General features: G+C 72.7%; 46 protein-coding genes and 1 pseudogene (1 of these 47 only partly in view). 19 read left to right on the forward strand and 28 right to left on the reverse strand.

Translation table 11 applies throughout. The annotated features are described in order from the left end of the window. Nucleotides 1-220: 220 nt before the first annotated feature. From AB0B58_RS15560 to AB0B58_RS15575, 4 genes are all read right to left on the reverse strand, one after another. A complete protein-coding gene (locus tag AB0B58_RS15560; RefSeq protein ID WP_360223694.1) occupies nt 221-2,743 on the reverse strand; it encodes a DNA topoisomerase IV subunit A in 2,523 nt (840 codons plus the stop codon). A gap of 58 nt (nt 2,744-2,801) precedes the next feature. Next, a complete protein-coding gene (locus AB0B58_RS15565) occupies nt 2,802-4,859 on the reverse strand; it encodes a DNA topoisomerase IV subunit B (RefSeq protein WP_360223696.1) in 2,058 nt (685 codons plus the stop codon). A gap of 122 nt (nt 4,860-4,981) precedes the next feature. Then, complete coding sequence (locus AB0B58_RS15570) at nt 4,982-10,243, reverse strand: diguanylate cyclase (RefSeq protein ID WP_360223698.1); 5,262 nt, start codon at nt 10,241-10,243, stop codon at nt 4,982-4,984. 40 nt (nt 10,244-10,283) lie between these two features. Then, nucleotides 10,284-10,919: an adenylate/guanylate cyclase domain-containing protein gene (locus tag AB0B58_RS15575; protein WP_360223700.1), complete on the reverse strand. Its 636-nt coding sequence runs from the start codon at nt 10,917-10,919 to the stop codon at nt 10,284-10,286. Nucleotides 10,920-11,088: 169 nt separating this feature from the next. Here AB0B58_RS15575 and AB0B58_RS15580 point away from each other — a divergent pair, with 169 nt between their 5' ends. Then, entirely contained in the window at nt 11,089-13,938 is a 2,850-nt protein-coding gene (locus tag AB0B58_RS15580; RefSeq protein ID WP_360223702.1) for an AAA family ATPase, read from the forward strand. Between the two features lie 163 nt (nt 13,939-14,101). Further along, complete coding sequence (locus AB0B58_RS15585) at nt 14,102-14,875, forward strand: DUF5995 family protein (protein ID WP_360223704.1); 774 nt, start codon at nt 14,102-14,104, stop codon at nt 14,873-14,875. Nucleotides 14,876-14,957: 82 nt separating this feature from the next. Here AB0B58_RS15585 and AB0B58_RS15590 read toward each other — a convergent pair whose 3' ends face one another. From AB0B58_RS15590 to AB0B58_RS15610, 5 genes are all read right to left on the reverse strand, one after another. Next, a complete protein-coding gene (locus AB0B58_RS15590) occupies nt 14,958-15,488 on the reverse strand; it encodes a hypothetical protein (protein ID WP_360223706.1) in 531 nt (176 codons plus the stop codon). A gap of 41 nt (nt 15,489-15,529) precedes the next feature. Beyond that, nucleotides 15,530-16,894: a HAMP domain-containing sensor histidine kinase gene (locus AB0B58_RS15595; RefSeq protein ID WP_360223708.1), complete on the reverse strand. Its 1,365-nt coding sequence runs from the start codon at nt 16,892-16,894 to the stop codon at nt 15,530-15,532. A 141-nt stretch (nt 16,895-17,035) separates the two neighbouring features. Beyond that, nucleotides 17,036-17,725, reverse strand: a complete 690-nt coding sequence (locus tag AB0B58_RS15600) for a response regulator transcription factor (protein ID WP_360223710.1) — start codon at nt 17,723-17,725, stop codon at nt 17,036-17,038. A 29-nt stretch (nt 17,726-17,754) separates the two neighbouring features. After that, on the reverse strand, nt 17,755-18,996 hold the full coding sequence (locus AB0B58_RS15605) for a DUF6596 domain-containing protein (protein ID WP_360223712.1): 1,242 nt from the start codon (nt 18,994-18,996) through the stop codon (nt 17,755-17,757). Continuing rightward, nucleotides 18,993-19,352, reverse strand: coding sequence for a YciI family protein (locus tag AB0B58_RS15610; RefSeq protein WP_360223714.1), 360 nt, complete (start codon nt 19,350-19,352; stop codon nt 18,993-18,995). The genes AB0B58_RS15605 and AB0B58_RS15610 overlap by 4 nt, the downstream gene beginning before the upstream one ends. 419 nt (nt 19,353-19,771) lie before the next feature. Here AB0B58_RS15610 and AB0B58_RS15615 point away from each other — a divergent pair, with 419 nt between their 5' ends. The 3 genes from AB0B58_RS15615 (at nt 19,772) to AB0B58_RS15625 (ending at nt 24,499) form a co-directional block, all read left to right on the forward strand. Next, nucleotides 19,772-23,161 (forward strand): discoidin domain-containing protein, encoded by a 3,390-nt coding sequence (locus AB0B58_RS15615; RefSeq protein ID WP_360223716.1) that lies wholly within the window; start codon nt 19,772-19,774, stop codon nt 23,159-23,161. A 74-nt stretch (nt 23,162-23,235) separates the two neighbouring features. Then, entirely contained in the window at nt 23,236-24,090 is an 855-nt protein-coding gene (locus tag AB0B58_RS15620; RefSeq protein WP_360223718.1) for an ion transporter, read from the forward strand. Nucleotides 24,091-24,124: 34 nt separating this feature from the next. Then, nucleotides 24,125-24,499 carry a VOC family protein gene (locus tag AB0B58_RS15625; protein ID WP_360223720.1) on the forward strand — a complete coding sequence of 125 codons (375 nt, stop codon included), beginning with the start codon at nt 24,125-24,127 and terminating at the stop codon, nt 24,497-24,499. Nucleotides 24,500-24,508: 9 nt separating this feature from the next. Here the strand turns inward: AB0B58_RS15625 and AB0B58_RS15630 are convergent, their stop codons facing one another. The 3 genes from AB0B58_RS15630 to AB0B58_RS15640 all read right to left on the reverse strand — a co-directional run bounded on the left by AB0B58_RS15630 (nt 24,509) and on the right by AB0B58_RS15640 (nt 26,477). Next, nucleotides 24,509-24,985 (reverse strand): hypothetical protein, encoded by a 477-nt coding sequence (locus AB0B58_RS15630; RefSeq protein ID WP_360223722.1) that lies wholly within the window; start codon nt 24,983-24,985, stop codon nt 24,509-24,511. 122 nt (nt 24,986-25,107) lie between these two features. Further along, nucleotides 25,108-25,680, reverse strand: a complete 573-nt coding sequence (locus AB0B58_RS15635; RefSeq protein ID WP_360223724.1) for a hypothetical protein — start codon at nt 25,678-25,680, stop codon at nt 25,108-25,110. Next, nucleotides 25,608-26,477, reverse strand: a complete 870-nt coding sequence (locus AB0B58_RS15640) for a discoidin domain-containing protein (RefSeq protein ID WP_360223726.1) — start codon at nt 26,475-26,477, stop codon at nt 25,608-25,610. Before AB0B58_RS15640 ends, AB0B58_RS15635 begins: the two co-directional genes overlap by 73 nt. A gap of 76 nt (nt 26,478-26,553) precedes the next feature. Here AB0B58_RS15640 and AB0B58_RS15645 point away from each other — a divergent pair, with 76 nt between their 5' ends. Next, nucleotides 26,554-27,132, forward strand: a complete 579-nt coding sequence (locus AB0B58_RS15645; protein ID WP_360223728.1) for a DUF305 domain-containing protein — start codon at nt 26,554-26,556, stop codon at nt 27,130-27,132. 106 nt (nt 27,133-27,238) lie between these two features. On the opposite strand, the gene AB0B58_RS15650 is transcribed toward AB0B58_RS15645, so the two are convergent. After that, on the reverse strand, nt 27,239-28,642 hold the full coding sequence (locus AB0B58_RS15650) for a DUF1996 domain-containing protein (RefSeq protein WP_360223730.1): 1,404 nt from the start codon (nt 28,640-28,642) through the stop codon (nt 27,239-27,241). Nucleotides 28,643-28,921: 279 nt separating this feature from the next. Between AB0B58_RS15650 and AB0B58_RS15655 the strand changes: the two genes are divergently transcribed. Beyond that, nucleotides 28,922-29,980, forward strand: a complete 1,059-nt coding sequence (locus AB0B58_RS15655) for a LacI family DNA-binding transcriptional regulator (RefSeq protein WP_360223732.1) — start codon at nt 28,922-28,924, stop codon at nt 29,978-29,980. A gap of 16 nt (nt 29,981-29,996) precedes the next feature. On the opposite strand, the gene AB0B58_RS15660 is transcribed toward AB0B58_RS15655, so the two are convergent. Continuing rightward, complete coding sequence (locus AB0B58_RS15660) at nt 29,997-31,094, reverse strand: ionic transporter y4hA (protein ID WP_360223734.1); 1,098 nt, start codon at nt 31,092-31,094, stop codon at nt 29,997-29,999. A gap of 172 nt (nt 31,095-31,266) precedes the next feature. Here AB0B58_RS15660 and AB0B58_RS15665 point away from each other — a divergent pair, with 172 nt between their 5' ends. Then, nucleotides 31,267-32,067, forward strand: coding sequence for an SAM-dependent methyltransferase (locus AB0B58_RS15665; protein ID WP_360223736.1), 801 nt, complete (start codon nt 31,267-31,269; stop codon nt 32,065-32,067). Between the two features lie 40 nt (nt 32,068-32,107). Here AB0B58_RS15665 and AB0B58_RS15670 read toward each other — a convergent pair whose 3' ends face one another. Further along, nucleotides 32,108-32,752, reverse strand: coding sequence for an NAD-dependent epimerase/dehydratase family protein (locus tag AB0B58_RS15670; protein WP_360223738.1), 645 nt, complete (start codon nt 32,750-32,752; stop codon nt 32,108-32,110). 166 nt (nt 32,753-32,918) lie between these two features. Between AB0B58_RS15670 and AB0B58_RS15675 the strand changes: the two genes are divergently transcribed. The 5 genes and pseudogenes from AB0B58_RS15675 (at nt 32,919) to AB0B58_RS15695 (ending at nt 42,134) form a co-directional block, all read left to right on the forward strand. After that, nucleotides 32,919-35,819 carry an SWIM zinc finger family protein gene (locus AB0B58_RS15675; protein WP_360223740.1) on the forward strand — a complete coding sequence of 967 codons (2,901 nt, stop codon included), beginning with the start codon at nt 32,919-32,921 and terminating at the stop codon, nt 35,817-35,819. Between the two features lie 115 nt (nt 35,820-35,934). Further along, nucleotides 35,935-36,996 carry an AAA family ATPase gene (locus AB0B58_RS15680; protein WP_360223742.1) on the forward strand — a complete coding sequence of 354 codons (1,062 nt, stop codon included), beginning with the start codon at nt 35,935-35,937 and terminating at the stop codon, nt 36,994-36,996. Continuing rightward, complete coding sequence (locus AB0B58_RS15685) at nt 36,989-39,676, forward strand: DUF5682 family protein (protein ID WP_360223744.1); 2,688 nt, start codon at nt 36,989-36,991, stop codon at nt 39,674-39,676. The genes AB0B58_RS15680 and AB0B58_RS15685 overlap by 8 nt, the downstream gene beginning before the upstream one ends. Further along, entirely contained in the window at nt 39,673-40,848 is a 1,176-nt protein-coding gene (locus AB0B58_RS15690) for a VWA domain-containing protein (RefSeq protein ID WP_360223746.1), read from the forward strand. Before AB0B58_RS15685 ends, AB0B58_RS15690 begins: the two co-directional genes overlap by 4 nt. Before the next feature lie 165 nt (nt 40,849-41,013). Continuing rightward, nucleotides 41,014-42,134, forward strand: a pseudogene (locus AB0B58_RS15695) (IS630 family transposase). A 1-nt stretch (nt 42,135) separates the two neighbouring features. Here the strand turns inward: AB0B58_RS15695 and AB0B58_RS15700 are convergent. Genes AB0B58_RS15700 through AB0B58_RS15715 form a run of 4 tightly spaced genes read right to left on the reverse strand, consistent with a single transcriptional unit; the run spans nt 42,136 to nt 44,752 of the window. Beyond that, entirely contained in the window at nt 42,136-42,459 is a 324-nt protein-coding gene (locus AB0B58_RS15700) for a hypothetical protein (RefSeq protein ID WP_360223748.1), read from the reverse strand. A 49-nt stretch (nt 42,460-42,508) separates the two neighbouring features. Next, entirely contained in the window at nt 42,509-43,306 is a 798-nt protein-coding gene (locus AB0B58_RS15705) for an aminoglycoside phosphotransferase family protein (protein WP_360223750.1), read from the reverse strand. Next, nucleotides 43,303-43,950 carry a 4'-phosphopantetheinyl transferase superfamily protein gene (locus AB0B58_RS15710; RefSeq protein ID WP_360223752.1) on the reverse strand — a complete coding sequence of 216 codons (648 nt, stop codon included), beginning with the start codon at nt 43,948-43,950 and terminating at the stop codon, nt 43,303-43,305. The genes AB0B58_RS15705 and AB0B58_RS15710 overlap by 4 nt, the downstream gene beginning before the upstream one ends. Further along, nucleotides 43,943-44,752 (reverse strand): alpha/beta hydrolase, encoded by an 810-nt coding sequence (locus AB0B58_RS15715; RefSeq protein WP_360223754.1) that lies wholly within the window; start codon nt 44,750-44,752, stop codon nt 43,943-43,945. The genes AB0B58_RS15710 and AB0B58_RS15715 overlap by 8 nt, the downstream gene beginning before the upstream one ends. Nucleotides 44,753-44,868: 116 nt before the next feature. Between AB0B58_RS15715 and AB0B58_RS15720 the strand changes: the two genes are divergently transcribed. The 3 genes from AB0B58_RS15720 to AB0B58_RS15730 are packed head-to-tail and all read left to right on the forward strand — an operon-like array spanning nt 44,869 to nt 46,167. Then, complete coding sequence (locus AB0B58_RS15720) at nt 44,869-45,264, forward strand: GNAT family N-acetyltransferase (RefSeq protein ID WP_360223756.1); 396 nt, start codon at nt 44,869-44,871, stop codon at nt 45,262-45,264. A gap of 12 nt (nt 45,265-45,276) precedes the next feature. After that, a complete protein-coding gene (locus tag AB0B58_RS15725) occupies nt 45,277-45,717 on the forward strand; it encodes a nitroreductase family deazaflavin-dependent oxidoreductase (protein ID WP_360223758.1) in 441 nt (146 codons plus the stop codon). A 9-nt stretch (nt 45,718-45,726) separates the two neighbouring features. Continuing rightward, a complete protein-coding gene (locus AB0B58_RS15730; RefSeq protein WP_360223760.1) occupies nt 45,727-46,167 on the forward strand; it encodes a nitroreductase family deazaflavin-dependent oxidoreductase in 441 nt (146 codons plus the stop codon). Here the strand turns inward: AB0B58_RS15730 and AB0B58_RS15735 are convergent. From AB0B58_RS15735 to AB0B58_RS15750, 4 genes are read right to left on the reverse strand one after another with little or no spacing between them, the layout of a single operon-like run. Next, on the reverse strand, nt 46,164-46,970 hold the full coding sequence (locus tag AB0B58_RS15735) for an ATP-binding cassette domain-containing protein (RefSeq protein ID WP_360223762.1): 807 nt from the start codon (nt 46,968-46,970) through the stop codon (nt 46,164-46,166). The two genes, AB0B58_RS15730 and AB0B58_RS15735, sit on opposite strands and share 4 nt — an antisense overlap. Beyond that, the gene (locus AB0B58_RS15740) at nt 46,967-48,001 is read right to left on the reverse strand and encodes an iron chelate uptake ABC transporter family permease subunit (protein ID WP_360223764.1); all 1,035 of its coding nucleotides are present in this window, start codon (nt 47,999-48,001) and stop codon (nt 46,967-46,969) included. Before AB0B58_RS15740 ends, AB0B58_RS15735 begins: the two co-directional genes overlap by 4 nt. Beyond that, nucleotides 47,998-49,062, reverse strand: a complete 1,065-nt coding sequence (locus tag AB0B58_RS15745) for an iron chelate uptake ABC transporter family permease subunit (protein ID WP_360223766.1) — start codon at nt 49,060-49,062, stop codon at nt 47,998-48,000. The genes AB0B58_RS15740 and AB0B58_RS15745 overlap by 4 nt, the downstream gene beginning before the upstream one ends. Next, nucleotides 49,059-50,063: an iron-siderophore ABC transporter substrate-binding protein gene (locus tag AB0B58_RS15750; RefSeq protein WP_360223768.1), complete on the reverse strand. Its 1,005-nt coding sequence runs from the start codon at nt 50,061-50,063 to the stop codon at nt 49,059-49,061. The genes AB0B58_RS15745 and AB0B58_RS15750 overlap by 4 nt, the downstream gene beginning before the upstream one ends. A 177-nt stretch (nt 50,064-50,240) precedes the next feature. On the opposite strand from AB0B58_RS15750, the gene AB0B58_RS15755 reads away from it, so the two are divergent. Continuing rightward, the gene (locus AB0B58_RS15755) at nt 50,241-51,386 is read left to right on the forward strand and encodes a DUF5925 domain-containing protein (RefSeq protein ID WP_360223770.1); all 1,146 of its coding nucleotides are present in this window, start codon (nt 50,241-50,243) and stop codon (nt 51,384-51,386) included. Here AB0B58_RS15755 and AB0B58_RS15760 read toward each other — a convergent pair. From AB0B58_RS15760 to AB0B58_RS15780, 5 genes are all read right to left on the reverse strand, one after another. After that, complete coding sequence (locus AB0B58_RS15760; RefSeq protein WP_360223772.1) at nt 51,381-52,595, reverse strand: adenylosuccinate synthetase; 1,215 nt, start codon at nt 52,593-52,595, stop codon at nt 51,381-51,383. The genes AB0B58_RS15755 and AB0B58_RS15760 overlap by 6 nt on opposite strands. Continuing rightward, nucleotides 52,592-53,560, reverse strand: coding sequence for a hypothetical protein (locus AB0B58_RS15765; RefSeq protein WP_360223774.1), 969 nt, complete (start codon nt 53,558-53,560; stop codon nt 52,592-52,594). The genes AB0B58_RS15760 and AB0B58_RS15765 overlap by 4 nt, the downstream gene beginning before the upstream one ends. 18 nt (nt 53,561-53,578) lie before the next feature. After that, the gene (locus AB0B58_RS15770) at nt 53,579-54,574 is read right to left on the reverse strand and encodes a molecular chaperone DnaJ (RefSeq protein ID WP_360223776.1); all 996 of its coding nucleotides are present in this window, start codon (nt 54,572-54,574) and stop codon (nt 53,579-53,581) included. Further along, entirely contained in the window at nt 54,571-55,323 is a 753-nt protein-coding gene (locus AB0B58_RS15775; protein ID WP_360223778.1) for an NUDIX domain-containing protein, read from the reverse strand. Before AB0B58_RS15775 ends, AB0B58_RS15770 begins: the two co-directional genes overlap by 4 nt. 209 nt (nt 55,324-55,532) lie before the next feature. Continuing rightward, on the reverse strand, nt 55,533-55,823 hold the full coding sequence (locus AB0B58_RS15780; RefSeq protein WP_360223780.1) for a DUF1540 domain-containing protein: 291 nt from the start codon (nt 55,821-55,823) through the stop codon (nt 55,533-55,535). A gap of 211 nt (nt 55,824-56,034) precedes the next feature. Here AB0B58_RS15780 and AB0B58_RS15785 point away from each other — a divergent pair, with 211 nt between their 5' ends. After that, the gene (locus AB0B58_RS15785) at nt 56,035-57,177 is read left to right on the forward strand and encodes a glycosyl hydrolase (protein ID WP_360223782.1); all 1,143 of its coding nucleotides are present in this window, start codon (nt 56,035-56,037) and stop codon (nt 57,175-57,177) included. Nucleotides 57,178-57,292: 115 nt separating this feature from the next. Beyond that, nucleotides 57,293-57,450, forward strand: partial view of a hypothetical protein gene (locus AB0B58_RS15790; RefSeq protein ID WP_360223784.1) — the 5' portion only. 577 nt of this gene lie beyond the right edge of the window; the window shows 158 of its 735 coding nt (coding positions 1-158); it begins with the start codon at nt 57,293-57,295; the stop codon falls past the right edge of the window.

Raw genomic sequence — 57,450 nt, forward strand, 5'->3', positions numbered from 1 at the left:
GGGGCGGACGGGCCGGGGCGGACGGGCCGGGCGGACGGGCCGGGCGGACGGGCCGGGCGGACGGGCCGGGCGGACGGGCCGGGCGGACGGGCCGGGCGGACGGGCCGGGCCGGACCGGACCGGACCGGGGTGGGCCGGGGCCGGGGTGGGCCGGGGTGGGCCGGGCCGGGGCCGGGGTGGGCCGGACCGGACCGGGGTGGGGCGGGGCGGGGCGGGCCGGTCAGCCTCGTTCGATCAGGTGGCCGACGATCTGCGGGCCCATCAGGACCGCCTCGCCTGAGCCGTCGCGGCGGGCGTCCGGTGCCGGTAGTTCCACCGGGTCTCCGTTGCTGCCCGCGCCCACCGGGCGGGTGCCCACCCAGGCCAGTTCCAGGCGGGTTTCGCCCTTCAGGAAGCGCTGGACCCGGACGCCGCCCGTTGCCCGGCCCTTCGCCGGGTACGACGCGAAGGGGGTCACCTTGACCTGGGTGCCCGTGGAGGTCACCACCATCGGCTCGCCGTGCTGGGGGTCGGTCGTGTCCACCACGTTGAACGAGAGGACCTCGGCGCCGGCGGCCAGGTTCATGCCCGCCATGCCGCCGCCCTTGAGGCCCTGCGGGCGGACCAGTTTCGCCGCGAAGCGGAGCATCGAGGCGTCCGAGGACACGAAGGCCAGCGATTCCGCGCCGTCGGTCAGCCAGGCCGCGCCGAGTACCTCGTCGCCGTCCTTGAGGGTGATGACCTCGAACTCGTCGGAGCGGACCGGCCACTCCGGCGAGCAGACCTTGACCACGCCCTGCCGGGTGCCCATCGCCAGGCCCGGCGAGCCGTCGGCGCCGAGCGGGGCCAGGCCGACAACCTTCTCCCCCGGCGCCAGCGGAATCAGCTCCGAGGCCGACATGCCGCCACGGACCGAGACCGTGCCCGACTGTTCCGGCAGCACCGGCAGCGGCAGCACGTCCGTCTTGAACGCCCGGCCCGCGCTGGTCACCAGCAGCACCCGGCCGCGGGCGGTCGAGTGCACCACGGCGCGGACCGCGTCGTGCTTCACCCGGCCGCTGCGGCGGCGGGCCTCGATCGTCTCCTCGCTCTCCGCCGCGGTGCGGGCGATGAGCCCGGTGGCGGAGAGGATGACCTGGCACGGGTCGTCGGCGACCTCGAGCGGGCCGGCCGGCGCGGAGGCCGCGAGGACCTCCTTGAGGTCGCCGTCGATAAGCGTCGTGCGGCGCGGGCCGCCGAACTCCGCAACGACCGCGGCGAGTTCGTCGGAGACGACCTGCTTGAGTACGTCGTCGTTGTCGAGGATGCGGCTGAGCTCGGCGATCTCGGTGCGCAGGCGCTCCTGCTCCGTCTCCAGCTCGATGCGGTCGAACCGGGTGAGCCGGCGCAGCGGGGTGTCCAGGATGTACGTCGCCTGGATGTCGGTGAGGCCGAACTCGCTCATCAGGCCGGCCTTGGCGGCCGCGGCGTCGTCACTGCCGCGGATGATCGCGACCACCCGGTCGATGTCGATGAGCGCGATGAGCAGGCCGTCGACCAGGTGCAGCCGGTCCTGCCGCTTCGTACGCCGGTGCGTGGTGCGCCGGGTGACCACCTCGTAGCGGTGGGCCAGGAACACCTCGAGCAGCGCCTTGAGGCCCAGCGTCCGCGGCTGGCCGTCGACCAGCACCAGGTTGTTGATGCCGAACGACGACTCCAGCGGGGTCAGCCGGTAGAGGTCGGCGAGCAGGGCCTGCGGGTTGACGCCGACCTTGCACTCGATGACCAGGCGGATGCCGTGCTCGCGGTCGGTGAGGTCCTTGACGTCGGCGATGCCCTGCAGCCGGGCCGGCTGGCGCTGGCCCTTGCGCGGGCCGGAGGTGATGAGCTTGCCCTTCACCTCGTCGGTGATCGCCTCGATGATCTTCTCGGTGCCGACGCCGTACGGCAGCTCGACCACGGTGATGGCCTGGCGGCCGCGGCCGCCCTCGAGGGGACCGGTCTGCGCGCGGGCCCGCATGCGCACCACGCCGCGGCCGGTCTCGTAGGCCCGGCGTACCTCGTCGAGGCCGAGCAGCTGGCCGCCGGTGGGCAGGTCGGGGCCGGGCACGTAGCGCATGAGCACGTCGAGGTCGGCCTCGGGCTCGGTGATCAGGTGCCGGGCCGCCGCGACGACCTCGCCGAGGTTGTGCGGGATCATGTTGGTCGCCATGCCGACGGCGATGCCGGACGTGCCGTTGACCAGCAGGTTGGGGAAGGCCGCGGGCAGCACCCGGGGCTCCTGCTCGGAGCCGTCGTAGTTGGCCTTGAAGTCGACCGTGCCCTCGCCGAGCTCGCCGACGAGCAGCATCGCCTCGCGCGACATCCGGGCCTCGGTGTATCGCGAGGCGGCCGGGCCGTCGTCGGGCGAGCCGAAGTTGCCGTGCCCGTCGATGAGCGGCACGTTCAGGGAGAAGCCCTGCGCCAGGCGCACCATCGCGTCGTAGATCGCCAGGTCGCCGTGCGGGTGGTATTTACCCATGCAGTCGCCGACGACGCGGGCCGACTTCACGTACGGCCGGTCGGGGCGGTGGCCCTGCTCCTGCATCGACCAGAGGATGCGCCGGTGCACGGGCTTGAGCCCGTCGCGCGCGTCCGGCAGGGCGCGGGAGTGGATGACCGAGTAGGCGTACTCCAGGTAGGAGTCCTCGACCTCGGTGGTGATGGAGTTGTCGATGACCCTGGCGCCGGCCTGGTCGAAGGCCGACAGGTCCACCCGGGACTGCTCGTTCTTGCGGCGTGCCATGTCTGTAAACAGCCCCCTCATCTAACGCAGTTGCATGGGTTTTCCGCCGCGGGCCGGCTCAAGCGTCGATCGTTTCCTGGTCGATGCGGCCGGCGGCCTCGATCAGCCAGTTGCGGCGTGGTTCGACCCGCTCACCCATCAGCAGTTCGAGCGTGGCCTCGGCCCGCTCGGCGTCGTCGATGGTGATGCGCCGGACGGTGCGGGTCGCCGGGTTCATCGTGGTGTCCCACAGCTCGTCGGCGTCCATCTCGCCGAGGCCCTTGAACCGGGGCACCGGCTTGACGACGGACCTGCCGGACTGTTCGAGCCGGCCGACGGTCCGCTCCATCTCCTGCTGCGTGTAGGTGTAGAGGGTCTCGGCGTTGCGGCCCTTGGTGACGACCTTGTGCAGCGGGGGCATGGCGGCGAACAGCCGGCCCCCCTCGATCACCGGGCGCATGTACTTGGCGAACAGGGTGATCAGCAGGGTGCGGATGTGCGAGCCGTCGACGTCCGCGTCCGCCATGATCATGACGCGGCCGTAGCGCATCGTGCTCATGTCGAACGTGCGGCCGGAGCCCGCGCCGAGCACCTGGACGATGGCCGAGCACTCGACGTTGTCGAGGACCTGCTGCAGGCTCGCCTTCTGCACGTTGAGGATCTTGCCGCGGATCGGCAGCAGGGCCTGGTATTCCGAGCTGCGGGCCATCCGGGCGGTGCCGAGCGCGCTGTCACCCTCGACGATGTAGAGCTCGCTGCGGCCGATGCCGGTGGAACGGCAGTCGACGAGCTTGGGCGGCATCGAGGCGCCCTCGAGCGCGGTCTTGCGCCGGGCCGCGTCCTTCTGCTGCTTCTGGGTCAGGCGCACCCGGGCCGCGTCGACGACCTTCTGCAGCACCGTGCGGGCCTCGGTCTTGGTGCGGCGATCGTCGATCCAGTTCTTGACGTACTGCTCGACCAGGCCCTGCAGCACCCGGGTGATGCCGGCGGTGGAGAGCTCGTCCTTGGTCTGCGAGGTGAACTGCGGCTCGGGCACCCGCACGTGGATGACCGCGGTCATGCCCTCGAGCAGGTCGTCCAGGACCGGCGGGTCCTCCTTGGGCTTGAGCAGGCCGCGGGCGTTGCGGATCGCGTCGGTCAGCGCGCGGACCAGGGCCCGCTCGAAGCCCTTGCGATGGGTGCCGCCGTGCACGTTGCGGATCGTGTTGGTGAAGCACTCGACCGTGCGCTCGTAGCCGGTGCCCCAGCGGAGCGCGACCTCGACCTGCGCGTGCCGCAGGACGTTTGACTGCATGACGCCGTTGGCGTCCGCGGCGTTCTCCTTGTAGGTGCCCTCGCCGGTGATCATCAGGATGCCGGAGACCGGCTTGTCACCCGACGGGGTGAGGAATTCCACCATGTCGGTGAGGCCGTGCGGGTAGTGGAACTTCTCCTCGACCGGCTCCTCGCCGGTCTCGTCGCGCAGCACGTAGGCCACGCCGGGCACCAGGAAGGCCGTGTTGCGCAGCTTGGCCTTGACGGTGTCGAGGTCGAGGCGCGCGCCGGTCTCGAAGTAGCGGGCGTCGTACCAGTAGCGGATCGAGGTGCCGGCGCGCTCGCCGCGCTTCATCCGGCGGACCACGCGCAGGCCGGACTCGGGCACGAAGGCCGCAGCGGGACCGGGACCGGCGAAGACGCCGGGCACGCCGCGCTGGAAGGAGAGCTCGTGCACCTTGCCGTCGCGCTTGACGGTCACGTCGAAGCGCAGCGACAGCGCGTTGACCGCCGACGCGCCGACGCCGTGCAGGCCGCCGGAGGTCTTGTAGCCGGAGCCGCCGAACTTGCCGCCCGCGTGCAGGCGGGTCAGCACCAGTTCGACGCCGCTGAGGCCGGACTTGGCGTTGATGTCCGTCGGGATGCCGCGGCCGTCGTCGTCGACCTGCACCGAGCCGTCGGCGTGGAGGATGACCTCGACGTGCTCGGCGTGGCCGCCGACGCCCTCGTCGGTGGCGTTGTCGATGATCTCGTTGGCGAGGTGGTTGACGCCGCGGCTGTCGGTGGAGCCGATGTACATGCCCGGCCGCTTGCGGACAGCGTCGAGTCCTTCGAGGTGCGTGAGGTCATCAGCCCCGTAGAGGATCTCTGGTTGCGCAGTCACGAAGCACTACTCCCGGCGATGGCGGATGTCAACGACGCGGCGAGCCTACCGGGCACCTACGACGAGTCTTTGTAAGGCCGACCGTGAGCGCCGCTAGTTAACAGCGACTAAAAGGACAAATACTATTGCTCGTGAGCCACGACACGGTTCCGGCCGGCCTGCTTGGCCGCGTAGAGCCCGGCGTCGGCCCGGCCCAGCAGGGTGTCGGCGGTCGCGTCCTCGGGGCGCAGCCGGGCCAGCCCGATGCTGATCGTGACCGGGATCGGCCCGGACCGGGTGTCGATCGGCGAACCGCCGACCACGGCGCGAAGCTCCTCCGCGAGGGCGGGACCGGCCTCGTCGATGCCGGGCAGCAGCACCGCGAACTCCTCGCCGCCGTACCGGGCGACCAGGCCCTCGGTCGGCAGGCCGACGAGCAGCCGGCCGACGACGCCCTTGATCACGTCGTCGCCGGTCTGGTGGCCGTACGCGTCGTTGATCCGCTTGAAGTGGTCGATGTCGACCATCAGGGCGGTCACCGGGCCGCCCTTGGCCCGGGAGAGGGTCAGCGAGCGCTCGGCCAGCTCGAAGAACCGCCGCCGGTTCGCCACGCCCGTGAGGCTGTCCGTGGTGGCCAGCTCGTTCACCCGGCTGAACAGGCGCGCGTTGTCGTAGGCGACCATGCCCTGGCCGACCAGCGCGGCGGCCACGCCGAGGTCCGCGGCCGCGTACGCACCCGGCCGGTCCGAGGCGAGCACGAGCACGCCGACGGCGCCGTTGCGGTCGTCGAGGGTGACCGTGAGCCAGCTCTGCCCGGTCGAGTCGTCCAGGGAGCCGGCCCAGGGCGGCGTGCCCGAGAGCATGTCCGCCTGCCGGTTCTCCAGCAGCGCCCGCAGTTCCGGGTGATCGGCGAGGGTCAGGGTCAGCGGGGCCGGCCCGCCGTGCACGGTGATCTGGGTCGAGGAGGACGTGCCGAGCAGCAGCCAGCCGCGGTTGGCGCCGGGCGTCTGCCGCGCGGTGAGCAGCAGCCGGCGCAGCACCAGTTCCGGGTCGAGAGTGCCGGTGAGCCGGGCCATCGCGCGGCGCAGCGTCTCGGCGATGTCGCGCTGGCGGTTGGCGGCGGCCACCGCGACCTCGAGCTGTGCGGCGCGGGCCGTCTCCAGGCCGACGGCGATGTGGTGGGTGATGGCGGTGAGCACGTCCGCGTCGTCGACGTTGAAGACGCCCTTGGCGACCCGGCTGTCCAGGTAGACGACGCCGAGCAGGCGGTCGTCCAGCTCCAGCGGCGCGACCAGGATGCTGCGCAGGCCGAACTGGACCACGCTCTCCGCGCCCAGCGCCGCGCCCTCCTCGGTGCCGGTGACCACGAGCGGCTCGCGGCTGTGCCGGACCCGGTCGACGACGGTGGCGCTGTATCCGGTGAGCTCGTCGAGGTCCCGGCCGCCGGCGTCGCGCCCGACGTACGGCGCAAGCACCTGCGTCTCGGCGTCCACCAGGAACAGGATGGCGCGTTCGGCGCCGAGCAGCCGGGTGGTCTCGTCCAGCGCGACCCGGGTCAGCCGCTCCGGGTCGATGACCCGCGACGCCGCGAGGCTGAGCTGCTCGAGGGCGGCCCAGCGCTGCCCGGCGCGGCCCCGCGCGGCCACGACGGGTACGCGGTTACGGCGCCCGATGTCGAGCCGGAACTCGGCGGCGATCCGGCGCGCACGGTGCGGCCAGCCGTGCGCCTCGGCGATGCTCGCGGCCATCCGCGCCTGGCGCTCGGCCTCGCCGGTGCTTCCGGCGGCGGTGAGCGCGCGGGCGCGTACGAGAGCGGCCTCGAAGGCCGGCAGCGGCGCGTCCACCCGGCGCAGCAGCGGCTCCGCCGCGGAGAGCAGATCGAGCGCGGCGGTGCCGCGCTCGGGGTCGAGCGCGAGCAGGGCGGCCCGGACGATCTGGTGGTGCGCGGCGACGACGGGGCGGCGGGTGACCCGGCCGAGGCTGGCGACGGCGGCGCGGGCCGCCTCCATCGCGGCCTCACGCTCAGCCGGCGCGGCCCGGCGGGCCTGCTCCAGCCGGCCGTACGCGAGGTAGACGTAGTAGCCGTGCTGCGCCGGAAGCAGGTCGATGGGCCGCACCCCAAGCGCGTCGAACTCGGCGGCGGCGTCGTCGAACGCGGGGCCGAGATCGTCGCGCTCGATGGCGGCGAGCATCCGGGCGGCGAGGGTGTGGATGACCTCGTGTATCCCCTTCGGCCGGTTGTCGGCGCGGGCCAGTGCCGCGAGCGCCTCGCCGGCCCGGCCGCGCAGGGCCAGCAGGCCCGCGTCGACGGCGACGACGGCGCTGCGGTCGGCGTGCCCGCCGGCGTCCAGGCAGCGCTGGCGGCCGGGGCGCGCGGCCTCGGCGACGCCGACCTCGCCACGCAGCACCCAGTCCCAGCCCAGCACGGTGTAGCAGTCCAGGATCAGTCCGACGTCGAGGAAGCGCTCGCGCTCGGCGAGAACCTGCCGGATCCGCTCGCCGGAGTCGGCGCCGCTGCCGTGGAAGGCCACGCCGGTCATCCAGTCGATCCGGGCGACCAGCGTGGGGTCGCCGAGCTCGTGCGCCAGGCTCAGCGCGCTCCTGGTGATCCGGTCGGACATCCGCTGCAGGCCGAACATGCGCAGCGGGAGGGTCAGCGCGACCAGGTCGCGGGCCCGCTCGGGAGACCGGCCGACCCGGCTGGTCGGGTGCACCATCCGCATGCCGTACAGCAGGGACCGCAGCGGCCGCATGGTCCGCACGCTGCCGGAGGCACCGTAGTGGTAGAGCGTCGTCTGCAGCCGCAGGCGCTCGCGGTAGGCGCCCTTGGCGGTGCCGTAGCCCAGCCGGGTGACCCGGATCAGGCAGCCGATGATCAGCAACCAGAAGCTGGACAGGGCGGACAGCACCGGGTTGGCGGGCAGCGGGCGGCCGAGCTCGGCCAGGCCCTGCTCGACGGCGCGCAGCTGCGCGGCCCCGCCCCAGTTGCTCTCGTGTACGCGGGCGAGCATCAGGTGTACGTGCGCCCGCTCGGTGGCGTCGGTCGACTTCTCCAGCGCGGCGGTGAACGTGGCGATCGCCTCGTCGAAGCGGCCGTTCTGGTGGTACGCGGTCCCGAGCAGCTGCAGGAACGCGCTGCCGAGGGCGATGCCGCCCGCCTCGGCGGCCTCGGCGGCGTACTCGAGGTAGATCAGTGCCGTGTCCGGGGCGTGCTCGGCGAGCGCGCGGGCGCCGGCCGCGTGACCGGCGCGCACCATCCGGGCCGGGTCGTGGCCCGGGTCGCCAAGCGCGCAGTGCCGCGCGAGGGCGTAGACGTCGGCGTCCTCCCTGCGGTCCAGGACGTCGGCGATCCGCTGGTGCAGGTCGCGCATCCGGTCGTCGGGAATGCCGTCGAGCAGCGCGATGCGGATGCTGTCGTGCAGGAAGCGGTGCACGCCGTCGCGGTGCTCCACGAGCCCGCGGCGGATGGCGTCGGAGAGCACGTCGGCCACGCGCCGGCGGTCGACGCCCGCGACCTCGGCGACCAGGCCGGGCGCGAACGAGGTGCCGACGACCCCGGCGACCCGCAGCAGGCGGCGGCTCTCCTGGTCGAGCTCGCCCATCCGGCGCAGCAGGAGCTGTGCCGAGTCGGCGGGCAGGGCCAGGTCGCGGATGCCGGCGGCGTCGATCTGCCAGACGCCCCAGTCCGGGAGCAGCAGCCCCGCGTCCATCACGGCCTTGGCGTACGCCAGGGTGACGAACGGGTTGCCGCCGGTGAGCATGGCGATCATCTCGGCGCTGTTGGCGTCGATCCGGTTGCCGCCGGAGATCGACTCGATGAGGGTGCCGACGTCCTCGGCGTCCAGGGTCGACAGCGTGACGTCGGTGTCGCGGGCCTGGCCGAGGCGGGCCAGCGTGGCCGCCACCTCGGGCGCGCCCTCGTCGTCGCGGGCGGTGGCGAGCACCAGCAGCGGCACTCCCGACAGATCCGCCGCGAGCTGCTCGAGGACCCGGACCGTGCCGTCGTCGTACCACTGGACGTCGTCGAGGTGCAGCAGCACCGGGGCGGTGCCCCGGGCCAGACCGGTGAGCAGGTCCGCGACGGCGGCCGAGTGCCGCTCCAGGCCGATCTCGCCGGCCACCTCCGGCACGCCGAGGAGCTCGGCCAGCACCGGTGACAGGCTGGTGACCAGGGCGGCGCCCTGTCCTGCCGCGGACCGCAGCAGGGTGGCGGCCGCGGACCGGCCGCCCGGTTCGCGCAGCAGGCCGCGCACGTATTCGTCGACGGCCGCTCGGATCGGCGCCATCGGCCGCCGCTCGCTCGGCGTGGCGCTGCCGCGCAGCACGATGCCGCCCGCGGCGGTGACCCGCGCGCCGAGCTCGGCGGCGAGCCGGCTCTTGCCGGATCCGGCCGGACCGTGCAGCACCGCGATGCCGCCGCGGCCCGCCGCGGCGTCGGCCCAGCGCGCGCGCAGGGTCTCGAGCTCGGCGTCGCGGCCGGTCAGCGGCGCCTCGCCGATGACGGTCGGCCCGTCGTTCAGCGCCAGCGGGAAGATCGCGTCCGGTTCCAGGGCGAGCCGCCGCAGGTCGGCGAGCAGGCCGTGCGCGCCCTGGTAGCGGTCGTCCGGGTCCTTGGCGAGCAGGCGCACGATGATCGCGGCGAACGACGCGCTCAGGCCCGGTGCCAGGGCCCGGGGGTCCGGCACGGGCGCGGTCGCGTGCAGGTGCAGCAGCTCGCCGACGTCGGCGGCGGCGAACGGCGGCGCGCCGGTCACGCACTCGAACAGCACCGCGCCCAGCGCGTACAGGTCGGAGCGGGCGTCGACCGGCCGGTTCAACATGCCGGCCTGCTCGGGCGCGCAGTAGGTCAGCGTGCCGGCGATCGGGTCCGCGGGGCCGGTGAGGCCGCCGGCGGAATCGGAGGAGCGGGTGGCCAGCCCGAAGTCGATCAGCCGGGCCGCGCCCTGCGGCGTGACGATGATGTTGTCCGGTTTGATGTCGCGGTGCACGAGGTCGTACTCGTGTGCCGCCCGCAGGGCCCCGGCGACGTCGGCGGCGATCTGCACGGCGGCGCGCTCGCGGATCGGACCCCGGGCCAGCCGGGTGCCGAGCGTGTCGCCGTCGATCAGCTCCATCACCGCGTAGGGGCGCCCGCCGGCCATGCCGACCTTGTGCACGCGGGGCAGCCCCGGGCTCACGATGGCGGCGAGCAGGGCGCTCTGCCTGCGGAACTCCTGTGCGTGCTCGGGGTGCTGTGCGGCGTCGTGGCGCAGCAGCCGCAGGGCGTACTCGCGGCCGCGGTAGCGGACCCGGTGCACGACGGCCTGCGCGCCCCGGCCTATCTCGCCCAGCACTTCGAGCCCGGCGTCGCCGGGCTCGAACTGGATCTGCTCCGGCTCTGCCGGCAGCGATGGCGAGACACCCACGGAGCCTTTATCGGCGCGCGCCGCGCCCGCTGAAGGATTGTCAGCCGCACGCCTGCAACGCGCGGCCCGCGGCCGGGACCTGCGGATGCAGCGCCCGCCACAGCTCGACGGGCGCCGCCTTGCCGGCCACGGACACCGGCGGCATCTCCTGGTAGGCCACCGCGGCGTCGGTGACGTCGCGGGTGGCGGCACAGACCACGACCGTGTCGTGCGGCGCGTACGCCTGCAACCGCGACGCCGTGCTCACGACGCTGCCGCTGACCATCCCGTACCCGCCGTCGCGGGTCTCGTCCAGGTCGACGATGGCGTCGCCGGTGGCCAACCCCACCCGGGTGCGCACCGGGAACCGGCCGGCCAGGAGGCGCCCCCGCAGCGCCTCCTGTACCCGCAGGCCCGCACGCACCGCGCTCGCCGCCGCGCAGGCGACCCCGTGCGGCGTGCCGGCGTCGGGCCCCAGCGCCCCGAACACCGCCATCACCGCGTCCCCGATGAACTTCTCCACGACCCCGCCGGCGGCCCGCACCGCGGCGGAGACGGTGGCGAAGTAATCCACCTGAAGATCCCGTACGTCCGCGCAGTCCAACTCGTCGACGATGCTGGTGAAGCCCACGATGTCGACGAACAGCACCGTCACAGCCTGTCGCCGGCAGCGGATGCCGGCAGCCGTTCTGTTCATGTCCCACGCTCCTTCGCCGCGTTGGCGAAGAGAACGGTGCCATTCCGGTGCGAGCGGCGGATCTGCAGAATGACGTATCTGTGACAGCGGACCGGCGGTCGAATTTGTGACGCAGAACCGTCCGAACCGACGAGAACCTGCTACCGGGATCGGCACTAGGCTGCCACGCATGGCCAGCGAGGGGGACGACGCGCCACTTGTCGGACGTACCGACACTTTGACCGCGGTGCGCACGGATCTGCTGGACGCGGGTCCCAGCGGCACCGCGGCGGTGTTCGTCACCGGGGAGAGCGGCGTCGGCAAGAGCCGCCTGCTCCGGGAGACCGCGGACGCGCTGCGCGACGCCGGCACCGCCGTGCTGTCCGGCACGTGCCTCGACATCGGCGACGCCTCTCCCCTGCACCCGGTCCTGCAGGCGCTGCGGCGCGCCGGCGTGCACACCGAGCCCGGCCCGGCCGACGCGGGCGCCCAGGACGGTGCGGGCGCCCTGCTCGAGCGGGTCTCCCAGCAGCTGCGATCGCTCGCGCAGGGTCGCCGGCTGCTGCTGGTCCTCGACGACCTGCAGTGGGCCGACCGCAGTACCCGTCAGCTGCTGCTCTACCTGCTCGCGGGCCTCGGCGAGCTCAACCTGTCGGTGCTGGCCGCGGTCCGGGCCGAGTCGTTGCACGGGTCACATCCGCTGCGCCGGGTGCTGGCCGAGCTGCGCCGGCTGCGCTCCGTACGCGTGCTGGATCTGGCCCCGCTCGACCGCGACGCGACCGGTGAGCTGGTGGCCGCGATCGCCGGGACGGACGTCGCGCCGGAGGACACCGAGCGGGTCTTCAAGCGCAGCGGCGGCAACCCCTTCGTGGTCGAGGAGCTGGCCCGCGATCTGCGCGACGGCCGGGTCGAGCTCTCCGACACGCTGCGCGAGATCTTCCTGTCCCGGGTCGACGAGCTGCCGCCGCACGCGCACGAGGTGGTGCACGCGGTCGCGGCCGGCGTCGAGCCGGTCGAGCACGCCCTGCTGGCCCGGGTGCTGCCGCTGCCCGAGACCGAGCTGATCGAGGCCGTGCGGGCCGCGGTCGCGCACCGCTTCGTGACCAGCGCTAACGACGGCTACCGGCTGCGCCACCGGGTGGTCGCCGAGGTTCTCGAGCACGAGGTGCTGCCCGCCGAGAGCGCCGCCCGGCACCGCCGTTACGCGGAGGCGCTGGAGGCCGCGCCGAGTGGCCCGGATCACGCCCGGCTCGCACACCACTGGCGGCAGGCCGGCGACCCGGACCGGGCGCTGCCGTCGGTCATCGCCGCCGCCCGCAACGCCGAGCGGATGTACGGCTACGCGGAGTCGCACCGCCACTGGACCCTCGCCCTCGAGCTGACCGGCGACGACGCGCCGCAGCGCACCGAGCTGCTGGCGCACGCCGCCGAGGCCGCGCACCGCTGCGGCGAGCACCAGCGGGCCCTGACCCGCATCGAGGAGCTGGCCGCGCGCCCGGACGGCCCCGGCCAGTGCGAGATCCACCTGCGCCGGGCTCGCTACCTGGCGTCCGCCGGCCGGTCGGCCACCGCGGAGACCGAGTACGAACGCGCGCTCGCGGCCGAGGCGTGCACGCCGGAGGAGAAGGCCAGCGCGGCGGCGAACCTGGCCGAGCTGCTGCTGCACCTGGGCCGCTACGCCGACGCCGGGATCCGCGCCCGCGAGGCCCTCGAGCTGGCCGAACGCGCCGACGGCTCGACCGCGGACCTGGTACGCGCCAGCGCCGCGCTCGGCTTCAGCCTGGCCTTCCGCGAGGACCCCGACGCCGGGCTCGCGGTGATCCGGCAGGCCGTGGAGATCGCCGAGCGCTCGGGGCACCCGGACGACATCGGCTGCGCCTACCTGCACCTGGCCGAGCTGCTCACCGGGCCGCTGAACAGCGTCGAGGAGGGCGTGCTCGTCGCGCGCCGGGGCGCCGAGAAGCTGGCCGCGATCGGCCTCGGCCGCACCTACCAGGCCCGGCTGCTGGCGATCGCCGCGAACGGGCTCTTCCGGGTCGGCGACTGGGCCGAGGCCGAACGGGTGCTGCAGGCGGCGATGAGCCACCGCCCGTCCGGCGCGGACGCGGTCGAGCTGCTGCTCTCCCGGTGCCGCCTCTGGGTGGGCTTCGGGGACGTCGAGCAGGCGAACCGCGACCTGGACGCCGTCGCCACCATCCTGGCCGGCGGCGGCGCCCGGCACGTGATGCCGATGCTGACGCTGCGCGCCGGGCTCGCCATGTGGCAGGGCCGGCACGCCGACGCCCGGGCGGCGGTCCAGCGCGGCCTGACCGAGACCCGCTCCGACGATCTGGTGCTGCTCGGGGTGCTGGCCTGGCACGGTTTGCGCGCCGAGGCGCAGGCGCAGGCCGGCGGCGAGGTGCCGGTGGACCCGGGCGCGGTCCGGCGGCTGCAGGTCGTGGTGGAACGCGTGGCCCGGAGTGCGGGCAACGCGGCGCCGGCGGTCCGCGCCGTGGTCGACGGCTACCTGGACCTGTGCGCGGCCGAACAGAGCCGGATCGACGAGCGCAACGACCCCGACCTGTGGGCCCGGGCCGCCGCGTCCTGGGACCGGCGCAAGCAGCCGTATCCGGCGGCGTATTCGCGGCTGCGGCAGGCCGAGGCGTCGTTCGCGCGCCGGCCGAGCCGGTCCACCCGGAGCCGGGCGGCGGCCACGGTGGCGCTCCGCGAGGCGTACGCGACCGCGCGCGCGATGGGCGCCAAGCCGTTCGCGGCCGAGATAACCGCGGTGGCGGCCCGGGCCCGGGTCGCCCTGACCGGCGACGAGGACACCGTGCCGCACCCCGGCCCGAGCCGGGACAGCGACGATGAGCTGGGCGTTCTCACCGATCGCGAGCGCGAGGTGCTGGCGGCGGTGGCCGAGGGGCTGACCAACCGGGAGATCGGCCAGGCGCTGTTCATCAGCGAGCGCACGGTCGGTGTGCACGTCGGACACATCTTCGACAAGCTTCAGGTCCGCACCCGGGTGCAGGCCAGCCGGGTCTACCTACGGGCGGCGTGACCCGTTCGTTATCCGCGCACCCGGAATACGTCGTTCTACCGATCCCCTCGTACGTCGTCGATGGAAGGCTGACGGTCGTTCGGGGGAGCACCGCCCGGCGTCCCGCGTCGCCGGGCGGTGCTGGAGGGCCTCCGCCGTGAAGTTTCGTTTGTGGAGGACCGCTATGACCGCCGACTCCGTCTGGGGCCCTGTGCAACAGGACATGGCCGCCGTACTGGCCGGGCACCCGGACGACGTACCCGCCGTGGTCGATCAGCTCACGAAGCTTCAGGACGTGCTGCTCCGCGTACCGCCGCTGCTCGCCAGCAACCCGCTCGCCGACTTCAACAAGCTCTACTTGAAGATCACGACCAGCGTGCTCGAGCGCCTGTACGCCGGCCGATTCGCCGACCCGGCGTTCCTGGCCCGGCTGGACGTCGAGTTCGCCGCCCGCTACTTCGACGCCCTGCGCCAGTGGTCGGACGCGAGCGCCGGCTGCCCGCGCGCCTGGGCCGTGCTGTTCCACCGCATCCCGGGGCCGGACGCCCGGCCGCTGCCGTCGGCGGCCGCGGGTGTGAACGCACACATCAACTACGACCTGCCGTTCGCGCTGGTGACGACGTTCGACCACCTGGGCTCGGATCCGGTCGACGACAGCGACCAGCACCACGACTATCTGCAGATCAACGACATCTTCGCCGAGTCGATCCCGGGCCTGCGCCGCGGCATGCTCGAGAAGTGGCAGCTGATCATCGACATGATGAACGGCGACCTGGACGACTGGTGGCAGGGCGAGCTGATCGAGTACACCCGCAACGTGGCCTGGCGTAACGCGCAGAAGCTCTGGGCGGTTCGCCATGACCTGCAGGCGCTGGGGCGGGAACGGAGTCACCTGGACTGCACCGCGGAGGCCTTCGGCAAGCTGCTGATGTCTCCGATGGGCGCGATTCTCCAGTAGCCGGACGGACTTTTCTCGAGGGGGGCGTGGGAGGGGTCCGCGCTCGTCCAAGAGCGCGGACCCCTCTCATCGAGGGACGTCCCTACTTGATCGCGATGAGGCGGGCGACGCTCTTGTCGCCGTCCTTGGCGCCGGCCACCCCGACCTCCGCGCCGGTCTTGATCGCCGCGGCGTCGGCGGCCTTCCTGTCCTGCACGACCCGGAGCTTGTCGCCCAGGGTCCAGGTCAGGGCGAAGCCGTCGGACGACTTGACGCTCACGGTGGTGGCGTCGACCGCGGTGACGGTGCCCCGCTGCACCACGACGGTCCTGACTCCGTCCTTGCCCTGCACCGTCAGCTCGCCGTGCAGGGTGTTCTTGCGCAGGAACCGGCGAACACCGGGGTGCCTGCGCTGCTTGTCGTCGGCCGGTCCGGCCGAGGCCGTCGCCGCGGGGCCGGCCTCCAGCGCGGTCTCCAGGCCGACCGCCTGCAGGGCGTACGCCTCCTCGGCGACGTCGGCGCCGGTCGCCGGGGAGGCGCCGGAGGTTGCGGCGCCGACGCCGCAGGCCGTCAGCGCGAGCAGTCCGGAGAGGCCCAGCGTGGTCAGGGTCAGCGCGATTCGGGTTCTTGTCATGCCGAGTAGGTTGCGCCGGGGTTGCACGGGCCGGATCAGCGTCATGTTCGGGTTGTGTAAGGGAGCGTCACCGTGAACATCGCGCCGCCCTCCGGGGCGTGACCGGCGGCGATCGCGCCGCCGAGCCGGCCGACCAGCCGGGCCGCGAGGGCCAGGCCGAGGCCGCTGCCGGTCTTGCGGATCCCCCGGTAGCGCTGGTGCAGGGCGCCGCGCTGGAAGGCGACGGACAGGTCCTCGTCGGTGAAGCCGGGGCCGCCGTCGCGGATCTCGACCACCCCGCCGTGCTCGCCGGCCCGCACCGCCAGCACGAGCGGGGCGCCGGCCGGCACCACCCGCAGCGCGTTCTCGCAGAGCCCGTCGATGACCTGGCGGATCCGGCCGGGGTCGGTGTCGACGACGATCGGCGCCGCCGGCAGCTCGGTGAGCAGCCGCGGCCCGTCCGGCACGCAACGCGTCGCCCAGGCCTCGGCGGCGGAGCCGACCAGGTCGACCAGGTCCACCGGCACGACGTCGACCGGCAGATCCGCGGCCTCGAGCCGGGCGAGCACCAGCAGGTCCGAGATGAGCCGGTCGAGCCGGTCCGCCTCGGCGAGCATGGTCTCCCCCGCGCGCGGTGCGCCGTCCGCGCCGATCACCCCGTCGGCCAGCGCCTCGGCGTACCCCCGGATCGTGGAGAGGGGCGTGCGCAGCTCGTGCGAGACCGAGAGCAGGAAGTCGCGTTCGCGGCCCTCGCTGATCTGCAGCGCCGCGCCGAGCTGGTTGAGCGCCGAGGCCAGCTCGGCGACCTCCTCGGGCGGCCGGACCGCGAGGCGCACCGACCGGTCGCCGGCGGAGAGCAGGCCCGCCGCCACCGCCGCACGGCGCAGCGGCCGGGCGATGAAGCGGGCCAGCAACGCGCCGGCGAGCACGCCGCCGACCAGCCCGGCGAGCAGGGCGATCCAGACGCCGCGGAGCACCCGGGCCGCGGTGCCGGACGCGGCGTCGCGGGTCAGCACGACGCCGCTGTCGTTGCCGCGCAGCGGCCGCCCGACGATCAGGACGGTCCGCCCGCCGACGATCCCCCGGGTGTCGACGTCCGCCCCGCCCGCCACCCTGGTGATGACCCGGTCGGGCAGCCCCGCACGGTCGACGGCCCCGCGCCTGATCAGGTAGACGTCGACGCCGTCGGCGCGCAGCCGCGAGACGATCCGCTCGCGGGCGACCTGACGCTCGGTGGTGAGCAGTTCGACGGCGAGGGCGGACTTCTCCACCAGGTCCTGGCGGGCCGCGCTGTTCGCCGAGCGCACGGCGATGGGGAGCGCCACCAGCGCGGTGATGATGACGGCGACGACCGCGGTGGCGGCGGTGACCAGGACGATCCGCCCGGAGAGAGTGCCGAGGAACCTAGGGCGTGTCTGGCGGATCATGGCGTCGCCGAGCCGAGGTCCAGGTTTCGCGTCGCAAGTGGGGTGGAAGGCCGGATACCGGTGTTGTATCCGGCCTTCCACCCCGCGCCGCGAGGCAGAAGCTGGGCCCGGCGCAGGCCGCCATGATCCGCCAGACACGCCCTAGGCATCGGCGGTGTAGCCGACGCCGCGGACGGTGCGGATCAGGTTCGCGGCCGGCCCGAGCTTCGCGCGGACCTGGGCGACGTGCACATCGACGGTACGGGTGCCGGCATGCGACGCGTACCCCCAGACGCTGGCCAGCAGCTCCTCGCGGGTGAAGACCCGCCCCGGCCGGCCGAGCAGGTGCCCGAGCAGGTCGAACTCGGTCGGGGTGAGCGCGAGCGCGGCGCCGTCCACGGTGGCCAGGCGCCGGCCGGGGTCGAGCTGCAGCGGCCCGAGGGTGCGCACCCTGCCCCCGTCGGGCGGCCCGGCGGCCCGGCGCAGCAGCGCCCGCACCCGGGCCACGAGCTCGCGCGGGCTGAACGGCTTGGTCAGGTAGTCGTCGCCGCCGAGTTCGAGGCCGAGGATCCGGTCGACCTCGTCGTCGCGGGCGGTGAGGAAGACGACGGGGGTCCAGTCACCCTCCTCGCGCAGCCGCCGGCAGATCTCGGTGCCTTCCAGCCCAGGCAGCGCGATGTCCAGTACGCAGGCGACCGGGCGCATCCGGCGGGCGGCCGCCAGCCCGGCGACGCCGTCGTGTTCGACGTGCACGCCGAAACCGTCCCGGGTCAGGTAGAGCCGGACCAGGTCCGCGATCGGCCGCTCGTCCTCGACGAGCAGGATCAGGCCCTTGGCGGATGCGTCGCTCACTGCACCATTCTGCCCGGGCGGGCACCCGGTCAATGTTCGGATGTTGTACGGGTCACCAGCGCCGCGGCCCGCAGCGTCAGATAGCGCTGCTCGGGCAGGCTGGCCGTCATGCCGGCCGCCCTGAGGTAGCAGGCGTGCGCGGCCGGGTGGTCCTCGGCCAGCTCGAGCAGGTGGGCGCGGACGGACTCGAGCCGGTGGTTGCCGGCCATCCGCTCGTCGCCGTCGAGGCCGGCGAGCACGGCCAGCCCGGCCAGCGGCCCGCGCGCCCGGGCCACGGCCACCGCCCGGTTCAGCGTCACCACCGGCCCCGGCGAGACCCGCTCGAGGACCTCGTACAGGGCGAGGATCTGCGGCCAGTCGGTCGCCTCGGCGGTGGCGGCCTCGTCGTGCAGCGCGGCGATGGCGGCCTGCAGCTGGTACGGCCCCAGCGGCCCCCGGCCGAGCGTGGCGGAGACGAGCGCGACCCCCTCGGCGATGAACGCGGCGTTCCACGACGTCCGGTCCTGCTCGTCGAGGGGCACCAGGGCGCCGTGCGCGTCGGTGCGCGCGGCCCGGCGGGCGTCGGTGAGCAGCATGAGCGCGAGCAGCCCCGCCGTCTCGCCGTCGCCGGGCATCAGCCGGTGGAGCATCCGGGTCAGCCGGATCGCCTCGGCGGTCAGGTCGGCGCGTTGCAGTTGCTGCCCGGCGCTTGTCGTGTAGCCCTCGTTGAAGACCAGGTAGAGCACCTGCCGGACGACCCGCAGCCGCTCGGCGCGCTCGCCGGGCGGCGGCGCCTCGAAGCCGAGCCCGCTGGTCCTGATCCGCTGCTTGGCGCGGCTGATCCGCTGCGCCATGGTCGCCTCGGGCACGAGGAAGGCCCGGGCGATCTCGGCGGTGCTCAGGCCGCCGACCGCGCGCAGCGTCAGCGCGAGCTGCGAGGGCCCGGACAGCGACGGATGGCAGCAGAGGAACAGCAGCGTGAGGGTGTCGTCCTGCTCCGGAGCGGCGGGCGGCCCGGCCGGCTCGAGCAGCGCGACGTTCTCCTCGCGGGCCCGGCGCGCGCTCTCGCTGCGCCACTCGTCGACCAGTCGCCGCCCGGCCACGGTGATCAGCCACGCGCGGGGGTTGTCGGGCAGCCCCTCGACCGGCCACTTGAGCGCGGCGGCGAGCAGGGCCTCCTGCACCGCGTCCTCGGCCGCGTCGAACTGGCCGTACCGGCGGACGAGGACCCCGAGGGCCTGCGGCGCGAGCTCGCGCAGCAGGCCCTCGATCCCGGGTGTCTGCGTGGTCACTGCTCGGGCGGGCCGGCGGCGACCTCGCGCAGCTCGACCCGGTCGGCCCAGACGACGACCTCGCCGGCCCGTTCGATCGCGCGCCGCTCGTCCGCGACCTCGAGGATCCAGTACCCGGCCAGCGACTCCTTCGCCTCCGCGAACGGCCCGTCGGTGACGACGACCTGGCCGTCGACCAGGCTCACCGTCTTCGCCGAGCCCGGATCCGCGAGGCCCTCGGCCGAGACCAGCTCCCCGGACTTCTCCAGGTCGGCGTTGAAGGTACCCATGAACGCGATCATCTCGGTGACCCACTCGGGGCTGCGGGTCTGCATCATCGTCGCCCCGTCGCCGAACATCATCAGCATGTACTTCATGGCTCAGTCTCCCAGCTCGCGGGTGCCCCGGCCGGGGCACTTCCACCGTTGAGTCGGAGTCCCCGCGCGGTTCTCGACATGCTCCCGCGGAAATTCCCCCGTGTCGACGCGACCGGTCGCCGGGTGGCGTGGCCGGCGGCGTGCGCCGCCGGCCACTCTTGGAGAGCGCTCTCCAAGTGCCTCCTAAAATCGTCCTTCATCGCACCGCTGTCAAGAGATCGAAATCCGATAAACGGCATTAGACCGTAAAGGTATAGCGACTTTCCGGCCATCGAAGCCCAGCTATTGACACGAATGAAAAGCGGGCGTAACACTGCGGCATGCATGGAGAGCGCTCTCCATTACCCGATCCCCAGTGACTCCGTCCCCGATCGTCAGGAGTTCCCGTGCATCCGGCTTCTTCCCCGGCACCTCCCCGCGTGCCAAGACCCCGCCGCTGGCGCCGGCTGATCCCCGTCACCGTGCTCGCCGTCGTCGCCGCCCAGCTGAGCGTCGTGCAGCTCGACGCACATGCCGCCGATTCGTTGTTGTCGCAGGACAAGGCCGCGACGGCGTCCTCTCAGGAGGGTGTCGAGGTGACCGCGGCGAAAGCGGTCGACGGTGATGCGGGCACGCGGTGGTCGAGTCTGTTCAGTGATCCGCAGTGGTTGCAGGTGGATCTCGGTGCCACCGCGACGATCAGTCAGGTGGTGTTGCAGTGGGAGGGTGCGTACGGCAGGGCCTACAGGATTCAGACCAGCCCCGACGCCACCACCTGGACCGACGTCTACAGCACCACCACGGGTGCCGGTGGCACCGAGACCCTGACCGTCAGCGGTTCGGGCCGGTATGTGCGCATGTACGGCACGGTCCGGGGTAGTGGTTACGGCTATTCGTTGTATGAGTTCAAGGTGTACGGGTCGGCCGGGGCCGCCTGTGGGGCGGTGAACGCGGCGCAGGGCCGGCCCGCGACGGCGTCGTCGCAGGAGGGCGCCGACGTGACCGCGGCGAAAGCGGTCGACGGTGATGCGGGTTCGCGGTGGTCGAGTCTGTTCAGTGATCCGCAGTGGTTGCAGGTCGACCTCGGCGTGTCTGCCACGGTCTGTCAGGTGGTGTTGCAGTGGGAGGGCGCGTACGGCAGGGCGTACAAGATTCAGACCAGCCCCGACGCCACCACCTGGACCGACGTCTACTCCACTACGACGGGTGCGGGCGGCACCGAGAACCTGACGGTGAACGGCTCGGGCCGGTACGTCCGCATGTACGGCACCGCCCGGGGCAGCGGCTACGGCTACTCCCTGTACGAGTTCAAGATCTTCACCACCGGCGGGACCACCCAGCCACCCATCCCCGGCGACTTCACCACGGTCTGGACCGATGACTTCTCCGGCGGCGCCAACACCTCGCCGAACCCGGCGAACTGGCTGCTGCGCACCGGCACCCAGTACCCGGGCGGCGCCGCGAACTGGGGCACCGGCGAGGTCGAGACCGCTAGCAACTCGACCGCCAACGTCTACCTCGACGGCGCCGGAAAGCTGAACATCAAGGCGATCCGCGACGGCGCCGGCAACTGGACGTCCGGCCGGATCGAGACCCAGCGCACCGACTTCGAGCCGCTCGCCGGGCAGCAGACCAAGTTCACCGCGGTACTCCGGCAACCCGACGTCGCCAACGGCGACGGCTACTGGCCCGGCTTCCGCGCGACCGGCGCGGCCTACCGGGGCAACTACAACAACTGGCCGGGCGTCGGCGAGACCGACATCATGACCGACGTCAACGGGCGCAGCCAGCTTTCGCAGACCCTGCACTGCGGCAACGCGCCCGACGGGCCGTGCGCCGAGTACAACGGCCGCCAGAGCGGGCTCGCCGGCTGCACCGGCTGCCAGACCGGCTACCACGAGTACACCCAGATCATCGACCGGACCAAGACCGACGAGGAGATCCGCTTCTACCTCGACGGGCGGCAGACCTGGGTCGTGCGCGAGTCGCAGGTCGGCGTCACGGCGTGGCACGCGGCCGTGCACCACGGCTTCTTCCTCCGCTTCGACCTGGCCGTCGGCGGCTCGCTGCCGAACGCCATCGCCGGCTACACCACGCCGACGCCGCAGACCACCTCCGGCGGCGTGCTCAGCGTCGACTCCGTGACGGTGGCCCGCGCCGCCGGCACCACCCCGGCGCCGATGACCGACCCGGCCACCCCGGCGGGCCCGTCGACCGTGCGGGTCACCGGCTCGCAGGGCAACTGGCAGCTCAACGTCAACGGCTCGCCGTACGAGCTGAGGGGCCTCACCTACGGCCCGCCGCAGGCCGCCGCCGACGGATACATGCGCGACCTGAAGAACATGGGCGTCAACACGATCCGCATCTGGGGCGTCGACGACACCAACACCCCGCTGCTGCTCGACCGGGCCGCGCAACAGGGCATCAAGGTCGTCGTCGGGCACTGGCTCAACCAGGGCGCGGACTACGTCAACGACACCGCGTACAAGACGAACACGAAGAACGAGATCGTCGCCCGGGTCAACGCGCTCAAGAACCGGCAGGGCGTGCTGATGTGGGACGTCGGCAACGAGGTCATCCTGACCATGCAGGACCACGGGCTACCGGCCGCCGAGGTCGAGGCGCGACGGGTCGCCTACGCCCGCTACGTCAACGAGGTCGCGCAGGCGATACACGCGGCGGACCCGAACCACCCGGTCACCTCGACGGACGCGTACACCGGCGCATGGCCGTACTACAAGCAGCACGCTCCGGACCTGGACCTGCTCGCCGTCAACTCGTACGGGGCGATCGGCAACGTCAAGCAGGACTGGATCAACGGCGGCTACACCAAGCCCTACATCCTCACCGAGGGCGGCCCGGCCGGCGAGTGGGAGGTACCCAACGACGTCAACGGGGTGCCGACCGAGCCGTCCGACCTGCAGAAGCGCGCCGGCTACACGGCGAGCTGGAACGCCATCAAGGCGCACCCGGGCGTCGCGCTCGGCGCGACCGAGTTCCACTACGGCCTCGAGAACGACTTCGGCGGCGTCTGGCTCAACACGTTCACCGGCGGCTGGCGCCGGCTCGGTTATCACGCGCTGCGGCAGGCGTACACCGGGCAGGCCTCGGCGAACACCCCGCCGGAGATCACGTCGATGTCGGTGAGCAACCAGACCGCCGTACCCGCGGGCGGGACGTTCACGATCAACGCCGGGGCGACCGACCCGAACGGCGATCTGATCCGCTACAACCTGATGTACAGCAACAAGCACATCACCGGCGGTACCGGACTGACCAATGTGGTCTTCACCACGGGCGGCAACGGCACGTTCACGGCCCGGGCACCCGAGCAGCTCGGGGTCTGGAAGGTCTACGTGTACGCGTTCGACGGCCACGGCAACGTCGGCATCGAGCAGCGCTCGTTCCGGGTGGTCCCGCCGACGATCCCGGGCACCAACCTCTCCCGGGGTAGGCCCGCGACGGCATCGACCTACCAGCCGACGGGTACCAACGGCCCGCAGCTGCCGGCGTACGCGGTGGACGGCGACTACGGCACCCGCTGGGCCAGCGAATGGGTGGACACCGCCTGGCTCCAGGTCGACCTCGGATCGGTGCAGTCGTTCAACCGCGTGCTGTTGGCGTGGGAGGCGGCCTACGCCCGGGGCTACACGGTGCAGGTCTCCGACAACGGCACCGCCTGGAGCACTGTCTACACCGCGACGGCCGGCAACGGCGGCTTCGACGACCTGGCGGTGTCCGGCTCCGGCCGCTACGTCCGGGTCAACGGCACCGCCCGCGCGACCGCCTACGGCTATTCGCTCTGGGAGCTGGGCGTCTACCGCAGCTGAGCACCCGAAAGGACCGGCGGCCGGCGCCCCTTCACATAGTGAGGGGGCGCCGCGGCGCTCGGTAAGATCGACGAATGTCTCAGCTCGCGCGGTGGTGCGCCCGCATCGCCGAATCGCGAGCGTTCGAGATCGTCATCGTCATCGCCATCGGCGCGAACGCGATCGTGCTCGGCCTCGAGACGTATCCCCACCTCGGCGACGCGCGCCCGCTGTTGCACGGCCTCGAACTGTTCTTCCGCGGACTGTTCGTGGTCGAGATCGCGATCCGGATCCTGGCATACGGCCGGCGCCCGCAGGACTTCTTCCGCAACGGCTGGAACGTCTTCGACTTCGTGGTCACCCTGGCCGTGTTCGTGCCCGGCCTGCACGGCGACTCGACGATCCTGCGGGTGGTCCGGATCGCCCGCGTGCTGCGGCTGGTGCGCTTCTCCCCCGGCCTGCGCACGATCGTCTCGGCGCTGCTGCGCAGCCTGCCCGGGGTGGGCGGCGCCCTCGCACTCGCGCTCGTCACCATCTACGTGTACGGGATGGCCGGCTGGCTGATCTTCGCGGACACCTACCCCGACGGGTACGGCAACATCGGCCGGGCCGTGCTGACGCTCTTCGTGCTGCTGTCGCTGGAGACGCTGCCCGAGCTGATCGATCAGGGGCTGGCGGTCTCGCGGTGGACCCTCGTCTACTACGTCAGCTACGTCCTGATCACGGCGAACCTGCTGGTGAACATCCTGATCGCGGTCATCGTGAACTCGATGGAGGAGGTACGCCGGCTGGAGATGACCGAGGGCCTGGCACCGGACTTCGACGCCGACGGCGACGGCGTACCGGACGAGCTGGACCGGCTCGCGATCAGCCAGCGCCTGGACGACCTGCGCGCGGTGATCATGGAGCTGGAGCGTGAACTTCGCGTCGGCCGGCGCGATACGCACTAACGTCGGCAGGGAACGCCAACCCTGAGGAGCGGTCATGGACAAGGTGGTCCATTTCGAAGTCCCCTACGACGACGTCGACCGGGCGCACACCTTCTATCGCGAGGCCTTCGGCTGGCAGCTGCAGAGCATGCCGCAGATGGGCTACACGATGGTCACGACGACGCCGACGGACGAGTCGGGACGGCCCGGCGAGACCGGCGGCATCAACGGCGGGATGCTCGCCCGGCAGGGTCCGATCACCGGCCCGGTCATCACGATCGGCGTCGAGAACCTGGACGACGCGCTAGCCCGGGTCGAGAAGCTGGGCGGTTCCGTGAGGATTCCCCGCCAACCGGTCGGCGAGATGGGCTTCTCCGCCTACGTCACCGACACGGAGGGCAACCTGATCGGCCTGTGGCAGAACGCCTGACGGCGCCCGTCAGCCGGGCAGCCCGGCGGCCCAGGCCAGGACCCGGTCCACGTCGGCGCGGGTCCAGCCGATCGCCGAATCGATCGGCACCAGCAGGGTGGGTGCCGATCGCTCGGCGGCCCACCGCCGCCCGGCCTCGGTGTGGTTGTCGTCGATCCAGGCGAGGGGTCGGTCGCTCGCGACCCTCGCCACGGACGACACCTTGGCCTCCGGCGGGAAGGGCAGCGGCGGGAACGGCACCACCGGCAACGGATCGAGGCCCAGCGCGGATCCGTAGAGCGTGTTCGCGTCCTCGCCCCAGGCGCTCGCCCAGTACAGCTCACCGGCCTCGGCCAGTTCCGTGATCCAGGGAGCGTGAGCGGGACAGTAGCGCTCCGGGCCCTCGCCCGGATAGAACTCGCGCTCGAGGTAACCGTCGGGGCAGGAGGACGCGGCGAACGGGTTCAGCACCCCGTCGAGGTCCAGCAGCAGAACGGGTCGGCTCACCGTGCCATCTAAACGCGCCGGGTTGCCGGTCCGTCAACCCGGGTCCGCCCGGTACGCGTGGAAGCCCCTGCGCGCCACAGCCTCGGTGGCACCGTGGCGCGCAGGGGGATTCTGTGCGGTGGTTACGGGCCGGACGTCAGGTACCGGATCTCCGCGCCCCGCTGCGCCGTACCGCCCTTGTCGTTGATGATCCGGTTGATGGTGCCCTGGCCACCCAGGGAAACGGTGACCATGTTGGTGAACCGGATGCCGGGCTTGACCGGCACCTCGATCGCGCGCTCACCCACCACCGACCGATCGAGGGTGAAGACGCAGTAGCTACCGACGCCCCAGGCCTGGTGGGTGTTCACCGCGTCGGCGACCTTGTACGCCGCGTAACCGCGGGTCGTCCCGTTCATCCAGGACGCCTGGTTCGGCATCTCGTACGGCATCTCGTTCTGGTAGAAGTACGTCCGGCCGCGTTCGCCGTGCCAGACCGTCTGGTACCGCTGGAAGTGCTCGACGAACAGGCCGTACATGGTGACGTCGGCGCCGTTGACGACCAGGCCCCGTTCTGCGGCGTTGACCGACCAGCCGACGCCGGCGCCGTGATCGGCGCGCCACAGCCACAGGTGATCGCCGATCACGTGGTTGCTGTTGACCACGACGCTGTCGGTGGCCCGGCCGGCGCCCGCGCCGCCGATCCGGACGAACACGTCGTGCAGCGAGATCGGGTTCGCCGCGTTGTTCGCGGCGTCGACGGGTCGAAGACGTTGACGTTCGGGCCGAGGTTCGGGTTGCGCGGGTCGGTCGGCTCGACGGGCGGCGTCGTGGTTCCGCCGGTGGTGAAGACCTTGAACTCGTACAACGAGTAGCCGTAGCCGCTGGCCCGGGTGGTGCCGTACATGCGCACGTAGCGGCCGGTGCCGGTCACGGTAAGGGTCTCTGTGCCGCCGGTGCCGGTGGTGGTGGCGTAGATATCGGTCCAGGTGGTGGCGTCGGCACTGGTCTGGATCTTGTATGCCCGGCCGTAGGCGCCCTCCCACTGCAGCACCACCTGGCTGACCGTGGCGGTGGCGCCGAGGTCGACCTGAAGCCACTGCGGGTCGCTGAACTGGCTCGACCACCGCGATCCCGCGTCGCCGTCGACGCCTTGGCCGCCGACACATCGGCGCCCTCCTGAGAGGACGCCGTCGCGGCCTTGCCCTGCGACAACAACGAATCGGCGGCACCGGCCGGGGTGGCGACCGAGGCGGCGGTCAGGCCGAGCGCGGTGGCGAGGACGGCGGCGAGGACGGTGAAGGTGTGGCGCCCCGCGCCGGGGCGGCGCGTTCAGCGATATCGGATTCATGGCCCCTACCTGTCGTGACGGGAGTGGCACCCGCTCGCGGTGAATCGAGACGGCCACCAGGAATTGATCTTTGGAAAGCGCTCTCCAAGTAAGGCGATTGTTACCTCGGTGTTGCTCCGCGTCAATACATCGGGGTTCCGGAAATGAAATCGTGGCGGGCATCGCCGACTCATTCACACGTTGACACCCCCGCCGCCGGCGCCGACACTGGGACGCCTCACTTTCGAATGGAGTTCGCGTGAGAATCGGGCGGCGCACCACTGTGGTCGGTTGCCTGCTGGCCCTGCTCCTCGGCGCCGCGGCCTGCGACACGGGCGCCGCCGCACCCCCGGTGGCCGGCTCCACGGCACCGAGCGGCGCGGGCCGCTTCGGCGGCACCGACCTCGCCTGGGTGGAGATCAACATCGCGATGAACGAGGAGCTGCTGCCGCTGCTGGAGCTGGTCGCGACGCACAGCTCGAGCGCGGAGACCAAGGCGCTCGCCGCGGAGGTGGCGGCCCTCAACGACCAGGAGCTGTCAGCCCTTCGCGGGCTGCACGACCAGGCAGGACTCCCGGCCGAGAACCCGCACAAGGGCATGCCGATGCCGGGCATGGTGACCCCGGAGCTCGTCACGCAGGCGGCCGCGGTCCGGGGTGCGACGTTCGACAGGCTGCTGGCGGCACACCTGAAGGCACACTTCGAGCAGGGCGTGCGGCTGGCCGAGAGCGAGGCGAAGGCCGGCGTCGAACCAGAGACGAAGGCCCTGGCGACGCGGGTGATCAGCGGCCGGGAGCGGCATCTGCCGCGGCTGGCCGCGATCCGCCGAGCCCTTTGATACGGCCGGTGAATCGCCAGAAGAATTGGCTTCGAATTCCACCTTCGACGTGGTCGAGAATGGTCCGGGCGCCGGTTTCGGCGCCCGGACGAATTCGTTCGTCCTGTTACGGCAGGACGTAGTTCTCGTTGAGTGCCGCGCCGCGGTCCGGCTTGTACTGGTCGAAGCCGCGCGGGTCGCACTGCAGCCCGCCCCGGATGCAGTGTGTGACGAGCGCATTGAGGGTCGGCGCGTCCCACGCGTTGTAGAAGTCGTAGTGGAACGAGTAGGCCCGCCCGCTCGACAGCCGCACGTTCGACATGTTGCCGCTGACCGGGAACGCCATCTTGAACTCGACCATCGGCACGGCCACCGGGTGGCTGGCCGGGCAGACGCCGACGGTCGGGTACGCCATGTGGCTCTTGTGGTCCGGCGTGTCCAGGTAGACGCCGTCCCAGCAGCTCGGGGCCTGGTAACGGATGTTCAGCTGGGTGCCCGCCGGGCACGTACCGGGGAAGTCCCAGTTCCGGACGCTGTCGCCGCACTCCCAGCCCTCGACCGCGCCGGGCGCGTTGCGGAACTCGTCAAGCGTCGCCGCCGGGCTGCCCACGACGTACCGCAGGCCGGGCGGGGACGGGCGGACGCTGCGGTAGTCGATCACGCCGCTCTTGTAGTAGATGACCTGGCGGCCGACCGGCTGGACGGCGGTGTCGCCGTTGAGCAGCGTCGGCATCCAGTAGCCGGTCTTGTCGCCCGGCGTGATGCAGGAGGTCCCGCCGGCGTTCAGGCTGGCCAGGGTCGTCGCCGCGTTCGTGGTGGTGTTGCCCATGAACGTGTGCGAGTGCGAGGCGCCCGGCAGGTTCGGCAAGACGATCGGGTCGTCCGGCAGGTTCGACCGGCTCACCGAGCAGTTCGCCTGGAACTCGTGGTGTGTCGTCGGCGGGTTCGTCGCCGGCGGGGTGGCCGTCGACGGGACCACGCCGGTGACCGGCGGGTTGGCCGGGACGTAGCCGGCACCGCCAATCGGCGGCGGGGTGCTGCTCGTGCCGTAGACCTTGAACTCGTACAGCGAGTAGCCGTAGCCGGTTCCGCGCTGGGTGCCGTACATGCGCACGTAGCGGCCGGTGCCGTTGACCGCCAGCGTCTGGGTGCCGCCGGTGGCCGTCGTGGTGCTGTAGACGGTGCTCCAGGCGTTGCCGTCGGGCGAGGTCTGCACCTGGAAGGCCCGCGCGTACGCGGCCTCCCACTGCAGCACGACCTGGGTGACCGTCGCGGTGCCGCCGAGGTCGACGCGCAGCCACTGCGGGTCGGCCCACTGGCTGCCCCACCTGGTGTCCGCGCGGCCGTCGACCGCGGCGGCCGCGGGCGATTCGCCGTTCTCCAGCGACGAGGCGAGGGCCGGCCTGCCCTGTGACAGCAGGCTGTCGGCGGCGTGCGCCGACTGAACCCCCGCCACCAGCAGCGATCCGGCGACGGCGGCCACGCCGAGCGGCGCGATGAGCCGTCTGAGCCGGCTTTTCCCTGATCTCATGAGTTCTCCCACTGCGATGAGGACGGGTGCCTCACCCGGTCGGACACCGGCATGACGGCGTGGCGGAGCACCACGCCTCGGCGGTGCGGGGATCGGCCGGGCGATGCGGGACGTACTTGGAGAGCGCTTTCCGAAGTGTTACGCCAAGGTTGCACGTCCGTCAATATGTCGAGGCAGATCCGGAACCGCGCGGGCCTGGGACCGGCCGGAACAAGACTTTCGGAGAGCGCTCTCCAAGGTGTGCTATAAAAATGTTATGCAGACCCGGAACACGACCCGATGACCGCCGGCACCGGGCGGGTGCCCGTCGGCGAGCGACTGCCGACCCTTGAGGACGTGGCCCGGGTCGCCGGGGTCTCCCGGGCCACCGTGTCCCGCGTGATCAACGGCATCCGCAACGTGGATCCGCAGCTGCACGAGATGGTGTGGAACGCGGTCGGCCAGACCGGCTACGTGCCGAACCGGCTGGCCCGTTCGCTGGTCACCCGCCGGACGGGCACGGTGGCGCTGGTCGTCTCCGACTCCGAGTCGCACGACGACGACCCGTTCATGGGCCGGTTCTTCGCGGACCCGTACTTCGGCCGGGTGGTCGGCGGCCTGATGAGCGTGCTGCGGGCGGCGGGGATCCAGCTGGCGCTGCAGATCGTGGGCACGGAGGAACAGCGCACCCGGCTGGTCGGCGACCTGCGCCACGGCCAGGCCGACGGCGTGATCGTGCTGTCGCTGCCCGGCCACGACCCGCTGCCGCGGATGCTCACGGACGCCGGGGTCCCGGCGGTGATGATCGGCCGCCCGGCCGACCCGGTGCCGATCAACTACGTGGACCTGGCGAACGACACCGGCGCTTCGCTGGCCGCCGACCACCTGGTCGAACGCGGCTGCCAGCGGATCGGGATGATCTCGGGCCCGGCGGACGTGCCGGCGAGCAACGACCGGATCGCCGGGTTCCGGCGCTCGATGGCCCGGCACGGCCACGCCTGGGTGCCGCTGGCGTCCGGCAACTTCACCCAGGAGAGCGGCGAGGACGCGATGCGCACGCTGCTCGCGGAGAGTCCCGGCGTCGACGGCGTCTTCGTGGCGAACGACCTGATGGCACTGGGCGCGCTGCTCGCGCTGCGCGACGCGGGCCGGCGAGTGCCGGAGGACGTCGCGATGGTGGGCTTCGACGACAGCAGCGCGGCCGTGGCGGCGAGCCCGGCGCTGACGACGGTGCGGCATCCGCTGGAGGACATGGCGGCCGAGAGCGCGCGGCTGCTGCTGGCCCGGATCGACGACCCGAGCATGCGGATCTCCTCGGTGATCTACGAGCCGACCCTGGTACTGCGCCAGTCGGCGTGAGGGGAGCCCGCCGGGCCTACGGGCTGGCGGCCAGGAAGAGGAAGACCGCCAGCAGGCTCAGATGGATGCCGCCCTGCAGGACGTTCGCCCGGCCCGGCACCACCGTCAGCGTCCCCACCACCACCGTCAGCGCGAGCAGCACCATCTGGGTGCCGCCCAGCCCGAGCAGCAACGGCCCCGGCAGCCAGATCATGGCGATCGCGATCGCCGGGATGGTCAGGCCGATGCTCGCCATCGACGAGCCGAGCGCCAGGTTCAGGCTCGTCTGGATGCGGTCCCGGGCGGCCGCGCGGACCGCCGCGATCGTCTCCGGCAGCAGCACCAGCAGGGCGATCACCACGCCGACCACGGCCGCCGGCATCCCCGCCTTCGCCACCGCCGACTCGATCGCCGGCGAGACGCCCTTCGCCAGGCCGACCACCGCGACCAGGGCGACCAGCAGGAGACCCAGGCTGGCCAGCGCCGCCCGGCCGGTGGGCGGCTCCAGGTGCTCCTCCTCGATCACCCTGCCCGCGGTCGTTATCGGCAGGAAGTAGTCGCGGTGCCGGTGCGTCTGCACCAGCACGAAGAGCAGGTACAGGCAGAGCGAGGCCACCGCCGCGAAGGTCAGCTGCGCCGGCGAGAACTGCGCGCCCGGTCGGCTGGTCGTGAAGCTGGGCAGGACCAGGCACACGGTGGCGATCGTGGCGACCGCGGCCAGCGCGCCGCCGGTGCCCTCCGGGTTGAAGACCGCGAAGCGCCTGCGTACCGCTCCGACCAGCAGGGAAAGGCCCATGATGCCGTTGCAGGTGATCATCACGGCGGCGAAGACCGTGTCGCGGGCGAGGGCCTGCGTCTTCTCGCCACCGCTGATCATCAAGGTGACGATCAGCGCGACCTCGATCACGGTCACCGCCACGGCCAGGACCAGCGAGCCGAAGGGCTCACCGACCTTGTGCGCGACCACCTCCGCATGGTGCACGGCCGCGAGCACCGCGCCCGCCAGCAGCAGCCCGCTGATGATCACCAGCGCGGCCGGGAGGTCGCGGCCCCAGGTCAGGATGAGCGCCACGACGGCCAGGGCCGGGACCCAGACCGTCCACCGGACAAGATAAGTGCTGATCTTGGCGGTCATCCGATCACCCTGCCAGAAAATCCCGGACATCGCCCGGGACCGGCATTTTCCGCCCCGGCCGGATCACCGCTGCGCCCCTGGTCGAGCCACCCGGCGACGGTGCGGGGCGGCCGGGGCGGCGGCCCGGGCAGTGACGCCCTACGATGATCGGCAAGTCCACCCTGGAGGCCCCGTGAGCGACCAGATCGACAGCTCGACCGCTCAGCCGGCCCGCCGGTACAACTACTGGCTCGGCGGCAAGGACAACTTCGCGGTCGACCGCGCCTCCGGTGACGAGATCCTCAAGACCTTCCCGACGGCCCGGATCGCGGCCCTGGAGAACCGCCGCTTCCTGCGGCGGGCGACGCGCTACCTGGTCGCCGAGGCGGGCGTCCGGCAGTTCCTTGACATCGGCACCGGGCTGCCGACGGCCGACAACACCCACGAGGTCGCGCAGCGCATCGCGCCCGACAGCCGCGTCGTCTACGTCGACAACGACCCCATGGTCATGGTGCACGCGCGGGCGTTGCTGACCAGCACGCCGCAGGGCAGGACCACCTACCTCGAGGCCGACCTGCGGTCGCCCGAGGAGATCGTGGCGGACCCCGCCCTGCGCGAGACCCTCGATCTGGGTGAGCCCGTCGCGCTGATGCTGGTGGCCGTCCTGCACTTCATCGAGGGGTACGGCGCCGGCGCGCCGCTGGTGCGCACCCTGATGGACGCCCTGCCCAGCGGGAGTTTCCTGGTGGTCACGAACGCCACCAAGGACCCCCTCGCGCCGAAGATGGCGGCGGCCTACGACGACGCCCTGGCGGCCGGCATCACCAACATCTGGCCGCGGGACCGGGCCGAGTTCACCGCCCTATTCGACGGGTTCGAGCTGATCGAGCCCGGCGTGTCACCGGTGAGCGAGTGGCGCGCGGAGGACGAGACGGAGCCGCGGCCGGACCCGGCACACATCGCGATGTACGCGGGCGTCGCCCGCAAGCCTTAGGAACTCCTCGCGGGTCACGCCCCCGCGTTGTCGAGAGGCCTCAGCGCAGGTCCGCGTTCTCCACGACGTGCGTGGGGAAGCCGGTGCGGGCCGCCCGCAGCATGGCCCGGCCGAGCCGATCGGTGCTGGTGACGTACCTGGGCACCAGGCGCCCGAGCAGCGGCATCAGCGGCGCGGTGGCCGTGTACAGGGCGCGGTAGAGGCCCGTCCGCGAGGTGGCGCCGTGTGTCGGCTGGATGAAGGCCGGGCGCATCGCGTACCCGTTCGGGAAGGTCTTGATGACCTCGACCTCGGTGCGGCCCTTGACCCGCGCCCACATGGCGCGGCCGTCGGGATTCGTGCCGGCGCCCGACACGTACAGGAAGGTCGTCTCGGGGTTGAGCCTGGCGAGCAGGTGCGCGGCCGCGACCGGATAGTCGTACGAGATCCGGGTGTACTCCGCCTCGCTGAGCCCGACCGACGAGACACCGAGGCAGTAGAAGCAGGCGTCGTAGCCGCGCAGATCGTCCTCGATCGGGGTGAGATCGGCGAAGTCCGCCGTCGTGACCTCCCGGAGCTTCGGATGCCGCACCCCGGTCGGCCTGCGCCCCACCGCGAGCACCTGCTCGACGTCCGCCGCGAGCAGGCTCTCGCGCAGCGCGCCCTGGCCGACCATGCCGGTCGCGCCGAAGATGATGACCTTCATTTCCCGTCCTCCATGACGTACCTCGTCGACGGCGCTGCGGACCGGCGTCCATCGTCGGCAGCCTAGCTACGCGCCGCGCCGTTCGGGTCGCGACCGTCCGGCGGCGTGAGCTGGGGCGTCACCCTTCCGGGAGCAGAACGTCGTACCCGGCTTCTACAGTGCTCCGGTGCCCGTTGAACGATGGTCCACCGCGCAGATCGAGGCCCTGGCTCCCGACGCGAGCTCGCTGAAAGGCGCCCGTGGTGTCAGCGGCGCCACGCGGTGGCAGGAGGCCGGCCTGCTCGACGAGGTCCTGTGGGGGCTGTGCAAGGTCAGCGGCAAGAACCCGTACCAGGTCTGTGTCGACCTGGCCGGGCCGGCATACAGGTGCTCGTGTCCGAGCCGCAAGTTCCCCTGCAAGCACGCGCTCGGGCTGCTGCTCTACTGGTCCGGTGGCGGCTCGGTCGAGGCCCCGGCGCCCGCCTTCGCCGCCGAGTGGCAGGCGTCCCGCGCCGCCAAGGCCGCCCCGGCGAGGGCGAGCGGACCGGCCGACCCGGCCGCCGCCCGCAAACGCGCCCAGCAGCGAGCGGACCGGGTCGCGGCCGGCATGGCCGAGCTGCGGCGATGGCTGGACGACCAGGTGCAGCAGGGTCTGGCCGGCGCGGAGCGGGCGGGGCACCGGCCCTACGAGACGATGGCCGCCCGCCTCGTCGACGCGCAGGCACCGGCGGCCGCCTCGGCGGTGCGCCGGCTGGGCGGCATCGCGGGCATCGGGCCGCACTGGGCCGACCGGCTGCTCGGCGAGCTCGCGATGCTGCGGCTGCTGGTCGCGGGTCATGAGCGGCTCGGCGCGCTGCCGCCTGCGCTGGCCGCCACGGTCCGGTCGCGGATCGGGTTCCCGGTCGCCAACCAGGACGTGCTCGCCACCGCGGAGATCCGGGATCTGTGGCAGGTGCTGGGGCAGGTCGACAGCGAGGAGGGCGCGATAACGACGCGGCGGACGTGGCTGCTCGGGGTCGGCAGTGGACGGTTCGCGTTGCTGCTGTCGTTCGCGGCGCCGGGGCAGTCGCTTGCCGCCGAGGTGGTGCCGGGCACGACGGTCGAGGCGGCGCTCTGTTTCTACCCGGGCGCCGCGCCGCTGCGCGCGCTGGTGAAGGAGCAGTTCGGCACTCCGCGGCCGCTGACCGCGCCGGCGGCGGCCGTGGGCCTGCGGACGGCACTGGCGGGCTGGTCGAGGACGCTGGCCGCCGAGCCCTGGCGTCACGACGCGCCGGTGTTGCTGGCCGATGTGGTGCCCGGTGCCGACGGATTCATCATCGACGCCGCCGGGGAGTCCCTGCCGCTGGCGCCGGGGCACCGGGAGCCCTGGTGGCTGCTGGCGGCCGCCGGCGGGTCGCCGGCGACCGTGGCGGGCGAGTGGTCGCCCTCGGGACTGCGGCCGCTGGCGGCGTGGGTCGAGGGCCGATACCTGCCGGCACCCCCGCCGGCACCGGACGGCGGGGCGGTGCGTGCGCCGGAGCTCCCGGCCGACCTGCTGGCGGCTGCCCTGGTCGGCACCGCCCGGCGGCCGTGGACGTCGGCGGGCGTGCACGTCGGCGATCGGACCCTGACCCCGGCCGCACCGGGAACCGCGCCCGGTGGCGGCTCGGACGCGGCGGCCGCCCTGCTCGAGGCCGCCGCCACCGCCCTGACCTACCGGCGTTCGGGTGTCACGCCCTCGTCCGGGCACGCGCCGGTCGAGGCGGCACCCGCGGAGACCGGCCGGCCGCTGCCGGCGGCCGCCGGGGCCCGGCTGCTGCGGTTGCTGACCGAGGGCGGCGCGCCCGGTGGCGCGCAGCAGGCGCAGGAGTTGCTCGCACAGTGGCTGACCGCGGCCGCCGAGCACGGCGGATTCGCCCCGCCCGAGTCGCTGCCCGCGCTGCTCGACGCCGGCCGCCGCAACGGCGCCGTCCGGCCGGCGATCGGGCGCATCGCCGGCCGGCGCGGCACCTGGCTCGCCGGGATGCGGCCCGACTGGCGCTGGCTGCGCGACGAGGCACCCGGCGCTGCCCCGCCGACGGATCCGGAGGTGTGGGAGACCGGCACCGGCGGCGAACGCCTGGCCTACCTCACCCGGCTGCGCGGCACCGACCCGGCCGCCGGGCTCGCCCTGCTGGAGAGCACCTGGCGGACCGAGACGCCCGAGGACCGCGCCCGGTTCGTGAGCGCGCTCGGCACGGGGCTCTCCCCCGACGACGACGCCTTCCTCGACCGAGCCCTCGACGACCGGCGCAAGGGGGTGCGCGAGGCCGCTCTCGACCTGCTGCGGCGGCTGCCGGGATCGTCGCTGTGCCGGCGGATGGCCGCCCGGTCGACGGCGGCGGTGCGCCTGGAGCGCCGTGCCCTCGTGCGCGACCGGCTCGTCGTCACCCCGCCCGCGGAGCTGACGACCGAGCTGCGGCGTGACGGCGTCGGCGCCCAGCCCGCACACGGCACCGGAGTGCAGGCCTGGCTGCTCGAGGAGATCATCGCCGGCACGCCCCTGACCGGTTGGACCGAGGCCTTCGAGCGTTCCCCGGCCGCGGTCGTCGGCCTGGCCCGGGGCCACGACTGGGAGACGCCGCTGCTACACGGCTGGGCCAAGGCGGCGATCATGCAATCCGACTCCGCCTGGGCGGCCGCGCTGGTCGGCAACGACGCCCGGGGAAGCGCCACCGGGCTGCGCGAGGCCGTCCGATGGGACCTGCACCTGCTGCTGCCGCCGGCCGACCTGGCCCGCATCGCCGCCGACTTCCTGCGCCGCGAGGACCACCTCGCGCACCGGCTGCTGGCCGTGCACCCGGGCGCCTGGCCGGACGAGCTCGCCGTCGCGGTGGTGGAGACCATCGCGCACCGGGTCCACGCGGACAAGCACAGCTGGCAGCTCGCCGAGCTGTGCCGGGCAGCGGCGATGGCCATGCCGCCCGGCTACGCGGCGCAGGTCGCCCGGCTGGCCGAGCGGCTCGATCAGCAGCCGGCCGACCCGTCCCGGGTGCGGCCGGTGGCCGAGCTGGCCCGGATCCTCACCTTCCGCCACGAGATGCTCCAGGAGCTGCGGCCGCCGTCGTGATCCGGCGTCGGCCCGTCCTTGAAGGAACGCAGTTCTTGTCAGAGGTGCTTAGTAACGTGCCAGTCATCAGCAGCGCCGACGGGCCGGCCGGGCCGTGGGACAGACAGGAGTTCGAGTGACCGCACTGCGACCGCACGCCGAGGATCAATATGCCGAGGAGCTCGCGCTGCTCGCCGCGGCCGACGACCGGCCGCGACCGCCGGGCTGGCGGCTCTCCCCGCAGGCGGTGGTGACCTACCTCCTGGGCGACGGCGCCAAGATCACCCCGAAGTACGTCGGGCCCCGGCGGCTCATGGAGGTCGCGGTGTCCACGCTGGTCACCGACCGGGCGCTGCTCCTGCTCGGCGTGCCCGGCACGGCCAAGACCTGGGTCTCCGAGCACCTCGCGGCGGCGATCTCGGGCGACTCGACCCTGCTGGTGCAGGGCACCGCCGGCACGGCCGAGGAGGCGATCCGCTACGGGTGGAACTACGCCCGCCTGCTGGCGGACGGCCCGTCCGCGGCGGCGCTGGTGCCCAGTCCGATCATGCGCGCCATGCGGACCGGCGCGATCGCCCGGATGGAGGAGCTGACCCGCGTCCCGTCCGACGTGCAGGACGCGCTGATCACCGTGCTCTCGGAGAAGACCCTTCCGGTGCCGGAGCTCAACACGGAGGTGCAGGCCGAGCGCGGCTTCAACCTGATCGCCACCGCCAACGACCGCGACCGCGGCGTCAACGAACTCTCCAGCGCGCTGCGCCGCCGGTTCAACACGGTGGTCCTGCCGGTGCCGGCGTCGGCCGACGACGAGGTGGAGATCGTTTCCCGCCGGGTGGCCCAGCTCGGCAGGTCGCTGGACCTGCCCGAGGTGCCCGCCGCCCTCGAGGAGATCCGCCGGGTGGTGACCATCTTCCGCGAGCTGCGCACCGGCCTGACCGAGGACGGCCGCACCAAGCTGAAGTCGCCGACCGGCACGCTCTCACCCGCCGAGGCGATCTCGGTGATCACCAACGGCATGGCCCTGGCCGCACACTTCGGCGACGGCAACCTGCACCCGTCCGACGTGGCCGCGGGCATCGTCGGCGCGGTCATCAAGGACCCGGCCTCGGACGGCGTGGTCTGGCGCGAATACCTCGAGACGGTCGTCCGCGAGCGCACCGACTGGCGCGACTTCTACCGTGCCGCCCGCGATGCCTGAGCAGCTCTACGGCATCCGCCACCACGGGCCGGGCTCGGCCCGAGCGGTCGTACAGGAGCTGAATCGCCAGCGCCCCGGGATGCTGCTGATCGAGGGCCCGCCGGAGGCGGACGACCTGATCCGCTGGGCGGCGGACACCGGCCTGGAGCCGCCGGTGGCGCTGCTGGGCTACGCGGCGGACGACCCCAGCCGGGCGGCCTTCTGGCCGTTCGCGGTCTTCTCGCCGGAGTGGCAGGCGATCCGCTGGGCCGTGGAGAACCAGGTGCCGGTCCGCTTCTTCGACCTGCCCTACTCCTACCGCCTCACCGACGACCGCACCCCGGACACCCCACCGGCCGCCGGCCCGCCCCCCACCGCATCCCCACCCCTGCCCTCCGATATGGACCCCACCGGCACACCTTCAACACCCCCAACCAGCCCCCACCCGGCCACCATGCCCGAGACACGCGCGATGCCCCCAACCGGCCACCACCCAGCAGTTGCGCCCGCGACACCAGTGACGCGCCCGGCCGACCACCACTTGGCAACCACGCCCGAGACGCAGGCGACACCACCGGCCGGGCACGAACCGGCGATCACACCCGCGACACAGGCGCCCCCAACCGGCCACCACCCCGCAGCCACGCCCGGGACACAGACGACGCCCCCAGCGGGGCACGATCGCGACGGTGAGGTCGACGTGCCCGGCGGAAGCGGTGCCGGACCGGCGATGCCCGGCGACCGGGGCGCCTCGGACACCGGCGGCGGGCCGGTGCCGCCGGAGCCCGGCGGTCCGGACAGGATGGTCCCGGCGCCACCGGCGTCGCAGACTCCCGCCGAGGCGGAGGCCGGCGCGGCGCGGGTGCGGGTGCGGCCGGTCGATCCGATCGGGGAGCTCGCCGCCGCCGCCGGATACGACGATCCCGAGCGCTGGTGGGAGGACGTCGTCGAGCACCGGGGGATGCCCGCGTTCGAGGCCATAGCCGAGGCGATGGCCGCCATCCGCGAGTCGTCGCCCGAGGACCCCGAGGATCTCGTCCGCGAGGCCTACATGCGCACGGTGCTGCGCGAGGTTCGCCGCACCCACGACAACATCGCGGTCGTGTGCGGCGCATGGCACGTCCCCGCGCTGACCCGCAAGGTCACCGCCAAGGAGGATGCCGCGCTGCTCAAGGGGCGCAAGAAGGCCAGGGTCGCCTTCACCTGGGTGCCGTGGACATACGGCCGGCTGGCCTCGCACTCCGGCTACGGCGCGGGCGTGCGGTCGCCGGGCTGGTACCACCACCTGTTCACGACCGCCGACGACGTCGTGCCGCGGTGGCTCGTCGACGCCGCCGGGGTGCTGCGCGCCGAGGGCGTACCCACCTCGTCGGCGCACGTCATCGAGGCCACCCGGCTCGCCGAGGCGCTCGCCACGGTCCGCGGGCGCCCGCTGGCCGGGCTCACGGAGGTGACCGAGGCAGCCGAGGCCGTCATGTGCGACGGCGAGCCGCTGCGCCTGGAGCTGATCGACCGGCGCCTCGTCGTCGGCGAGCGGCTCGGCGGCGTTCCCGACGACATGCCGGCCGTGCCGCTGGCCAAGGATCTCGTGGCGCAGCAGCGCACCGTGCGGCTCAAGCCCGAGGCGCTCGAACGCGAGCTCGAGCTGGACCTGCGCCGCGACATCGATCTGTCCCGCAGCCGCCTGCTGCACCGGCTGCGCACCATCGGCGTGCCGTGGGGCGAGGCGGAGACGGCCCGGCGTGGTACCGGGACGTTCCGCGAGCAGTGGCGGCTGTGCTGGCAGCCGGAGTTCGCGGTCCGGCTGGTCGAGGGCAGCATGTGGGGCACGACCGTCGCCGTCGCGGCGACCACGAAGGTGATCGACGCCGCCCGTAGGGCCGCCGCGCTCGCCGACGTGACCGAGCTGGTCGAGGTGTGCCTGCTGGCCGACCTGGCCGACGCCTACCCGCCCGTGCTCGCCGCCCTCGACACCCGGGCCGCGCTCGACTCGGACATCGGCCACCTGATGGCCGCGATCCCCGCGCTGGCCCGCACCCTGCGCTACGGCGACGTCCGCCGCACCGACGTGGCCGGTCTGTCCACTGTGACGGCGAGCCTGCTCGCCCGCGTCTGCGCCGGGCTGCCGGCCGCCGCCGGCTCGCTCTCCGACGAGGCCGCCAAGCAGCTGCGCGGGCACGTCGACGGCGTGCACGCCGCGGTGAGCCTGCTGGACGACGGCGACCTGCGGGAACGCTGGCTGACCACGCTCGCCTCCGTCTCCGGGCGCGCCGACCTGCACGGTCTGCTCGCCGGACGGCTGACCCGCCTGCTGCTCGACGCCGGCCGCCTCGGCATCGCGGAGGTGCTGCGGCGGCTGCGGCTGCCGCTGACCGTCGGCACGCCGCCCGCGCACGGCGCCGCCTGGGTGGAGGGCTTCCTCGCCGGCGGCGGTCTACTGCTCGTGCACGACGACACGTTGCTGGAGCTGCTCGACGGCTGGCTCGCCGACATCCCGGCGGACGCGTTCGACGACGTGCTGCCGTTGCTGCGCCGCACCTTCGGCGGGTTCGCCGCGGGCGAGCGGCGGGCGATCGGCGAGCGGATCGCGGGCCCGGGCGCCGCCGGGCGGGCGGGCGCCGAACCGCTGGTGCTCGACCACGAGCGGGCGGCCCTGGTGCTGCCGACCCTGAGTGCGCTGCTGGGCCGGGAGGTCGAATGACGGACATCGAGGATCCGGCGCGCCGCGAACGGCTGCGCCGCTGGCGGCTGGTGCTGGGCGGGCCGGCGCAGGACTCTCTGGGTACGGCGCAGGGCCGCGACGCCGCGATGGATGCGGCGCTGTCCGCCCTCTACGACTCGGGCGGAGACGGTGAGGGGCCCGGCACCTCGCGGTCCGCGGGCCTCGGCGGATCCGCGCCGAAGGTGGCCCGCTGGCTGGGCGACATCCGCGAATACTTCCCCAGCACGGTCGTGCAGGTGATGCAGGCGGACGCGATCGAACGCCTCGACCTGACCCGGCTGCTGCTGGAGCCCGAGATGCTGGACGCGGTCGAGCCGAACGTGCACCTGGTCGGAACGCTGCTCTCGCTGAACGCGGTGATGCCGGAGCGGACCAAGGACGCGGCGCGGCAGGTGGTCCGCAAGGTCGTCGCCGAGCTGGAGCGGCGCATCTCCCAGCACACCCGGGCGGCGGTCAGCGGCGCGCTGAACCGGGCGGCGCGGATCAGCCGGCCCCGGCACGCGGACATCGACTGGGACCGGACGATCCGCGCGAACCTGAAGCACTACCAGGCGGAACACCGCACGGTGATCCCGGAACGCCTGATCGGCTACGGCCGCCGCGCCACCGCGATCCAGCGCGACGTGGTGCTGTGCGTCGACCAGTCCGGCTCGATGGCGGCATCGGTGGTGTTCTCCGGGGTGTTCGCGGCGGTGCTGGCGTCGATGCGCTCGCTACGCACGTCGCTGGTGGTCTTCGACACCTCGGTGGTCGACCTGACCGACCAGCTGAGCGACCCGGTCGAGGTTCTGTTCGGCACGCAGCTCGGCGGCGGGACGGACATCAACCGGGCGATCGGCTACAGCCAGCAACTGATCACGCGGCCGAGGGACAGCATCTTCGTGCTGATCAGCGACCTGTACGAGGGCGGCGTCCGCGAGCAGATGCTGCGCCGGGTGGCGGAGATGACGGCGGCCGGCGTCCAGGTGGTGGTGCTGCTGGCGCTCTCGGACGAGGGCGCACCGGCCTACGACCACGAGAACGCGGCGGCCCTGGCGGCCCTGGGGGTGCCGGCCTTCGCGTGCACGCCGGACGCCTTCCCGGACCTGATGGCGGCCGCGATCGAACGCCGCGACCTGATGGCCTTCGCGGCACGCCTCGCCGAACCCTGACCGACCCACGGAGGCACCGCCGCCGCGGCTCTCCGCCAACCCACCAACCAACCCACGGAAGGACCACGGAAGGTGTCTAGTGCCGTGACCATGAACGTTCACGGTGTGGCTGACACGCCGTAGACCTTGCGGGGTCTGCGGTGTTGTGACGGTCAGGCTGAGGCGGTGGCAGATCCCGTACGTGTGCGGCGGCTTAGTGACCAGGAGGGTCAGCAGCTGTTGCGTATCACTCGCAGAGGTAATGGTTCACCGATCCGATTACGGCGGGCGATGGTCGTGCTGGCCTCGGCCGGTGGGAACACGGTGCCGGCGATCGCCCGTCTCGTGCAGGCCGACGAGGACACGATCCGCCAGGTCATCCACCGGTTCAACGAGATGGGCATGGCCTGCCTGGACCCTCGGTGGGCGGGTGGCCGTCCCCGCCAGATCAGTCCTGACGATCAGCAGTTCATCGTCGAGACGGCCAACACCCGCCCCGAAGCCTTGGGGCGGCCGTTCACCCGGTGGAGCGTGCGCAAGCTCGCCGACTACCTGTGCTCACAAGCCACCCGCCCGATCGAGATCAGGCGGGAACGGCTGCGGCAGCTGCTGATCAAGCACGGGATCAGCTTTCAACGGACCAAGACATGGAAGGAGTCCACCGACCCGCAGCGCGATACCAAACTCGCCCGCATCGACTACGTCACCAGCAACTTCCCGCAGCGGGTGTTCGCGTTCGACGAGTTCGGCCCCCTCGTCATCCGCCCACAGGCCGGCACCGGCTGGGCCCCCAGGGCCACCCGCATCGGCTGCCCGCGAATTATCACAAGTTGCACGGCGTCCGGCAGTTCCACGGCTGCTACTCGGTGGGCGACGACCGGCTCTGGGGCGTCGTGCGCCGCCGCAAAAGTGCCGCGAACACCCTGACCGCACTCAAGTCGATCCGCCGAGTCAGGCCGGACGGAGCACCGATCTACGTCATCCTGGACAACCTGTCCGCGCACAAAGGCGCCAAGATCCGCGCGTGGGCGGCGCGGAACAAGGTCGAACTGTGCTTCACCCCGACTTACGCTTCCTGGGCCAACCCGATCGAAGCCCAGTTCGGGCCGCTACGCACCTTCGTGATCGCCAGCTCGAACCACCCCAGCCACCCCGCGCTGATCCGCCACCTGCACCGACACCTGCGCTGGCGCAACGTCAACGCCCGCCACCCCGACGTCCTGGCCGCGCAACGCCGCGAACGTGCCCGCATCCGCAGTGAGAAAGGCATCCGCTGGGGTGGACGACCTCTCGTCGCTGCCGCCTGACCTACCGCCCGGCCCGTAATGCCGCGGCGACCTGAACGACATCCAGGTCGACGACAGCCTCTTCTCCGTCCCACACACCGCGCTCGCTGATCGCCAGGCCGATCAAAGCCAGTTCAGCGGCATCGTCACGCAGTTCGTACTCTTCGCGACTCTCCTCGCCGATCCCACCCAGTTCTTCACGATTCCAGGCGGCAACCGCCGACTCAGCCAGAGACCGAGGCAACCGCACGCTGACCCGACTGACCTGGGACTCCAGACGAGCGCCAATCGCCGCCAGCGCGATCCGATCATGCCGATATCGCAAGTACTGCTCACGGTCGTCCACGAGCCGAGGCTACTTGGGCTCAACCCGGCGAACGTTTGTGGTCACGGCACTAGCTCCGGATCGGTGTGAAGAGCCGGTCCAGCGCGGCGATCGACTTCTCCCGATAGGCCGGCTGAGCCGTGCTGATGCCGTACTCGAGGTCGGCGATCAGGCCGCAGCGCGCATAGAAGTGGGCGCGCTCGGCGGTGCCCGGTCCGCGCAGGTCCGGGGCCACCTCCCGCACCGCCGCCGCGAACGCCACCGGCCCGAGATCGCGCAGGATCAGACCGAGGTCCCGGGCGGGATCCCCCACCGCCGCATCCGACCAGTCGACGACCCCGGTGATCTCCCCAGTGCCGGGATCGACCAGCACGTGCTCGGCACCGAGGTCCTGATGTGAGAAGGCGAGCGACGCCGCCGGCTCCGGCGCCGGCGCGCGCAGGAACGCACGCACCGTGCCGCGCCACGCCTGCGGCACCTCGGCCTCGACCTCGGGCCACAGGGACAGCGCCTCGTCCAGCCACTCCCGAGGCGGGGCGTCGTCGATGCTCCAGGAGGCCTCCGAAGGATCCGGGGAGGCCACGGCGTGCAGGGCCGCGAGCAGGCGGCCGAGCCGCGCGCCCAGGGCACCCGGGTCCCGGTCGGTGACCGAGAGCAGGGGCACCCCCGGCAGCATCCGGTAGGCGAGGCAGCCGCCCACCGGATCGACGAACTCCGGCACGGGCACCGGGACCGGCGAGACGGCTCCGACCACCCGCAGCAGCCGGGCCTCCCGCGCCACCTCGGCGGGGTCGGTGCGCCGGAACCGCACGACCAGGTCGCCGACCAGGTACGCGACGTTGTCCACGCCCGCGCCCAGCCGCCTCATCGCACGGGACCGCCCAGGGCGATGGCCGTGAGCACGATGCCGCCGTCCACCAGGAACCGCCCGGCCAGCGTCTCGAACGGCCCGTCGACCAGCAGCCGCGCCGAGAACGTCTCCGCCGCCGGATCGAACGTCACGGCCGCACCCTCGAAACCGAGCCACTCTCCGGTCAGCGGCGACCATACCTTGTAGACGGACTCCTTCGCGCTGAACAGCAGCCGCTCCCACTGCACCGAGGGCCGTTGCCGCGCCAGTTGCGCCAGATGCGCACGCTCCTGCTCCGACGACACGAGGTCCAGTACGCCCTCCGGCAGCGGGCCGTGCACCTCGGCGTCGATGCCGATGCCCCGGGTCTCGCCCGCCCGCGCGACCGCCGCCCCGCGGTAGCCCACGCAGTGCGTCATGCTGCCCACGATCCCGTCGGGCCAGACCGGCGCGCCGCGCACCCCCGGCAGGATCGGCACGGGCGGCACACCCAGCTCGGCCAGGGCGAGCCGCGCGCAGTGCCGGACCGTCGTGAACTCGTTCCTGCGCTTGGCGACGGCGTTCGCGATGAGGGCGGCCTCCGCCGGGAAGATCTCGGCCTCCGGCGGGTCGGTCCTCGTGTACGCGGTCCGCACGCCCGGCGGAAGGATGCGCTCAAGCATCGGCGAAGAACTCCAGGATGGCGTCGTTCACGGCGTCCGGTTGTTCGAGATAGCCGTAGTGGCCCGCGTCCGCGATCCGTGCGTACCGGGCGCCGGGGATCGCCGTGGCCAGTTCGCGGCCGCGGACGGCCGGCGCGATCAGGTCGTCGGCGAACGACAGCACCAGGGTGGGCACGCGGATCGTCCCGTACGCCGCCCGCCGGTCGGTGTCCACTGTCACGTCCAGCTGGGGGCGCTGCCCCTTGTCGGCCCAGTTCGTCGGCGACATCTCCAGGATGTCGAGCCAGTCCTGCGCCGCCTCCGGCTCCTCGAGGGTCCGCGGCGACAGGTTCTGCAGCGCGCGGTTGACCGCGTCGTACCCGGGCGGCAGCGATATCCCGGCGTCGGCCATGGCGCGCTCCGCGGCCGCCAGCGCCAGGGACATCGCGTCCGGCCGGGCCCGGCTCGCCATCAGGACGGCCCGGTCGGCCAGGTCCGGGCGGGCGAGCAGCACCTCCTGCACCACGTACGCGCCGAGCGACGTGCCGATCAGCCGGCACGGACCGCCCGCGACCCGCTCGATCACCGCCACCGTGTCCGCGACCAGGTCGGCGACGGTCAGGCCCGGCCGGGCCGGGCCGCTCTGGCCGACGCCGCGGTTGTCCAGGGTGATCGCCCGGTAGCCGGCGCCGACCAGGGCCGGCACCTGGTGCAGCCACCAGGTGCGGCCGCGCGCGGCGGTGCCGGGTATCAGCAGCACCGGCGCGCCACGCCCGGACTCCTCGTAGTGCAGGGTGATGTCGCCGACATCGATCGCAGGCATGATCGTGAGGCTATCCGACGCCCGCAGGGCGGATGATGTCCCGATGCGACCGCCCGCGGGGTCGGCTTCATGCAACGCGGCGGCGGAGGGGCCGCCATCGTGGATAGGCTTTCGGCGTGACTATCGCGTACGGGTGGCGGGCCGGTTTCGGCAGCGACGCCCTCGACGCTCTGCACGCGGCGGGTTTCGACCGTCCCCCTGAGGGAATCGACTGGCTGGCCCGGGTCGAGCGGCACAGCCTGGGCTGGGTCTGCGCACGCCTGCGGGAGCGGCTGGTCGGCTTCGTCAACGTCGCCTGGGACGGCGGCGCACACGCCTTCATCCTCGACACCGTCGTCGCGCCGGACGTACGCGGGCGGGGCGTCGGCACGGGACTGGTGCGGGTCGCCACCGACGGCGCCCGGGCGGCGGGATGTCGTTGGCTGCACGTGGACTACGAGGCCGGCCTGGCCGGCTTCTATCAGAAGGCCTGCGGCTTCACGCCGACCGCCGCGGGCCTCGTCGCACTCTGAGGAGGAGTTCTCATGCCATTGACCGGTGTATACGAGCCGAGCCCGTCGGACTGGGCCCGCGAGCAGGTGGAGCAGTTCGAGGCCAGCAACGGTGCGGAGGCGAACGAGCTGCAGGGTAAGCCGATCATCGTGCTCACGTCGGTCGGCGCCAAGAGCGGCAAGCTGCGCAAGAGCCCGCTGATGCGGATCGAACACGACGGCCGGTACGCGGTGGTCGCGTCCCTGGGCGGCGCACCGAAGCATCCGGTCTGGTACTGGAACCTGGCCAAGAACCCGCGCGTCGAGCTGCAGGACCTCGACGTCAAGCGCGACTACGACGCCCGCGAGGTGCACGGCGAGGAGCGGGAGCTGTGGTGGAAGCGGGCCGTCGAGGCCTGGCCGCCGTACGCTGACTACCAGACCAAGACCGACCGGATCATCCCGGTCTTCGTACTGACCCCGACCTCCGACTGAGGAGTCCGCATGCCTCTCACCGGCGAATACGGCCCGAGCACGTCGAACTGGGCCCGCGAGCAGGCCGAGACGTATGAGGCGACGAACGGTGCGCGGGCCGGCGACATCCAGGGCCGCCCGGTCATCGTCCTGACCTCGGTCGGCGCCCGGACCGGCCTGCTGCGCAAGACGGCCCTGATGCGCGTCGAGCACGACGGCGAGTACGCGGTGGTCGGCTCGCTCGGCGGCGGCCCGAAGAACCCGGTCTGGGTCTACAACCTGCGCAAGAACCCCGAGGTCGAGCTGCAGGACGGCGAGGAGAGGCACGAGTACGTCGCGCACGAGGTTTCGGGCGCCGAGCGGGCGGTGTGGTGGGAGCGCGCGGTCGAGGCGTTCCCGACCTACGCCGGCTACGAGAAGAAAACGAAGCGTTCGATCCCGGTGTTCGTGCTGCGGCGGCGGAAGACCTAGCGGATCAGCCGGCCACCGCGGGCGGCACGCGCCGCCGGGACCACCAGCGGCGTGTGCGTCTGCGGGTCCGGGATCACCTCGCAGGCCAGGCCGTACACGTCCGCGACCAGTTCGGCCGTGATGATCTCACTCGGGTCACCCTCCGCGACGATCTTCCCGGCCTTCATGGCGATCAGGTGTGTCGCGTAGCGGCAGGCCTGGTTGAGGTCGTGCAGGACCGCGACCAGCGTCCGGCCCTGCTCGTTCAGGTCGGCGCACATGTCCAGCAGGTCGATCTGGTAGGCGATGTCCAGGAACGTGGTGGGCTCGTCGAGCAGCAGGATGTCCGTCTGCTGTGCCAGCGCCATCGCCATCCACACCCGCTGCCGCTGGCCGCCCGACAGCTCGTCGACCGCCCGGTCCGCCAGCGCCGTCACGCCGGTCGCCTCCATCGCCGCCGCGACCTGGTTCTCGTCCTCCGGTGTCCACTGGCGCAGGAGCTTCTGGTGCGGGTACCGGCCGCGGGCGACCAGGTCCGCCACCGAGATGCCCTCGGGCGCGGTCGCCGTCTGCGGCAGCAGGCCGAGCCGCCGGGCCACCTCCTTCGCCCGGTACGAGCTGATCGACGCACCGTCCAGCACCACGGAACCCCGCTTCGGCACGAGCAGCGCGGCGAGCGCACGCAGCAGCGTCGACTTGCCGCACGCGTTCGGCCCGACGATCACCGTGAAGGAGCCGTCCGGGATGCTCACGTCGAGGGCGGAGGCGATCACCCGGCTGTCGTACGCGAGGGTCAGGTCCGAGCCGGACAGCCGCGCGGTCATCGGCCTTCCTTTCGAAATTGGATGCTGAGCAGCCAGGCCAGGTAGACCCCGCCGACCGCGCCGGTCACCACTCCGACCGGCAGCTGGGCGGGGGCCAGCAGCCGCTGCGCGACGAAGTCGCTGAGCACCATCAGCAGTGCCCCGGTGATCGCCGCCGGCAGCAGTTGCGGCGCCGGCGCCGCGGTGAGGCGCCGGGTGATCTGCGGCGCGGCCAGCGCCACGAACGCGACCGGGCCGGTCGCGGCGGTCGCCACCGCGCACACCGCGACCGCGAGGACCACCAGCATCAGGCGGGACCGGTGCACGCGTACGCCGAGGGACTGCGCGGACTCGTCGCCCATCTCGAGCATCCGCAGCCGCCGGCCGAGCATCAGCAGCGGCGGCGTCAGCGCCAGCAGGGCCAGGCCGAGCAGGCGCACGTACTCCCAGTTCCGCCCGTTCAGGGTGCCGACCAGCCAGACCGCCGCGGACTGGGCCGCGTCGAGCCGGGCCCGGCTGATCAGGTAGCTGTTCACCGCCACCAGCATGGCGCTGATGCCGATGCCGACGAGTACGAGGCGTCGGATCGCGCCGCCGCCGACCGCCGCCAGCCCGTACACGATCAGGGCGGTGACGATGCCGCTCGCGATGGCCGCGCCGGCGGCGCCGGCCGGGCCGGCGCCGAGAACGACGATCGCGAGGATCGCGCCGGTGGCGGAGCCGGTGGTGAAGCCGACGATGTCGGGGCTGCCGAGCGGGTTGCGCGACAGGCTCTGGAAGACCGCGCCGGACATGGCCAGCGCGGCGCCGACGAGCAGGCCGAGGGTGACCCGCGGCAGGCGCAGGTCGAGCAGGATGAAGCGATCGGCGCGCCGGCCGCCGCCGTCGAGGATCTCGATGATGTCGGCGAACGGGAGCCGCACGCCGACCGCCGCGACGGTCAGCACGAAGCCGGCGAACACGGCCAGCAGCAGCGCGCCCGCGACCCACAGGGTGCGCAGGTCGAGGCGCAGGGCGAGGCCCGGGGCCCGGACGGTGATCCGGCGCCTCAAAGCGGCACGATCCGGCGGCGCATGATCACGGCGAGGAAGACCGGGGCGCCGAGGAACGCGGTGACCAGGCCGGCCTGCAACTCGCCGGGGCGCACGACCAGGCGCCCGACGATGTCCGCGAGCAGCAGCAGGATCGGCGCCAGGACCAGTGAGTACGGCAGCATCCAGCGCTGGTCCGGCCCGACCACCATCCGGGCGATGTGCGGCACGGCGAGCCCGACGAACGCGATCGGCCCGACGGCGGCGGTGGCGGCGCCGCAGAGCAGCGTGACGGCGACGGCCGACAGCACCCGTGTGCGGTTCAGGTCGGCGCCCAGGGCGCGCGCGGTGTCCTCGCCGAGCGCGATGACGTTGAGCGAGGGGCCGAGGAGCAGGGCCAGCAGCGTGCCGCCCACGATGAACGGCAGCACGCCCCAGAGGACGCTCAGGTCGCGCCCGGCGAGGGATCCGACGGTCCACAGCCGGTAGCGGTCGAACGTGGTGACGTCGAGCAGCGCGACCGCGTTGGTGATTGCCAGCAGGGCCGCGCCGACGGCGGCGCCGGCCAGCGCGAGGCGCTCGGGGGAGGCGGCGGAGCGGCCGCGGGTGCCGAGCAGGTAGACCACGACGAACGCGCCCGCCGCACCGGCGAACGCGAACCAGATGTAGCCGGTCAGCGAGCCGACGCCGAGCACCCGGATGCCGAGCACGACGGCGGTGGCCGCGCCCGCGTTGATGCCGAGGATGCCGGGGTCGGCCAGGGGGTTGCGGGTCAGCGCCTGCATCAGCGCGCCCGCCAGGCCGAGCGCGATCCCCGCGGCCAGCCCGATCAGCGTCCGCGGGATCCGCAGGTCGAGGACGATCCGGGCGTCCTGCGTGGTCCCGCTCCCGGTCGAGATCGCGTCCCACACCGCGCCGAGCGGGATCGGCTTGGTGCCGACCGCGACGCTCAGGGCCGCCACCGCGACCAGCGCGGCACCGGCGAGCACCAGCCCGAGGCCCCGCGCGGTGAGCCCTCCCCGGGCGCGGACCCGCGCCTCGAGGGTGGTGTATCCGGCCCGCTCGGCGGCGGTGTGGGTCACGCCAGGGCGTCCTTGACCATCGGCACGAACCTCTCGATCACGTACGGCGTGCTCAGCACCGAGTTGGTGGAGAACGCGTTGGCCAGGTCGGGGTCGTCGATGATCAGCATCCGGCCGTCCTTCGCGGACGGGATGCTGTTGAGGACGGGGTCCTTCGCGAGCGCCTCGCCGGCGCCGATGGCGAAGACGACGGTGAGGTCGGCGTCGAGCAGGGCGACCTGCTCCTTGGAGATCTGTGCGTAGTAGGTGGGCGGGTTGAGCGCCTCGATCTTCGGCGAGTTCTTGAAGCCCAGCGCCTCCATGAACTGCACCCGGCCGTCGCCGCTGGTGTACGCGCCGTACTGTCCGCCGAACGCGGCCGCGACGACCACGGTCTTGCCGTCGAACTCGGGGTTGGCCGCGTTGGCGTCGGCGAGCGCCTTCTCGTTGGCCGCGACCAGGGCCTCGCCCTCGGCCTCGCGGCCAAGCACCTGGGCGATCGTCATCGTCTGGTCCTCGAGGGTGGTGCCGTACGGCTGCGTGCCGGCCGGGCCGGAGAGCGTGGGCGCGAGCTTCTCCAGCTTCTCCCAGGTGGCCTTCACGTTGTCGCTCTTGGTCAGGGTGACGAGGTCGGGCCGCAGGGTGGCCACGGTCTCGAAGTTGATCTCGGGGCCGGTGAGGACCGTCGGCTTGGCGCCGCCCAGCTTCGGCTCGGCCCAGGGTCCGACGCCGGTCGGCCAGGCCTGGAACCAGTCGAGGATGCCGACCGGCACGACGCCGAGGGCGAGCAGCGCGTCGGCGTCGGCCCAGCCGAGCGAGACGACCGCGGCGGGCGCCTTCTCGAGGGTGGTGCTGCCGAACTGGTGCGGCACGGTGGTCGGGAAGGCGCCGCCGGAGGCGGCCGGGGAACTTCCCGTGTCCGGATTGTCGTCATCGCCGCAGGCCGCAAGCATTCCGGTGGCCGCGACACCGGCCGCGCCGAACAACAGGTTCCGGCGCGAGATGGGCGCGTGTGGCGCCATGCAGGGCCTCCAATCCTCGTATGAGTCCTGGTCACGCAGGGTTAGGTCAACCTAACGTGACCAATGGCAGAGGATCTTGGAAACCGGGTACGCGGCACACGCAGGGGACCATCCCGTTCGGATACGGCTGCAGAAAAACGGGGTGCTCATCCCCCACCCGGGGTCGATCATGGGGTAATGCGCACCCCCCATCAGTCCGTCGACCGGCTCGGCGGCCGCACCGCGGAGCCGGCCGTCGCTTCGCTCGCGTCCGCGTCGCTGCCGCTGTCCGGCGCCGTCGACGACGGCGACCGGCTGGTGGACGTCGTTGACCTGCTCGCGCTCGACGCGTTCGTCACCGGGCGGGAGCCGTACGGCCGCACGACCTACCTCGAGAACGTCCGCGCCGAAGCCCTGCTGACCACCGACGACGCCCGGATCGTCCGGGACGCGGTCGAGGAGGACGGCCACGGCCGGCTCTCCGTCGGCGATGGCTGGACCCTGCACGTCACCCGCTGGACGCAGAGCCGCCGCGCACGCGTGACGGTCACCGCGGTCAGCGCCGAGATGGCCGAGTCGGTGCTGGCCGTCGCGGTCGAGAACGCCGTCGAGGAGCCGCCCCCGGCCGCCGACAGCGTGCCGATCGGCTTCTGGCACTTCGGGCCGCACGGCCCGCGCCGCGTGCAGCGCGAGATCGACGCCGCGCCGTGGGAGAAGATCCGCGCGAACTACGCGGAGCCGGTGGCGCGCACCCTGGAACGGCTGATGGCCATCGACGGCACCGCGGTCAACGGCCGCCTCATGCTGCTGCACGGCGAGCCCGGCACCGGCAAGACGACGGCCCTGCGCGCGCTGGCCCAGCAGTGGCGCTCGTGGTGCCAGGTCGACTGCGTGCTCGACCCCGAGCGGCTGTTCGCCGACCCCGCCTACCTGATGAGCGTGGCCCTGGGCAGCGGCGACGACGACGAGCCGCGCTGGCGGCTGCTCATGCTCGAGGACTGCGACGAGCTGATCAGCGGCGAGGCCAAGGCGGCCGCGGGGCAGTCGCTCTCCCGGCTGCTCAACCTGACCGACGGGCTGCTCGGCCAGGGCCGCAACGCGCTCATCGCGATCACCACGAACGAGGACCTGGCGTCGCTGCACCCCGCGGTGGTCCGGCCGGGTCGCTGTCTGGCCAGCATCGAGGTCGGGCGCCTGCCGTACGGCGAGGCGGTCGCCTGGCTCGGCACCCCGGCGGGCGTCGGCCCGGACGGGGCGACCCTCGCCGAGCTGTACGCGCTGCGGACCGGCACCCGGCCGGTGACCGTGCCGACCACCCCGCCGTCGACGGGCATGTACCTATAGCGCCATCGCCGGCGCCGCGATCCGCTTGTCGGTGCGGCGCGGCCCGTACGACTCCAGGACCACCGGCGCGTCCAGCAGTTCGCCGATCCGGTCCGGCCAGTCCACGGGCCGTTCCAGGTCGCCGGGGCGGGACCGGGCCAGCAGCGCCGTCAGCGCGGCCTGCCGGCCCAGGTCCCGCGGCGGCGCCGGCACGATGCGCTCCCACCGCGCGCCGTCCAGGTCGTACGAGGTGCAGACGCGCAGCCCCGGCTCACGCGGCGGCGCGTCGAGGTGGGTGACCGCCAGGCCGTCAACCCCGCCGGCGACCTCGACGGCGTACCGGTGCGCCACCGCGTCGAAGTGGCCCACCCGGAACGCGCCCTGCCACTCCCCCGTGCCGTTGTGCGCCTCGGGCAGGTCCAGCGGCGCGGCGGCGACGAACGGCCCGGGGCCGTGCCGGGTCGTGTACGTCCGCACCACCCCCAGCCGGAAGAAGTCGGGGCACAGCGCCGCCACGTTGTCGAAGGTCGTCGTGGACCACGTCGTGTACGGATGCCAGCCCCGCCACTCGTCCAGCAGCACACCCTGCGCGCCCTCGAAGACACACCGCCCCCGGTCCAGCAGGCCGCCGAGGTACGAGTCGTCCACGATGGACACCATGCGGCCGAAGGCGAGGAACGCGTCCACGACGTCGTCGAGGGGAGCCGCATCCAGCGGGCCGTACGCGGCCTGCACCGCGGCCAGCCGGGAACGCAGCCGGGTGCTCGACAGCACGTCGCGCACCCGGGGCGCGTCGGGGTGGCCGAGGGCGTACTCGACGGTCTGTCCGACGCCCATGCCGCACGAGCCGTGCCGTCCGCGCCCGCGCCGCCGCTCGCGGGCCCGGTTCGCGGCGCGATGCCACGGCGTGGCGAGCAGCGCGTCGCCGTCCACGGTGAGCAGGTGGAACGGGTTGCCGAGGGCGGCGGCCTCGGCCGCGAGCGCGAGCGGGTCGACCACCACGAAGCGCGACAGGTGGGTGGGCACGCCCTGCAACGTGCCCGACCCGAACTGCGCGAACGTGTGGTGCCGGCCCTCCGGCGTGACCACGTTGTGCGCGGCCTGCGCTCCCCCGTTGAACCTGATCACCGCGGTGACCGGCCCGGTAGCGCAGAGCGCGTCCACCACCGTGCCCTTGCCGGCGTCGCCGTAGCCGAGGTCGACCACGGCGACGTGTCCCGCGTGGTTCACAGCCGTTCGTTCCCGCTCGGCGTTGCCGCGCCGCCCGGGTCCAGCGGGGAACGAACGGCCGCGACCCGCCCCGCGCCGAGCGGCGCGAGCGCCCTGCCGACCGACGGGCCGGACACCGATCCGACCTCGACCAGGTCGGCGAGTCCGGCGTCGAGGTCGATGGACTCCTCGCCGAGTCCGACGGTCAGCGCGATGGTCTCGCAGACCGCGTCGAGGTCGTCCAGCTCGATGACGTGCTGGCCGAGCAGGGCGCGCCAGTAGCCCAGGATCTCCGGGTCGCCGCCCCAGCCGGCCGCGGTCGGCATGATGTAGTAGACGTCGAAGCTGCGCCGCAGCTCGGCGAGCATGGCCTCGATCGCGATCGGCTCGCCCAGCCGGTCGCCGACGAACCTCTTGACCTCCTTCGGCTTGACCTGCGGGTACGGCATCTCGTCGCCGATGATGAAGAGGTAGCCGCGGCGGCCGCGCTCGGCGACGGAGTCGAGGCTGGTGTGCCGGGCCATGAAGTACATGGCGAGCTCGTACGACTCTCGGCGCTGGCCGCCGCCACCGCCCTCGAGGACGATGCGGGCCAGGTCCTCGTCCATGCGGTTGTCGGACTCGAACTGGCCGATCTGCAGCGGCACCCGGTCGCAGGTGGCGTCCCCGATCGCGCCGAACAGGATGTGCGGATCGGTGGCGTAGCCCTTGCGGGTCAGCAGGCCGAGCAGCTGCGGCAGCTTGGTCTGCAGCACCCGCGGTACGGTGCCCATCGAGCCGGTCACGTCGAAGAGGACGGCGATCGGGGTGCTCGTCGGGTGCTCGTCGCTGTCGCGGCTCTCCCGCTTGCCGACGTTCATCGGGTCGAGCGCCGGGTGTGCCTTGCGGGCGCCGCTGTCGCTGTAGGCGAAGGCGCTCGCGCCGCTGGCGGCCCGGTAGCCGGCGGCCGCGGAGTAGACGTCGGTGGACCAGTGTCCGCTTCCCATTTCATACCTCCTGGTGAGTCACGCCGGCATCGCGAAGGGGCGAAAGCGGCGGGGGCCGTACAGGTTCTCGAGCAGCTCGTCGAGCTCCTCGAGCAGCGACCACGCGTCCTGCGGACGCATGCGCGGCGCGTCGTAGCTGCAGCCGGCCGCGAAGCGCCGCAGTGCGGCCGGGGGGTTCTGGATGAGGCGCAGCATCAGGCCGGTCGCCATGAAGATGTCGGTGGCGGCGGTGGCCGGCCGCCCAGCGGTCACCTCGGGCGGGTACGCGCCCCGGTGCTTCGCGACCAGCGCCGGCACGGGCGTGCCGGGCGACACGGAGTAGCACCAGTCGACGAGGACCACGCCGTGCTCCGCGGGGTGGACGAGGACGTGCTCGGGCAGGACCGCGCCGTGCACGACGCCGGCCCGGTGCGCCCAGCCGAGCCCGGTGAGCAGCCGCCGCCATATCCAGGCGGCGTCGCGCGGATCGATACCGCCCGGGTAGGCGCGGCGCACGTCCGCGAGGGACACGAAACCGTTCTGACGCTCGACGATCGTCGCCGTCCGGCGCGCCTTCGCGTGATCCTCATGGGTGAAGCTCTCGATCAGTCGCGGCGCGTAGGCCCGGAACCTCGGTTCGCCGTCGGCGGCCAGCCTGCCGAGGGCGGCGGCCTCGGCGCGCATCAGGTCGTTGTCGCCCGGCCGGCGGGGCAGCTTGAGCAGCGCCGCGTCGCCGTCGACCGCGTAGAGCTCGGCGATGTCGCCGCTCGCGACCACGCCGCTGACCCGGTAGGTCGCACGCCGGGTCGTCAGCGCCCGGCCGTCGCGCCCGGCCCAGAGGTCCGAGAGCCGGGCGAGGGCGGTCGTCGCGTCCGCGCACCGGCCCGCCGGCGCGACGTCCGGATGCACCACCTTGACCAGCATCCGGTACGCGTGCCCGGCGGTCTGCCCGCGCGCGTCGTCCACCAGGTCCGCGAAGGTGCTCGCCGCGGCGATGCGGCCGACGGCGTCCGCGAACGACGGCGTCGCGTTCATCGGATCCCGTCCTCGCGGGCCGGCCGCAGCAGCGCCGGGTGCAGCAGCCGCGCGTCGCCGGCCCGGTAGAGCCGCGCCTTGGGCCCGCCGCGCTCCCCGCCCCGGGCCGCCGTCTCGCCGGTGCTCTCGACGAAGCCCGGCACCGACAGCACCTTGCGGTGGAAGTTGCCGGCGTGCAGCTCCTCGCCCCAGACCGCCGCGTAGACCGCCCGCAGCTCGCCGATGGTGAACTCGTCGCCGACGAACGCGGTGGCCAGCGGCGTGTACTCCAGCTTGGCGCGGGCCCGGTCGAGGGCGTCCGCGAGGATCGTCGCGTGGTCGAAGGCCAGCTCGCCGGCCTCGTCGACGGGCACCCAGAAGGCGCCGGACGCGTCGCCGCCGGCCCGCGGGTCGGGCAGGCTCGGCGCGAACGCCAGGTAGGCGACCGAGACGACCCGCATGCGGGGGTCACGCCCCGGGTTCCCGTACGACCGGAGCTGCTCGAGGTGCACCCGGTCCAGGTCGTCCTCGCCCGGGCGCAGGCCGGTCTCCTCGGCGAGCTCACGCAGGGCGGCGGCGTCGAGCGTCTCGTCGCGCACGAAGCCGCCGGGCAGGGCACGCCAGCCGGAGAACGGGTGGCCGCCGCGCTCCACGAGCAGGACGTGCAGCCGGCCGTCCCGGATGGTGAGGGCCGCGACGTCGACGGTGACGGCGGTGGGCGCGAACTCACTCGGGTCGTAGCTCTCGAGGAACTCCCGTTCGTTCGCCATCATCGCTCCGCGTTGTTCTCGATGTGAGTAAGACTCGATCTGAGAACAACCTACCGCCTCGGCCCGCCGCGGTCAACCGGCCCCCCGAGCGGCCGAGCACCGGCGGGCCGCAGACAACCAGGCACGACAATGAATAATGGTCGACGAAAAGGCCGCCTCCCCGGGTGCGGGAGACGGCCTTTAAGGTAAGGCTAAGTTTAATAGAAAGCTTATCGCGCCTCGAAGGTGAGGCAGTCCGCGCGGTCCTGCGCCGCGCCGACCATGATCGACGGCGCGTGACACTCGAGCTCCGTGTTGTGCACACAGTCGGACCGCTTGCAGGCGCCGACCTGGGCCGCGACCTCGCCCATCCCACCCTTGTCGGCGGTCTCGACGTACGTGTCGCACGCCGCGTTCACGCCACCGATAGTGATCGCGAACGCCGTGCAGCCGTCGTTGTTGTAACCGCAGGTGCTGACCGTGCAGGTCTGCACGCGCGGCATCGCCATCATCTGAGTCATGTGGCCCTCCCTTTCTCCTAGCCGACCATAAACTATGTGAAGCGGCTTCGCGCGGCATGGCCGACGCCATTTTTCGCACGTTTACAAATGAGGTAAGCCATTCTTTAGGTAAGGCAATCCTCATTCTCGGCCCGCTCGATCGACTTGGCCACGCCCGACCCCGGAAGCTGGCACAATCGGGCAGAACGCTCGAATCGCCGGAGGGCACCGCATGGCCGACGAACGACCGCGCGGCCCGCGGCGCTGGTGGCCGGCCGGCGTCGCGGCGCTGGTCCTGCTCGCCGGCCTCGGTGCTGCCGTCCTGGTGACCACGGGCGACGAACGACCACCGGCCGCCACCCCGTCCGCATCCGCCGCCGCCCCGTCCGCGGCCGCCTCCGCGTCCCGCGGAGCACCGTCCTCCGCCGAATCGCGCTCCGCCCGGCGGCTGATCGCGCTCCCCCGGACGGACGGCAGCTGGCCGGGGCCGAACGGCCTGTCCGGCGTCAACGGCGACCCGATGTTCGACACCGCGCACGTCAACGCCTTCTGCACCGCGCGCGGCCGGGCGTGCCGGGTCGCGCAGACCTACACGGACCGCACCTCGTGGGAGTCGATGACGGCCGGCACCGGCTGGACGTTCGACCTGTTCTCGGACTTCGACGGCATGCTGGTCGTCTCGCAGGGCCTGGTGCCCAAAGGGGCGAGTGCGGACCTGACCGCGTGCGCGAACGGCGAAAAGGATCGGGACTGGAGGAATTTCGGCGCCCTGATGACCCGCCACGGCCGGGGCGACTCGGTGGTGCGACTGGGCTGGGAGTTCAACGAGAAGACCTCACCGTGGCGGGCGGACGACACGGCGACCTGGATCGCCTGCTACCGCCGCGCCGCCACGAACATCCGCGCCACCAGCCCGCAGGTGCTCCTGGACTGGACGATCAACGCGCACGGCACCCCGGCGGGGGTGTGCGGCGGAGTGAGCACGAACTGCTACCCCGGCGACGACTACGTGGACATCGTCGGCATCGACAACTACGACCACTACCCCTGGTCGCCGACGAAGGAGGCGTTCGACCGGGTGGCCGCGGCCCCGGAGGGCCTGGACTGGCTCTACTCGTTCGCGCTTGCGCACGGCAAGTTGTTCTCGGTCGGCGAATGGGGCGTGGTACCGACGGGCGACGCCGGCCGGGAGAACCCGTCGTTCGTGACGTGGATGCACGCCTGGTTCGCCGGCCACGCGCGGCACCTGGCGTACGAGGCCTACTTCTCGGACTGCGGGGAGGGCGGGGTGCAGTCGAGCCTGTACCGCACGGACGCCGCCTGCTTCCCCAATCCGCAGTCGGCGGCGGTCTACAAGCAACTTTTCGGAGCCTGACCGATGGGCGATATTGGCGTTTTAGTCCTTTAAGTCCGATCGTGTGGGACCATCGAGTCTCGGGGCCTACCGCCGCGACGTTGGGCCCGCTTGCCAAGACCGCAAAGGACTGAGCATGCGCAACGCTAACGACGACGCAGTCGCCGAAGCGCCGGAACCCGACGACGACGCGAGCGCGGTGTATTCGTCGGCGGCCTCCCGCCGGATCTCCCGCCAGAAGATGATCATTATCGGCGTGGTCGGGCTGCTCGCGCTCTTCGGGCTGACCGTGTT

The sequence above is a fragment of the Actinoplanes sp. NPDC049118 genome, from assembly GCF_040648555.1.
Lineage (GTDB): Bacteria > Actinomycetota > Actinomycetes > Mycobacteriales > Micromonosporaceae > Actinoplanes.

What these genes read in the sequence shown, in the direction of transcription:
- AB0B58_RS15715 (WP_360223754.1), bottom strand. Translation starts at nt 44,752, where the DNA reads ATGCCTGCGATCGATGTCGGCGACATCACCCTGCACTACGAGGAGTCC.
- AB0B58_RS15730 (WP_360223760.1), top strand. Translation starts at nt 45,727, where the DNA reads ATGCCTCTCACCGGCGAATACGGCCCGAGCACGTCGAACTGGGCCCGC.
- AB0B58_RS15755 (WP_360223770.1), top strand. Translation starts at nt 50,241, where the DNA reads ATGCGCACCCCCCATCAGTCCGTCGACCGGCTCGGCGGCCGCACCGCG.
- AB0B58_RS15590 (WP_360223706.1), bottom strand. Translation starts at nt 15,488, where the DNA reads ATGACAAGAACCCGAATCGCGCTGACCCTGACCACGCTGGGCCTCTCC.
- AB0B58_RS15625 (WP_360223720.1), top strand. Translation starts at nt 24,125, where the DNA reads ATGGACAAGGTGGTCCATTTCGAAGTCCCCTACGACGACGTCGACCGG.
- AB0B58_RS15785 (WP_360223782.1), top strand. Translation starts at nt 56,035, where the DNA reads ATGGCCGACGAACGACCGCGCGGCCCGCGGCGCTGGTGGCCGGCCGGC.
- AB0B58_RS15710 (WP_360223752.1), bottom strand. Translation starts at nt 43,950, where the DNA reads ATGCTTGAGCGCATCCTTCCGCCGGGCGTGCGGACCGCGTACACGAGG.
- AB0B58_RS15640 (WP_360223726.1), bottom strand. Translation starts at nt 26,477, where the DNA reads ATGCCCGCCACGATTTCATTTCCGGAACCCCGATGTATTGACGCGGAG.
- AB0B58_RS15780 (WP_360223780.1), bottom strand. Translation starts at nt 55,823, where the DNA reads ATGACTCAGATGATGGCGATGCCGCGCGTGCAGACCTGCACGGTCAGC.
- AB0B58_RS15765 (WP_360223774.1), bottom strand. Translation starts at nt 53,560, where the DNA reads ATGGGAAGCGGACACTGGTCCACCGACGTCTACTCCGCGGCCGCCGGC.
- AB0B58_RS15770 (WP_360223776.1), bottom strand. Translation starts at nt 54,574, where the DNA reads ATGAACGCGACGCCGTCGTTCGCGGACGCCGTCGGCCGCATCGCCGCG.
- AB0B58_RS15560 (WP_360223694.1), bottom strand. Translation starts at nt 2,743, where the DNA reads ATGGCACGCCGCAAGAACGAGCAGTCCCGGGTGGACCTGTCGGCCTTC.
- AB0B58_RS15575 (WP_360223700.1), bottom strand. Translation starts at nt 10,919, where the DNA reads ATGAACAGAACGGCTGCCGGCATCCGCTGCCGGCGACAGGCTGTGACG.
- AB0B58_RS15620 (WP_360223718.1), top strand. Translation starts at nt 23,236, where the DNA reads ATGTCTCAGCTCGCGCGGTGGTGCGCCCGCATCGCCGAATCGCGAGCG.
- AB0B58_RS15595 (WP_360223708.1), bottom strand. Translation starts at nt 16,894, where the DNA reads ATGATCCGCCAGACACGCCCTAGGTTCCTCGGCACTCTCTCCGGGCGG.
- AB0B58_RS15585 (WP_360223704.1), top strand. Translation starts at nt 14,102, where the DNA reads ATGACCGCCGACTCCGTCTGGGGCCCTGTGCAACAGGACATGGCCGCC.
- AB0B58_RS15660 (WP_360223734.1), bottom strand. Translation starts at nt 31,094, where the DNA reads ATGACCGCCAAGATCAGCACTTATCTTGTCCGGTGGACGGTCTGGGTC.
- AB0B58_RS15655 (WP_360223732.1), top strand. Translation starts at nt 28,922, where the DNA reads ATGACCGCCGGCACCGGGCGGGTGCCCGTCGGCGAGCGACTGCCGACC.
- AB0B58_RS15690 (WP_360223746.1), top strand. Translation starts at nt 39,673, where the DNA reads ATGACGGACATCGAGGATCCGGCGCGCCGCGAACGGCTGCGCCGCTGG.
- AB0B58_RS15650 (WP_360223730.1), bottom strand. Translation starts at nt 28,642, where the DNA reads ATGAGATCAGGGAAAAGCCGGCTCAGACGGCTCATCGCGCCGCTCGGC.
- AB0B58_RS15775 (WP_360223778.1), bottom strand. Translation starts at nt 55,323, where the DNA reads ATGGCGAACGAACGGGAGTTCCTCGAGAGCTACGACCCGAGTGAGTTC.
- AB0B58_RS15670 (WP_360223738.1), bottom strand. Translation starts at nt 32,752, where the DNA reads ATGAAGGTCATCATCTTCGGCGCGACCGGCATGGTCGGCCAGGGCGCG.
- AB0B58_RS15725 (WP_360223758.1), top strand. Translation starts at nt 45,277, where the DNA reads ATGCCATTGACCGGTGTATACGAGCCGAGCCCGTCGGACTGGGCCCGC.
- AB0B58_RS15705 (WP_360223750.1), bottom strand. Translation starts at nt 43,306, where the DNA reads ATGAGGCGGCTGGGCGCGGGCGTGGACAACGTCGCGTACCTGGTCGGC.
- AB0B58_RS15610 (WP_360223714.1), bottom strand. Translation starts at nt 19,352, where the DNA reads ATGAAGTACATGCTGATGATGTTCGGCGACGGGGCGACGATGATGCAG.
- AB0B58_RS15750 (WP_360223768.1), bottom strand. Translation starts at nt 50,063, where the DNA reads ATGGCGCCACACGCGCCCATCTCGCGCCGGAACCTGTTGTTCGGCGCG.
- AB0B58_RS15685 (WP_360223744.1), top strand. Translation starts at nt 36,989, where the DNA reads ATGCCTGAGCAGCTCTACGGCATCCGCCACCACGGGCCGGGCTCGGCC.
- AB0B58_RS15580 (WP_360223702.1), top strand. Translation starts at nt 11,089, where the DNA reads ATGGCCAGCGAGGGGGACGACGCGCCACTTGTCGGACGTACCGACACT.
- AB0B58_RS15735 (WP_360223762.1), bottom strand. Translation starts at nt 46,970, where the DNA reads ATGACCGCGCGGCTGTCCGGCTCGGACCTGACCCTCGCGTACGACAGC.